Below are 57,249 nucleotides of genomic sequence, written 5' to 3' on the forward strand. Positions count from 1 at the left end.
GATCGGACAGTACACAACCTTGGACGTTGTCGCTGACCTGGTTGCGCTTGTTGATGTGCTCGGAGAACGCGACGCAGTCGTCGTGGGAAATGATTGGGGCGCAACCATTGCCTGGCAGGCTGCGATGCTTCGGCCCGACCGCTTTCGCGCGGTCGCTGCGCTCGGTGTGCCAATGATGGGCCGCGCGCCGATGGCGCCGAGTCGGCTTTTTCCGAAGACCGATCAAACGTGGTTCTACACACATTACTTTTCCCAACCAGGGTTGGCCGAAACAGAACTTGAGCGTGACGTTGCGGCCACATTGCGCAAGATCTATTTTTCTGCATCGGGCGATGTAGGTGTCCGCGACGCGAATACACCTAATCCTTTTGGACTTCTGCTACGGAGTGGCGGGCTCCTTGACTCTCTGAATGATCCGTCCTCGTTGCCCGCGTGGCTCGCGCCCGCCGACCTGGACAGATTCGTTCAGGCATTCAGCGTTTCTGGCTTTCGCGGCGGATTGAACTACTATCGCAACCTAGACCGCAACTGGGAAGTGCAAGCCGCTTTCGAGGGCCTGTTGATCGAGGTTCCCGCCCTATACCTTGTTGGCGAGCGAGACACGGGTCTGGCAATTCCAGGCATGCACGACATCATCGGCGCCATGCCCCAGATCGTGCCAAACCTGCGCGCCTCTCGAGTGGTTCCGCGAGCAGGGCACTGGCTACAGCAAGAGGCGCCGGATTTCGTTAACTCCGCATTGATTGCGTTTCTTCGCGAGCTTTGATTCACTCCGGCGTGGTCTGACGGTTCAACTACGGTTAGCGGACATTCCGCGCTCAGGAGGGTATGTCGGAGAAGGGTCGGGCCGCGACCATGCGAGGAAGTGCAGACTTGGTCTCCCTTCAGACGTGTGAGACGACGCGCTCGAATTGGCGGAGCAAGCTGAAGTATGACAACCCGATAGCCGGCGAGCGGGCGCTTGCCGGCCAGTGCGAAGCGGCCATTAGGGGTTTATATGCCATGCCCCCGTTTTGGCAAATTCTCCGTCAGAAGCGCAAGATCTATGGATAGAAGGTTTCGCCACGGTTCAGCATGTTGACGAATTCCTCGATTTTACGCGCCCTTGTTTCTGGTTTTTTGGCATTCTGTATCCGAAACAGGATGGCATAGCGGTTACGGCTGTTCAGTGTTGCAAAAAACTTCTTGGCTTCCGGATTTGCGTCCAAAGCCACCTGCAGGTCGTCCGGCACTATCGAGTTACTGGCCGACGTATAAGCAGCCTTCCAGCGGCCGTCCTTCCTAGCTTTCTCGATTTCGCACATGCCGGGCGGGCGCATTCTGCCTGCGGCGATCAGCGCTTCTGCCCTGTCTTTGTTAAGTTTGGACCAGATGCTTTTTGCGGAGCGTGGGGTGAAGCGTTGTAACCAGTGTTTCTCGCTCTCAGCCTGCTTTTGACCATCAATCCAGCCATAGCAGAGGGCGCTTTCCAACGCCTGTTCGTAGGTTACGGTTCGCTGCTCGGTGCCTTTTTTCGCTAGACGCAGCCATGCTCCCGTCGAAGTGCTGCCGTTTTGCCCTAACCAACTTTCCCATTCGGTCTGGCTGGTAAATGTTAGAGCGCATTCGGTCATGTCACTATCCTGAATGGTTGAGTACATGTGCGGGGAAGGCGTCCGCAGTCTAACAGTGTGTTTATACGGACATCAACGTCCGTGGTGCGACCAAAGACCGGTCGCTCGGTAGCCACTAGTCCGTCGGCTGGTTTGGGTCGGCTACGGAAGTTGGCCGTCGAGTCGGCAACGCACGATCGGCACCCACGCTTCGAGCCTCCGAGTTCGGCCAGTTCCAGGCAGTCGATGTGCCAGTATTGGCCGCCCGAAGCCGGCGAGGGGCGGTCACTGGCATAGAATGCTGGAACATTGATGACTATTGCCAGTGGCAACAGGTTCCGATGGTTTACAGCAAGGAATTTTTCGCGCTCCAGATCGAGGCTGCGAAGGCGGTTGCGGCTCTTGCCGGACTGCCCATCGGCCGGGCTTTGCTCGACTACACGAATCTCTACATTCGCTTCGGGCTAGGCAGGGATTTCAATCACAGCCACCCGATTTGGCGTCGCTACGTCGACGGCGTGACCCGCTCATCGGATGTTTGCGACTGGACCTATCGCTTCTATCTCGCGCAAGGCGAAGACTTATGGCCCGCCGCGACGTCCGCCTGTTTTTCGTATGCGATGCAAGGCGAGGAACACGTGCGAATTCATTTCCGAAACGCGGAGCCGGCCACCACATCGCCTTTGAGCGGTGAGCGCCTGCCTGCACGGCTTGGTGAGCTTCGGTCAATTTTCGGTAACGTCAGGCGCGCCGGGAACAATGTGAAGGGTGTAGTCGGCACCTCGTGGCTCTATAACCTTCCTGCGTATCAGCGGTGCTTTCCCGCGTCGTACATCGCCAGCGCCAGGGTCGCAGAACCGAGGTATCGCCACGTATCGCTATGGGGGCAGTTTCTCGACCGCAACGGCTCGCTTAGACACGGCGTTGTACAGGATTTCAAGAGCCGGCTCGAGCGGCTTACCGGCCTTGGAGACCTGGCGCTGGCCTTCCCGCTGCAGGCGCTCGCCGTAGAAGCCCCGATCGCGGATTTTTACAGGTTTTACGGCATATCGGCCGATGGCCGGCGAACGTCCGCATGACCGCAACGGAATGGAAGCGGCCGCTATCCTGACGTCTGTCGAATGGACGGAACCGGGTCGACAAGCGACCTTGGTTCCCCTCTCCCCTCCACATAGCGGCAAAGAACCCAGAGAAGGCCGCCGTCAGGCGGCCTGGCACCACGATGCGCGCAGCAGGCGATTACGGGCAACTGCCGACCACATAGTAGCCGGCAGCCGTCTGCGCGAGCGTATTCGTGTAGAACACGTTATCGAGGCCCATGCTCTGGTTCGAGCCGTTGGCATACGCGATGCCGCCGCTATCGTGCGCGCGCCCGGCAACGACGTGGGCGTAGTTGCTGGCCGTCGTGGCCGTGCAGGTGAAGCTCGATTGCGTCGTGGCCGCGATCGCGGTTGATCTGGCGCTTTCTCCGGAGGCGGGATCGATTTCCGTGACCGCGTAGCTGTAGCTGGTGCCTGCGATCAGGCCCGAATCGGTATAGCTTGTCGATGTCGACGAGCCAACCTGCGTGCCGTTGCGGTAAATGTTGTAGCCGCTTGCGTTGGTGACCGGATTCCAGGACAGGGATATCGAGGTCTGCGTCGTGCCGGTGACGGCAAGCCCGGTCGGCGGCGTGCCCGGTTGCACGGGGCCGGCGCCGGCGCGCAGGTTGTTCACGACCCAGTAGTCCATCAGGAACACCGGGTAGTTGATGTGCGAGGCGTCCACGTAGTTGGTATTGTCGCCGCCGGTGCCGGCCGGCCAGGCGTGGGCCATGCCGGATACCGTGATTTCATGCGTACGCACCTTGCCGTTGCTGTCGGTGTAGGGCGTATTGGTGCCGCCGCCGGTAATCGAGACCGCGGTTCCCCGCGTGAACGTGCCGCCGTAGATCTGGCGGAACGCCGCCGTGTCGAGCGGGCCATAGGCCTGCGCCACCGTGTAGTCCGACGTGCCCCAGACCGCGCCGGCAATCTGCGTGGTGAACTTGCCGGCGTTGGTGCCGGCCCATGACTTGCATTGGTTGGCCGCCGTCGTGGCCGTATAGCCGGACGGGACAAAGCCGATCTGCGCGGTCGTGGTGCCCGGCGGCGGACCTGCGTTGATGCCCACGCCCGCGAACATATCCGGCGCAATGCAGCCCAGCACCATCGTCATGCCGCCGCCCGATGACAGGCCGGCCACGTAGACCTGGTTGGGGTCGATCGCATATTGCGCATTGCCGACAAAGCGATTGACGAGATCCAGCAGGACGCCGACATGGCCCGAGGTGCGGCTCGGCGCGGTATTCGCGTAATCCCAGCAATGGTTGCTGTAGACATTGCCGGTCGCGTTCGGAGCGAGGATGACCGCCCCATATTGGTCGGCAATCGTTTTCCAGTTGAAACCACCGCCGTTGGCATTGTCGACGACATCGCCGGTGGCCGTCTGCTGGCAGCCGTGCAGGACCAGCACCAGCGCGCGCTTGCCATTCGGCGTGGTCGGCTGGCTGGCGGGCCAATAGAAATAGCCGGTCAGGCTGCCGCCATTGACCGTGTCCGCAGCCCAGGTCTGCTGGCCGCTCCACGCGCCAGGCCCGGCCGTGGCGGCGTGCGCCGAAAATGCGTACAGCGTGGCCAGGAGCATTGCGGCCAGCATGCGCAACCATTGACGTTCCATGCAGGATTTCATTGTTTCCAGTCTCCTTTCTGTGTTTTCTTCAGCTACCTTGCGCCACGCGGCGCGACCGGCGGAAAACGGGCAGGACTTCGCCCCGGATGCCGTCGGGCAAAGCTTCCGGAACTACGGTATTGGCCTTGAAACGGGACTACGGAAAACCTGCGGCAGGAACCGGGGGGCTACGCGCGCGGATTGTCGCTATGCGATGTGGTCGGACTGGCGGCCGGGCGCGGCCTGGCTGGCCTGACTAACATGAGACATGATTCATGTTTCATGGTAGGAGGCGGAGAAGAGGGTTTCAACTAGTGGCTTACCCTAGTGAGACGGCGTTGCAGAACGTTGCCTCGCGGCATCGGCCGTCAAGGCCGCGGCACCGTGTCAGGCGGTACCGCGGCGTGGGGAGCCGGGGGTGTTGCGGTTGCATCAGACGTTGGCGCCTTCGGTGAAGACGTCGAGCTTGCCGGAGCGTGCGCCATCGGTGTAGGCATCGAAGCTGCGGGCCGGAGAGGCCGAGACACCCGAGCGATCCAGGCCAGCAACCAGGGCGCCCTCGGTGAAGACATCGAGCTTGCCGGTGCGTGCGCCATCGGTGTAGGCATCGAAGCTGCGGGCCGGAGAGGCCGAGACACCCGAGCGATCCAGGCCGGCAACCAGGGCGCCCTCGGTGAAGACGTCGAGCTTGCCGGTGCGTGCGCCATCGGTGTAGGCATCGAAGCTGCGGGCCGGAGAGGCCGAGACACCCGAGCGATCCAGGCCGGCAACCAGGGCGCCCTCGGTGAAGACGTCGAGTTTGCCGGTGCGTGCGCCATCGGTGTAGGCATCGAAGCTGCGGGCCGGAGAGGCCGAGACACTCGAGCGATCCAGGCCGGCAACCAGGGCGCCTTCGGTGAAGACGTCGAGCTTGCCGGAGCGTGCGCCGTCGGTGAAGGTGTCGTGGGTGCGGAACTCGTAGCCATACTTGTCGCCGGGGAGCAGGTCCCTAGCGGTGGCGGCGCTGGCGGCATGGGCGGCGCCGATGGCGGCGAACGACAGCACGAGGGTGGAAACGAGCTTGCGGGCGAAGGTCTTGGTCATGATGTTCTCCGGTATCTGGGAAATTCGTTGAATTTTGTTGATTGTTCGTTGGATCTGCCAGAACGTTGCTTTGCTGGTTTCTCTTTGCTGTGCGCCGTTCATGTAACGAACTATAGAAGAGCCATCGGAGCCTTGGACTCGCCTTATCCGGATAGATTGTTCAGTATTTTTGAATATTGGTGCGGAGCCTGGCTCGGCGAATCGAGCCGGGCCCGCATCCGGACAACGGCTATCGAGCGGCCAGTCCGGCCAGTATCGCCCCCAGTTGCGCTTCGCCCTCCTTGCTCAACGGCTGTAGCGGCGCGCGCGGGATGCCTGCCATGAAGCCGACAAGGTTCAGTCCGGCCTTCACGGTGGTGGGCAGGCCGCCTTTGAGAATGAACTGGAGCAGGGGCAGTTGCCGGTAGAAGACCTCGCGTGCCTGTACCAGGTCGCCGCGCGTGCAGGCTTCATACAGCCGGGCCGGCCATTCGGGGATCAGATTGGGCGCGGCGGTACACCAGCCCGCCGCGCCGGCGGCGAAGGCTTCCAGCGCCAGCGGATTGCTTCCGTTGAACAAGGGAATGCCGCCGTCAGAGAGCTGTTGCAGGCGGTGCATGCGCTGGATGTCTCCCGTGCTTTCCTTGACCATGGTTACGTTATCGATCTCGCTGAACAGCTTGAAGATCAACGCCGGCGGCATATCGATGCCGCTGGTCGCGGGATTGTTGTACACCATGATCGGCAGGCCCACGGCCTGCGCGATTTCGGCGTAGTGACGGAAGATCTCGGCATCCGACAGCTTCCAGTACGCCACCGGCATGACCATCACCGCGTCCGCGCCGGCCTGTTCCGCGAACTTCGCGCGCCGCACGGCGTTGCGCGTGGTCAGGTCGGAGATGCCCACGATCACCGGGAGCCGCCTGGCAACGTGCCGGATGGATGCCTCGGCCACTGCCTCCCATTCCGCGTCGGTGAGATAGGCGCTTTCGCCGGCGCTGCCGAGCGGTGCGATGGCGTGAGAGCCGTTCGCCACGAGGCGGTCGATGAGGCGCTTCAGGGTGGGGAGGTCCACGCTGCCGTCAGCGGGATTGAACGGCGTGATGGGATACGAAACGATGCCGTGGATCTTGTGGGTCATGATTGCCTGCTTTGTCTTGTCTGGAGGGGATGGGGGGGCGGCTTGCGGCGTCACGCAATGCAGTCCTGGTGCGCTTGCCGGGCCAGGGCCTTGCGTGCGTAGTAGGAGAACGAGGCCTGGTCGCGCTTGGCGGTCGAGATCCAGTCGTGCGCCTCGCGTGCCAGCGCCACCGGAATGGCCTTGATCGTCCCCGCAGCCATGGCGAGCAGTTGCATCCTGGCCGCGCGTTCGATCAGCACGGCGAGATTGCAGGCTTCCTCGATGGTCCTGCCGGTCACCAGCTGGCCGTGATGCGCGAGCAGGATGGCCCGCTTGTCGCCGAGGGCGCGCGAGATGATCTCCCCTTCCTCGTTGCCCACCGGGACCCCCGGCCATTCCGCGAGGAAGGCGCAATCGTCGTACAGCGGGCAGGTATCCATATGCGAGACCTGCAGCGGCGCCTCCAGCATCGACAGCGCGGCCACATGCAGCGGGTGCGTATGGATGATGCAGTTCACCTCGGGGCGCGCGCGGTAGACCCAGGTATGAAAGCGGTTTGCCGGGTTGGGCATGCCTTCTCCGCTGACCAGCTTGAGGTCCTGGTCCACGTGCACCAGGTTCGAGGCCGTGATCTCGTCGAAGCCGAGGCCGAAGCGCTGCGTGTAGTACGTGTCCCCGGATTCGGCGCGGGCGGTGATCTGGCCGGCCAGGCCGGAATCGTGCCCGGCGTCGAAGAGGATCCGGCACGTCAGCGCCAGCTTCTCCCGGGTGGACCATGCCGGGGCCTGGATGGCGCCTTGCATCTGCTGGTGGGCCAGGGCGACCAGCTGCGCTTTTGAAGTCGTAAGGGTGTCGGCCATTGAAGGCTCCAAGTCGTGGGTTCAACCATGCGGTAGCGGCGCAGAGCGCCGCCACCCTTGCGGTGCCAGTGGCGGATGGCAGGTGCCTTGCCTCTGCACAGGGAGCAATCCTAGAGTTGGGCTGGACCATTTGAAACATCCAGAATTAGAATTCCTGCTGGTCCAGATCGGGAAAGGGAAAAATGCTCAGGACATGGAAGCTCGCGCTATTGCCGGCGCAATCCGGCGACGATTCGCTTCATCTGCGGATCGTCCAGTCGGTCATCGAGGAGATCCGCCGCGGCCGCCTGGAGCCGGGCATGGCGCTGCCCGGCACGCGCGTCCTCGCAGGCGATCTGGGCGTGAACCGGAAGACCGTGGTGCTCGCCTACGAAGAACTCGAAGCGCAAGGCTGGCTCGAAACCCAGGAGAAACGCGGGACCTTCGTCTCCAGGCGGCTCCCCAAGCCGGATGCGGGCAGTGCCGACGAGGCCGCCTATGCCGGCTTTGCCTCGTCCGCCGGCAGCGAGGGCGAGGACCTGCTCCGGGCCACGCTGCCCCTGGCGGGCGCCGCGGGCACCGGGCGGATCGTCATTACCGACGGGGTTCCGGATACCCGCCTGATCCCTTTCGACCTGCTATCGCGGGCGTATCGCCATGCCTTGGTGGCGTCTGCCAGGGCGAACCGTCTCGGCTATGGCGACCCGCGCGGCGAGCCCGCGCTGAGAGCGGCGATTGCCGCCATGCTCCGGCTGGAGCGCGGCCTTAACGTGCGCGAGGAGAATATCTGCGTGGTGCGCGGCAGCCAGATGGGCATCTATCTCGCCGCCCGCCTGCTGACGCGTCCCGGTGACCGCGTGGCATTCGAAACACTGAGCTATCCGCCGGCGCGCGCGGCGTTCCGCTCGTGCGGCGCAACCGTGCTCGATATCGAGCAGGATGAGCACGGCCTGATCCCGGAAGCACTTGAGCGGGTGTGCCAGGCCACGCAGCTCAAGGCGGTCTTCACCACCCCGCATCACCAGTTCCCGACCACGGTGACGATGCCGGCGGACCGGCGGCTCAAGCTGCTGGCGCTGGCCAGGAAATATGGCTTCGTCGTGGTCGAGGACGACTACGACCATGAGTTCCATTTCTCCTCCAATCCGGTGTTTCCGCTGGCGAGCATGACCGGCACCGGTCATGTGCTGCTGATCGGCTCGCTCTCCAAAGTCCTGGCGCCGGGATTGCGCCTTGGCTACATCGTTGCCTCCGCGGGGTTCGTGGCGCAATGCGCCGCGGAAATCATGCTGATCGACCGGCAAGGCAATGCGCTGACCGAAATCGCGGTCACCGAACTGATGGAGTCGGGCGAACTGAAGCGGCACATCCGGCGCGCGCTCAAGATCTACGAGCAGCGGCGCGACCTCTGCGCATCGCTGGTACGCGGAGAACTCGGCGCCGACGCCAGCTTCCAGGTACCCATTGGCGGCCTCGCGCTCTGGCTGCATCTGCACGAAGGCATCGGCATACGGCGCTTCACCGAGGCGGCCAGCGCCGAAGGCGTCGATTGCCTGCCCGGCAGCGTCTATCTGAACGGCCCGGGAAATGTGGAGGGGTTCCGGCTGGGCTATGGCAACCTGGACGAGGCCGAACTCGGCACCGCCATCCGGCGGCTTGGGGCTGCACGGCGGAAGTGCCGCGGCTGATCCGGCCAGGTGGTTCTTGGATATTCACCGGGCTGGCACCAGCGGACGATGCGGAGCAAGCGGCGCCGATCCCTTCAGGCGGGCGATCAGGATGGCGCCCAGCAGGCCGACCACGGCGAGGGCGAACATGCCGGCGCGCGGGTCGCCGAACTGGCGCTCCATCAGCGTCTTCAGGTTCGGTGCGACAAAGCCGCCGAGATTTCCCAGCGAGTTGATCAGCGCAATGCCGCTGGCGGCAGCCGCGCCGCTGAGGAAGCTGGTGGGCATGGTCCAGAACAGCGGCTGCACGGCAACGAAGCCGGCCGCCGCAAAACAGAACGCCACCACGACCGGGACGATGCTGGATGCCAACGCCGAGGCGGCAATGCCGAGCGCGGCCATGGTCAGCATGCAAACCGCAAGGCGGCGATGCTGGCCGCTGGCGTCGGCGCGGCGCGTGACCAGGCGGGTCACCACCAGGGCGCAGATCCATGGCACCGCGGTCAGCATGCCCACGGTCAGTCCGATCTTGCCGTCCAGCAAGCCGGCAATGCGCGCCGGCAGGTAGAACACCACGCCGTAGACGCTCATCTGGATCGTGAAATACGCCAGGCAGAACTGCAGCACGCGCGGATTGCGCAGGGCCCCCAGGAAGCCATGCGGGCTCTGATCGCGCTTGCGCTCGTCTTCCGCCGCCAGCGCCGCCTGCAAGGCCTGTTTTTCGTCGGGGTGGAGCCAGCGCGCCTGGGCCGGCCGGTCGACCAGATAGAAATAGGCGAGGATGCCGACCGCGGAAGCCATCAGGCCTTCCACCACGAACAGCCATTGCCAGTTGCGCAGGCCGAACACGCCGTGGAACTCAAGCAGCCAGCCTGACAGCGGGCTGCCCAGCACCAGAGCCAGCGGCAGGCCAAAGTAGAACAGGCCGAGCGCCTGGCCGCGGCTCTGCGCGGGGAACCAGTAGGTCAGGTAGAGGATGATGCCGGGAAAGAAGCCGGCTTCGGCAATGCCAAGCAGGAAGCGCAGCACATAAAAGGTGGTGGCGTCATGCGCGAACATCATCGCGGCCGATACCACGCCCCATGTCACCATGATCCGGCACAGCCAGATACGCGCACCCAGCCGGTGGAGCATCAGGTTGCTGGGGACTTCAAAGCAGGCATAGCCAACGAAAAAGATGCTGGCGCCGAAGGCAAAGGCGGCATCGCTCAGCCCGGTGTCGGCCAGCAGTGCGTTCTTGGCAAAGCCGACGTTGGCGCGGTCGATAAACGCAAGGATATACATCAGGACCAGGAAGGGCAGCAGGCGTGCGCGGCTTTTCGTGATGGCGCGCGCAAGCAGGCCCTCGGCTGCATTCAGGGCAGTCATCGTTCTGTCTCCATTGTTTCTCCGCCGTGACTGCTCAGGTCAGGCGCGATTGTCGTAGGCCGGTCTGTCCGGCCCGATACCGAAAGAGGCTTGCGGAGCCCACGCGGCATGGCGTCGTCCGCATTCCCGCGTGAGCCGCGATTCTTCATGCGCGTGGCGTAAGTCCGGCGCGGCCTGGTTGCGCCATGCATGAGGGGGATGCGGGGCTTGTTGCTATCCACCCAGCCGCCACCGCCCGCGCTTACCCGATAATGTCGAACTCCCCGAAATACGCTTCGTTCAGCGTCAGCCCCAGCCCCGGCAGGTTGTCGTCGAGCTGCAGGTAGCCCTTGTCCGGCGCCGGCTCGCCCTTGAAGATGTAGTAGAACAACTCGTTGCCCACTTCCACGTCGTGCACCGGGAAGAACTCGGACATCGGCGACGCGGTCGAGGCCATGGTGAGGTGGTAGTTGTGCATCTGGCCCGCGTGCGGGATCACCGGCACCGACCACGCCTCGGCCATGGCGTTGATCTTCTGCGCGGCGGTGATGCCGCCGACCCGGTTGGTGTCGTACTGGATCACGTCCACCGCGCGGCGCTCCAGCAGGTCCTTGAAGCCGTAGGAGGTGAATTCGTGCTCGCCGCCGGAGATGGGGAAGGGGCTCATCTTCTTCAGCTCGGCGTAGCCTTCGATGTCGTCGGCGATGACCGGCTCTTCCAGCCAGCGCGGGTTGAACTCGGCCAGGCGCGGCAGCATGCGGCGCGCGTATTCGAGCGTCCAGCCCATATAGCACTCCAGCATGATGTCGACGTTGTCGCCCACCAGTTCGCGCAGCAGGCGCACCTGCTCGATATTCTTCTGCATGCCGGCGGCGCCGTCCTTGGGGCCGTAGCCGAAGCGCATCTTCATGGCGGTGAAGCCCTGGTCGAGATAGCGCCGGGCCTCGGCCAGGAAGGCGTCGCGGTCGTCGTTGTTATAGAGCTTGGAGGCGTAGCACCAGATCTTCTCCTTGGTGCGGCCGCCCAGCAGCTTGAACACCGGCTTGCCCACCGCCTTGCCCATCAGGTCCCACAGCGCGATGTCCACCGCCGAGATGGCGGCCATGCCGATGCCCTTGCGGCCCCAGGCATGGGTGCGGCGGTACATCTTCTGCCACAGGTATTCGTTGTCGAACGGGTCCTGGCCGATCACGATGGGGGCCAGGTACTGGTCCACGATCTCCTTGGCCACGCGCGGCGCGAGCGCGCAGTTGCCGATGCCGACCAGGCCGGTATCGGTCTGCACTTCCACCACCAGCCAGCCGTGGAAGCGGAAGGAGCCCATGGCGTCGCCCCGCTCGAACAGGATGTCGGTGGCGTTGGTGCAGAAGTGTGCCTGCGGGGGCACGGTCTTGCCCTTCCATTCGAAGACGCGGGCGCGGACGTTGGTGATTTTCAAGGTGTTCTCCGTCAATGATCGGGGTTGGCCTGGCGGCAAGCGCGTGCCGGGGCAGTGGGGCGCGCTTGCGGAAAAGAGAGAGGCAAAGCAGCGTGGTGTCAGTCGAGTTTCACGCCCAGCTCGCCGATGAGCTTGCCGTAGCGGGCAAACTCCGCGCGGGAGAAGGCATCGAACTGGGCCGAGCCGAGCGTGCCGGGCAGCGCGCCCACGTCGTTGAGGCGCCGCACGGTGTCGGGGTCCTTGAGGACAGTGGCCAGCGCCGCGCTCAGCTTCTGCAGCGTGGCGGGCGGCGTGCCGCCGGGCGCATAGACGCCGTACCAGGCGTTCATCTGGATGCCCGGCACGCCGGCTTCGGCCAGCGTGGGCACATCGGGCAGCAGCGCCGAGCGCCGGTCGGCGGTGACCGCCAGCGCGCGCAGCTTGCCGGACTTGATGAAGTTGATCACCGAAGGCATGGTCTCGAAGCTCATGTCGACCTGCCCGCCCATCAGGTCCACCAGCGCGCTGCTGCTGCTCTTGTACGGCACGTGCAGCAGCTTGCCGTGGATCTGTTGCGCAAAGGCCGCGCCGGCCAGGTGCTGGGTGCTGCCGACGCCGGAGGAGCTGTAGCGGAATTTGTCCGGGTTGGCCTGGATCTGCGCCACCAGCGCTTTCACGTCGCGCGCCGGCACCTGGTTGTTGACCACCAGCACATTGGGCACCGTTGCGACCAAGGCCACCGGGGCCAGGTCCTTGAGCGGATTGAACTGCAGCTTGAGCAGGTGCGGCGCGATGGCCTGCGAGGTGACCACGCCCATCAGCAGCGTGTTGCCGTCCGGCACCGCCTTGGCGGTGATGTCGGCGGCGATGGTGTTGGAGGCGCCCGGGCGGTTGTCCACCACGACCGCTTGCTTGAGGATGGCGGCCAGCTTCTCGGAGACGATGCGGGCCATCACGTCGGTGCCGCCGCCGGGGGCCGCGCCCACCATCAGCCGCACCGGGCGGGTGTCCTGCGCCTGGGCGCCGGGGGCGGCGGCGAATCCCATCAGGCCGGCGATCGCACCGGTCAGCCATCTTTTCATCGTTGTCTCCCACGTTGTTGTTGGCCTGCGCCGAAGCGCGGTCAGCCAGACTATAGGGTCGGGAGCGATACGTGACTACTGACGTTTTTTGAATGGGTGATTACTTGCAGGAATACTCTGGCGGATGCCGCGGGCACCCGTCCAGCCAGTTGCCGGGCTGGCCTACCCCGCGGCGGCGCCCGCGCGCAGCAAGCGGATCAATTCGCCGGCGGCGGCGGAGAGCGTGCCCCCGCGCCGGGTCACGATGCCGAAGGTCTGCTGCCTGGACTGCATCCGGACCGGCAAGATCCGCAGCATCCTTTGCCGGGCGAACAGCGCCGCCACGCTGGTCGGCAACAGGGAAACCAGCTTTGCGCTGCGCTGCAGCATGGCGGCGGTGACAAAGGTGGAGGAGGTCGTGATCGCATTGGGCGGCATGCCGAGGCCGGCCATGTCCAGTTCGCGCTGCAGCAGGGCGTGCATGGGCATCTGTCCGGGATAGACGATCCAGCGATAGCCGGCGAGGTCGGCAAACGTCATCTCCCTGGCACGGGGCGCGGCGTGGGCGTGGCCGACCACCACCGAGACCGGCTCGTCCCCGAGCGCCTCGTACTGGTACCTGGCCGGCTGGTCGCTGACCAAGGCGCGGCCGATGGCCAGGTCCAGGCGTCCGTCGTCCAGCAGCGCGAGCATGCGCAGGCTGGTGTCCTCGACGATCTCGATGGACAGGTTGGGTTGGGCTGTCTGCATGGCTTCCAGCGCCGGCACCAGCACTTCCGGCACCGCGCCCATGATGGAGCCGATCGCCAGGTGGCCGCCCTGGCCGGAGCGTATCTCGGCCATGTCCTGGCAGAGCGCGGTCAGGTCGGTCGCCATCAGGCGCGCGTAGCGGATCACGCAGTGGCCGAAGGGGTTGGGGCGCATGCCGGTCTTGGAACGCGCGAACAGCGGCGCATCCAGCATGGATTCCAGTTCCTGCAGCGACTTGCTGGCGGCGGACTGCGTCATGGCCATGGCCGATGCGGCCTGGTGCAGGGATTTATGGTCGTCCAGCGCGATCAGCAACTGCAGCTGCTTCATGCGCAGGCGCGACATCAGGACGTCCAGCGTGGCTTTCATGCGTACTCGCGGGAGGTGGGGGGATAGGGTGGTGAGTCGCAAAAGCGATCACGCGATGGAAAGGTTTCAATATACATCGCTGCGGGGCGCACCGTATATTGGGTGCCTCGCAGCAAGGCTGCCCCGCCGGAACAATAAGGAGACCATGACCATGCACAGTACCCAGCCCGTCCATCGCGGCGTATTCCCGGTGGCCCCCACCATCTTCGACGAGCAGGGCGGCCTCGATCTCGACGGGCAGCGCCGCTGCATCGACTTCATGATCGACGCCGGTTCCAACGGCATCTGCATCCTGGCCAATTTCTCGGAGCAGTTCGTGCTTGCCGACGACGAGCGCAGCCTGCTGATGAAGACCGTGCTGGACCACGTGGCGGGCCGCGTGCCGGTGATCGTCACCACCACGCATTTCAGCTCGCGCATCTGCGCCGAACGCAGCCGCGCCGCGCAGGATGCCGGCGCCGCCATGGTGATGGTGATGCCGCCGTATCACGGCGCCACCATCCGCGTGCCGGAGCGCGGCATCTACGATTTCTTCGCCGCTGTGTCGAACGCCATCGATATTCCCATCATGATCCAGGACGCCCCGGTCAGCGGCACCGCGCTGTCGGCCCCGTTCCTGGCCCGCATGGCGAAGGAGATCGCCAACGTCTCCTACTTCAAGATCGAAGTGCCGCAATCGGCGGCCAAGCTGCGCGAGCTGATCGAACTCGGCGGCGACGCCATCGTGGGCCCGTGGGACGGGGAAGAGGCCATCACGCTGATGGCCGACCTGGATGCCGGCGCCACCGGCGCCATGACAGGCGCTGGCTTTCCGGACGGTATCCGCAGGATCGTGGATGCCTACCAGGCAGGCGATACGGAACTGGCTGCGCAGCACTACCAGCAATGGCTGCCGCTGATCAACCATGAAAACCGCCAGGGCTGGCTGGCCACCAGCAAGGTGCTGATGAAGGAAGGCGGCGTGATCGCCTCCGACGCGGTGCGCCATCCCTTGCAGCCGATGCATCCCGCCACGCGCGCCGGCCTGCTGCAGATCGCGCGCAGGCTGGATCCGCTGGTGCTGCGCTGGGGCAGGTAAACCCCTGGCGGGCAACGCATTATCGGCGGCGCGGCATCGGCGCCGCCTTTTCATTCCAAGGATCCAATATGAAGATTTCAGGCGAACAGCTGATTGGCCGCCAGTCCGTGCGCGGCACCCATGGCGTGATCCGGGCCGTCGATCCGGCCACGGGGGAAACGCTGGAACCCGCCTTCGGCGGGGCCGCGCCGGAGCAACTGGAGCAGGCCTGCGCGCTGGCGGGCCAGGCCTTCGATGTCTACCGCGACACCCCGCTCGAACAGCGAGCCCTCTTCCTGGAAACGATCGCCGCCAATATCCTGGCGCTTGGCGACGCGCTGATCGAACGCTGCGTCAGCGAGAGCGGGTTGCCGCGCGCGCGCATCGAAGGCGAGCGCGGGCGCACCGTGGGCCAGCTCCGCTTGTTTGCCGCCGTGGTGCGCCAGGGCGATTTCCTGGACCTGCGCATCGATCCCGCGCAGCCCGAACGCAAACCGCTGCCGCGCGCGGACCTGCGCCTGCGCAATATCGCGCTGGGCCCGGTCGCCGTCTTCGGCGCCAGCAATTTCCCGCTCGCGTTCTCGGTGGCGGGTGGCGACACGGCATCGGCGCTGGCGGCGGGCTGCCCGGTCATCGCCAAGGCGCACCCGGCGCATCCCGGCACGTCCGAGCTGGTTGGCCGCGCTATCCAGAAAGCGGTCAGCGACCTGGGTTTGCCCGAGGGCACATTCTCGCTGCTGTTCGATGCCGGCCTGCAGATCGGCCAGGGCCTGGTCACCGATCACCGCATCAAGGCTGTGGGCTTCACCGGCTCGCGCGCCGGCGGCACGGCGCTGATGAAGCTGGCCGCGGCCCGCGGCGAGCCGATTCCCGTCTATGCGGAGATGAGCAGCATCAACCCCGTGCTGCTGTTCCCGCATGCGCTGGGCAGCCGTGCCGACGCGATCGGCCAGGCGTTCGCCGCATCGCTGATGCTCGGCGCGGGCCAGTTCTGCACCAACCCCGGCCTGGTGCTCGCGGTGGATGGTCCCGGCCTGGACCGCTTCCTCGAAGCGGCCGGCGCGGCCATTGCGCGGGCGCCGGCATCGACCATGCTGACCCCGGGCATTCACCGTGCCTATGGTGCGGGCGTCGATGCGCTCGCCTGCCATCCGCAGGTCAGCACCCTGGCGCGCGGCCAGGCTGGCGCGCCATACCAGGGGCAGGCGGGGCTGTTTTCGACCAGTGCCGAGGCCTTCCTGGAGAACGAAGCGCTGCGCGCCGAGATTTTCGGCGCGGCGTCGCTGGTGGTCCGTTGCCCCGACCTGGCCAGCATGCGCCGCGTGGTGGAGGCGCTCGAAGGCCAGCTTACCGCGGCTATCCATATCGACGAAGCCGACTACGAGGCCGCGCGCGCTTTCCTGCCCGCGCTGGAGCGCCGCGTAGGCCGGATCCTCGTCAATGGCTTCGGCACGGGGGTGGAGGTAAGCCATGCGATGGTGCATGGCGGGCCGTATCCGTCGACCTCGGACGGCCGTTCCACTTCGGTCGGAACGCTTGCGATCGCACGTTTCCTGCGGCCCGTCTGCTATCAGGACATGCCTGCGGCGCTGCTGCCGCAAGCGCTGCGGCCGGGCAATCCGCTCGGCCTGGCGTTGCGGGTCGACGGGGAAGCGCAGCCAGGGCGCTAGCCGCCGGCTGCTGGCGATACCGGCGGCCGTTTCGACCCGCATTGTCCTCGCCAGGACGGCAGGCGTCCAAGCACATACGGGCAGGGGGCGCAACGGCTGCTCCCTGTCTGGCGCCGTCAGATACAACACCTCGCGATCCGCTGGCATGTGCAATTGCGCTTCGACACCGGCCCGCTTTGCCGCAAGCGCGAGCGCGGCGCGGGCCGGGCAGATTCGGCAACGCTGCGCACGCAGGCGACACCCGCCGTGTGCGCGTGACAGCGCCCCAATGCGTTGTCGAGCCGGCGGCCTGCCTCCCATCCCGATGCGTACGCAAGCAAACAGACCGGGTTTGGGTGCAGCACGACCATGGTCTCCATCAACGGTCCGGCATGCCCGACGGAGACCCCACTCATGTCAACGGTCTGCGCATTTGTTGCAGCGCGGCAAGCCGCCCTGCAACACCTATATCGCTTCTCCGATGCGGGTATTGTCGCGGGCTGCGGCGTGGCGGCAGCCGAGCTGATATTTCCGCAAGGCATGAGCGGTGCCGCTCCCGTGCATGGCTTCATCACTGCCTTGTGCACCGTAACCACCTTGCTGGTATTTCCCGCCTGTGGGCTATACAAGTCCTGGCGCGGCCGCAGCCGGGCCGCACAGTTGCTGCGCACGCTGGCAGCCTGGGGAGCAGTCTGTTTCCTCGGCGTGGCCGCGGCTTACTTGTTGCACCAGTCGGCTGCGCTTTCCCGCCTCTGGTACATGAGCTGGCTGCTGAGCGTGGCGGTAGCGTTGCCAGCGTCGAGAATCGCGCTTTACTGCATGCTGGACAGCGCGCGCAAAGCGGGTATCAACGCCAAGCGGGTGGTCATCCTGGGCTATGGCTCGCTCGGTGACGAGATGTACCAACGCGTGCGGAGCAATCGTGGCGCTGGCTACAACGTGGTCGGCATCTACGACGAAGGCACGCGGCCGGTGCCCGCCGGCGTGATGCGCCTTGAGTCGCTGGAGCACGTCTGTGCCTTCGTACGCAGCAACGGTGTGCATGAAATCTGGCTGACGCTGCCGATGGCAGCCTGCCGCGATCTCTATAGCGTGGTGTCACACTTCCGCAATGATCTGATCGATATCCGCTGGGTACCCGACATCATGTCGGTCGAATTGCTCGGCCACCGCTTTGGCGAGTTCCTCGGCCTGCCGGTCATCGATCTCAACAGTCCCACGATGTCAGGCATTACCGGTGTACTCAAGGCCAGTTTCGATCGCGTATTCGCCGTCGTCGCGCTGATCGGCCTGGCGCCGCTGCTACTGGTGCTGGCGGCGCTGGTCAAGCTCTCGTCCCGGGGGCCCGTGCTGTCGCGCCAGGCTCACCTGGGCATGGATGGACAGCCCTTCCGCCTCTACGGATTCCGCACCATGGAGCAGCGCAAGGAGGCAAGCGGCATCACCCGGGTCGTGCGCGGAGATGCGCGCGTGACAAGCGTGGGGGGCTTCATGCGCCGTACCGGGCTTGACAAGCTGCCACAGCTCTTCAATGTGCTGCGTGGCGATATGTCGGTGGTGGGCCCGCGTCCGCACGCCATCGAGCATGCCGAACTCTACAAGGGAATTGTCGATCGCTACATGCTGTGCCATCGCGTCAGGCCCGGCATAACCGGCTGGGAGCAGATCAACAGCCTGGGTGGCCAGACCGACGCCATGGAAACCATGCGCAGGCGCGTTGAGTTCGACATCTTCTATATCCGCAACTGGTCGTTCCGTCTGGATCTGCACATCATCCTGCACAGCCTGCTGCACTGATGGTCCGGCAGTTGCCGGCATGCCATGCACAGCCAAGTCCTGATGATTGCTGCACTGCAACCCGCTCCCGCGCGGCCTTCATTCCTACCGAAGGATGAGCAGGGATCATCCGTGTGTCCACTGTTGGGTTGACCATATGTAGATTTAAATAAGAGCAAAGATAGATGCCGTGCGAGCCAGGTCCACAGTAGAGGCGGCCGGCGCGGACCCCGCGAGAGACGGGCCGGCGTTGAATCACGTGTTTTTTTGATGGGCCGGGGGGGAGAAAGATGTTCAATCAGCGACCGGATCCGCATGTCAACCCTGTGTTGTCGGCATTGCCGCGCAAGGGTTGGGAGCCGATGCCGGAACCCTCCCATGCCAGTGCGCATGCGCGCCGATTCCGGGCTGCGCATCGTTCATGTCGTTTTCCGCGCCACTGCCGCCGTCCGTATGTTTCCCCTGCCGAAAGACGGCAGCGCCGCCGGGATCGCCTCTGCGGCCATGAGGGGAATGAGGACGCAATCCAGCGAATGCTGCAAGCTCATCAAGCGCGAGTCCGGCCGCTTGCCATCGGCGATCGGCTGGGCTGCGCATCGGCGCACCAGGAGAGCATGCCGATCGCCGGACCCATATCCCCAACTGGAACGCCGCCTTTGACGCCCTTGCCCGGTCCGGCGCGGCACCTGCCGTGTTGGGCTTGCATCGGAAACGAGAGGCCCCGAGCGTGAAAGGGAGTGAAAATGACATCAAGAACTCGAACCAGGCAATCCCCGGGCCGCATCTGGTGCAAAGCCGGGATATGCGCGTGCCTGCTCGCGGCCGGCTCGGCGGCACACGCGCAATTGCCGCCTGATCCGAACACCGGCCTGATCATCCCGCCAGGGCCGCAAGTGTCGGCTCCGCAAGCCCCCGCGCCCGATGCAAGCAGAGCGCCTGACGCCGGTATCTATCTCATTTCTCCCGGCGATGAGCTCTCGGTGCGCTTCGACTTCGTGCCTGAATTCAATACGGTCGCGACAGTTCGTCCGGACGGTCACATCGACCTGCCTCTGATCGGCTCGCAGCTGGCGGCGGGCCGCACCGCCGACGACCTCGCCAGGCAACTGAAGGCGGCGTATTCGGCAAAGCTGCGGCGTCCGGATCTTGCGATCAACATCGTCAAGGGCTTTGGCAGCCAGCAGGTCTTCGTGGGCGGCGAGGTACTGCATCCCGGCGTTCAGCCGCTGTCGCCTTCGCTCACCGCGTTGCAGGCGATTCTGGTTGCGCAGGGCTTCAAGGAGACGGCGGACGCCAGCAAGGTTTCGATCCTGCGCCGCGCCCCCGACGGAAACGCGCAAATGCTGAGTGTCGACGCCGCGGCCGTGATGGATGGCAAAGCGCAGTCGAAGGATGTCACCTTGCAGCCGTTCGATGTCGTCATCGTGCAGCGCTCCGCGGTGGCGAACCTGAACCTGTGGATCGATCAATACATCCGTCGCAACATTCCGTTCAATACCGCGTTTTCCTACGTGATCAACCATAACATGGTGGGGAACTGAGCCATGCGCGCGTTCGATGAAACCGACCCGTCCTCACTCGGCAGTACATTGGAGGCACGGGCAACCCTGCGTGAAGTGGCCGCGGCACTGAAGCGGGATCGGAAGTGGATCCTGCGAGCATTCGCGCTGCCGATGCTGCTCTTCACTATTCTCTCCTTCATTCCGAAGCCGGTCTTCCAGTCGACATCGTCGCTGCTGGTGAGGTTCGGGCGGGAGTACGTCTACAACCCGGACAACCGGGACGGCAACGCTCAGCCGATGTCGTTCGATCGCGATCAGACGCTGCATGCCGAAGTTCAGATCCTGCAAAGCCGAGACGTGATCGATCGCGCGTTGGGCGAAGTCGGCATCGACAAGGTGTACCCCTCGATTGCGAACGAGTTGAAGGATTCGGCCGCGAAGCGGATGGCCGTTGCGGCTGAACGGGTAAACAAGCAGCTCAAGGCGGAGCTTCTCAAGGATAGCAACGTCATTCAGGTGACGTTCGGGCACCCGGACCCGGATATCGCCGCTCAGGTCGTGAACCATATCGTGGCCGCTTATCTCGACAGGCGCAGGGCCATATTCGCGAGTCCGCGCGGCGCCTTCCTGGAAGGACAGGTCGAAAAGTACCAGCAGCGCCTTGCCAAAGCCGATGGCGACCTCTCGCAGTTCCGGCGTGAGCACAACGTGGTGTCGTTCGATCATGAGCTGACGCTGCTGCTCAACGAGCGCAATGTCATGGAGCTCAAGCTCGCCGAGGCCGTCCAGGACGCGGATTCCGGTGTGAACCGGGTGCAGACCTTGAGTAGAAGCCTTGCGGCCGTTCCTGGCGACATCCAGCTTCTGCGGGAGACTTCGCCCGTCGGGGCGGTCGACGCCGCGAAGCAAAAGCTGCTCGAGCTGCGGCTCAAGGAGCGCGACCTGACGAGCAGGTTTTTCGACGACAACCCTCTTGTTGTCGATGTGCGCAAGGATATCGACAAGGCCGAGACCTTCATTCGCCAGCAGGAAGCCCAGCCCCGCAGTGTCGTGCGCACCGGGCGCAATCCGGTGCGCGATGCGGTCGAAACCGATCTGATCCGCGCCCGCACCGAGGCCGGCTCGGCAGCGGCGCGCCGAGCGACGCTGCTGGATCAACGAACCGCGATTACGCGACGGATCGCGGAGTTGTCGGCACTGCAATCGCGCGTCGAGGGCCTGAATCGCGAGCGCAAGCTGGTCGAAGACGGCTACATGGAGAACGTGCGCAAGCTGCAGGATGCCCGCCTGATGGATGAACGCGATCAGAAAGCGCAGGCCAACGTGAGCATTATCCAGAGCGGACTTCGTCCGGTTACCGCCAAGTCCTATCAGTTGGTGATCTTCGGCGTCGGCCTGGTGCTAAGCCTGTGCTGCGCGCTGACGGCTGCCTTTGCGCTCGCGCTGATGCGGCCGACCTTCCTTTCGCGGGAAGCTGTCGAGCGCTCGCTCGGCGTACCCGTGCTCGCCGATATTCCCGCTGTGCATTGACCGGATCTTCACGGCAGCGAACGCGGTTCGATCCGGGATGAGGCCAGGAGATCTTTCGAGGGGGACATATCATGACATCAGTGCAGAGGCTACGCCACCGCGATGCGAAGATCGAGCCCGATGCCACGCGGAACCGCGCATGGCCAAGGGCATTGCGCAGGGAGCCGCAGGCGGAGGGCCCGGGAGATGGCGCGCAGGGCCGCGAGGATGCCGCTTCCGATGATCCGCACTGCGAGACCCCGCCGAATCACACGGACTGGCTCTTCAGCGCATGCGAGCCCCATATTGCCGATCTGGTCCATCGCATCGACGTGCGGCTTTCAGGCCGCACGAAGCGCGTGCTGCAATTCATCGGTGCGAACCGTGGCGCCGGCGCCTCGACTGTTGCCTTCGCGTATGCAAGCGCATTGGCCGCCCTGCGCCAGCGCAGAGTGTTGCTTCTGTCCGCCGACGAAGGCCGAGGTGCCCCCGGCGTGCTTGCGTGCGTGTCCGGAGGGCGACCGCTGAGCGACGCCATCTCCACACTGCACGGCACGCTCTCCTATGGCGCGCTGAACTGCGAGCTCACCAGCGATCGCGATGCGGAGATGCTGATGGCCGATGTCGCCGTCTGGCGGAAGATCGGCGAGGCGTTCGATGAAGTCGTGGTCGATTGCAGGCCCGTCGATATTTCTCTCGGCGCGCTTGCGATCGCGTCACGCGCGGATGGCGTTGTCGTTGTCATCGAGGCCGGCCGCACGCTGGAGACTTCTGCGCAGGCGTTGCTGGATTCGCTCGATGCTGTCAACGCGCCCGTGCTGGGCGCGGTACTGAACCACGATACGTGGGAGGGGCGGTCCGGTTCGCGAGGCGACGATGAATGACATCCGGGACGAGCGCCAGGCTTCGAGCGCGGCCTCGAGCACTGCCGCTCTTCCTGCCATTGCGATTGTGCTTGCTTCACGCGATCCGGCTTGCTGGGAGCAACAGTTGGTGAACCGGCTGCGAGGGTCCGGCCTGTGCGAGCCCCTTGTCTGGGATGCGGCATCGGTCGATGGCGGGAACGGCGGTCCGCCGCGATCCGGCCGCGTGGGCACGCCGCCCGAGGCACGCACGGTCACGGCAATCGTCGATCTGAGCGGTCGGCTCGATGCGGGCTCGCATCGCTACGCCGTCGAGGGTATATGGCGCCTTTGCGACGGGCGAGACGTGGTGCTCGGGGATGCGCATCACGGACTCGAAACGATCGCGTCGGGAGTGGGTGCGCGTCTTCACCTGGTTGCAAGCAAGGCGGCGGCGATCACGCTGATCGACAGCGCCGCGGCGTATGTCGATCCCTCCGAGGACGTTTCGCTGCAGCGATTGTGCACCTTTGCCGAAACGCTGCTGCTTGCGGCGCTGCGCGAGATCCGCGCGCTCGGCGCGCTCGATCCTCGCCCCGCGTGGAAAGCACGCGGATCGCGCCCGACATCGGTACAAAGGTTGATCTGGAAGGCGCGCGGACGGAAGAATCACGTGCTGCGGCGGCTTGCACGCATTCTGCTGGTCGAACAGTGGATGCTGGGTGTCGTCGACATGACGCCCAATGAAGCGCTGCGCTCGCAACGCCTGCCGGTACGATGGATCGGCGAGCGCGTGTCGTCGTATTACTGGGCCGATCCATTTGGCGTGCCGGGCCGCAACGACGAGCTCTATTGCGAGGAATACGACGTTGGGCGTGGCGTTGGACGCATTGTCAAGCTCAAGCTCGATGGAGTTGCCGTGCTGGCTCGGCCGGAGCCGGTCGATCTTGGTTTGCCGGGGCATTTGTCGTACCCCTACCTGTTCCGTCACGCCGGTGTCCTGTATTGCGTCGCGGAGTCGGCGCAAAGCCGCCGTTGCGTGTTGAACCGCCAGGATGACAACGGACGATGGTTGCAGGTCGCGGTGCCGCTATACGAGACGGAAGCCGCTGATCCTACGATCTTTGAGCACGATGGCTATTTCTGGCTGGCGTACACCGACGTGTCGCTGGGGGCATTCGACAACCTGTGCCTGTGCTATGCATCCGATCTTCTCGGGCCGTGGCGTGCGCATCCGCAGAATCCCGTGAAGATCGATCATTGCTCGGCCCGTTCGGCGGGCTCCGTCGTGAAGGACGGAAATCAGCTTCTGCGGGTGGCGCAGGTGTGCAGGAGTGGATACGGACAGGCGATCGCCGTCAATCGCATCCTGCATTGCACGCCGGACCTCTATCGGGAAGAGGTGGTCGGAATCGTGAGCCCGGCAGGGGACCGGATGAATCCGCACGGGCTCCACACGATATCGGAATGGGGTGACCGCATGCTGGTGGACGGCAAGCGCTACGGAATCAACTTTGCGGTAGTAGGGCGCAAGATCGCCTCGCGTATGTCCCGCATACGTCGCTCGTTCGCCCTGTCCAAGGCCCGAGCCCAGGACAAGCTATAAAACAAAACGGCCGCCTGGCCTTCATTCGGCGTGGCATTTCAACGGGGAGCGTGGCAAGTGTTAGTTCGGCATGTCCTCGGCTATCTGCCGGCCAACGTGGTTCCCGCGATCACGGCATTTGCCTCCGTGTACGTCTACACGCGCATGCTCAGTCCTGCCGACTATGGTGTCTATTCCGTTGTCGTCAACGTCACGCTTCTGTGCCAGGCGGGATTCTTCTATTGGCTGCAAGTCGGTGCGACTCGTTTTTATGCCCGGGCGGAGATCGATGCCAACATGCCGGTCTTCGCCGCAAGCGTCTACAGGGGCGCGGCGCTGAGTTCGGCGCTGCTCTCCGCAGGCTATGTGGCCGTGCTGTTGTTCGGCACGTTCCACAAGGACCTCCTGGACGGGCTTTGGCTGGGGTTGCCGCTCGTGCTGACACGCAGCCTTGTGTCGATCAACCAGGCCCTCAACCGCGGTGGCGCGAAGATCGTTCGCTACAATCTGATCGAGTGTAGCCAGACATTGCTTGCACTTGGCCTCGGCGTTTCGATATTGATGGTCCGCCACGACGGCGCGCGCAGCGTCTTGCTCGGCCTCGTCGCCGGCGCGCTGGTTGGATGCGCAATCGACTTCCAGGCGATCGTGCGCGTCACGCGCGTTCCAGCCGATGCACGGGTGCTGCGCTCGCTTTTGTCGTTTGGCGGGCCGCTGATCCTGGTCAATACGCTCGGCTATGCGCTGAATGCGGCGGACCGGATCGTGATTCAATATCTGCTCGGTTCGAGCGAGGTCGGCATTTATTCCGTGGCCTACAACACCATCGACAGATCGATCGGGAGCATCTTTATCGCCATCAGCATGGCGGCGTTTCCACTGACCGTGCGTGCACTCGAGACGCATGGCAGCTCGGCCGCCAGCAAGCAGATGACAAGCAATGGCACGCTGCTCCTGTCGATAGCACTGCCGGCATGCGCCGGGTTGATCGCTGCGGGACCACAGCTTGGGGCGGTGCTGATCGGACCTGCGTTTCGCGAGGAGGCGCTGCAGATCATGCCGTGGATCGTCATCTCCGCGCTGATGAGCGGCATGCAGGTTCACTACTTCGATCACACCTTCATTCTTGGCAAGCGCACTACGACAGTGCTCTGGTGTGTCGGTCCGGCGGCGCTGCTGAACGTGGTCCTGAACTTCGTATTGCTGCCGCGGATTGGCTTGATGGGGGCCGTATGGGCGTCGCTGATCGCACACGCGGTGGCGCTTGCCAGCAGCATCGTGCTGGGCCGTCGCGCGTTGAAGTTCGACTTTCCCGTTGGGCCGGCGCTGCGCATCGTCCTGGCATCGGCCGCCATGATGGCCGCCATTCGCGGCCTGGACCTGCCGCCAACGTTTGGGGGACTCGCGGGCGCGGTGTCGCTTGGCGTCGCGGTATACGCCGCCACGTGTCTTGCGCTGGATGTCGCGGGAATGCGTGCATTCCTGTATCGGCGTTTCGTGGAGTTCCGTAGCTAGCAGGGGCCTGACAGGAAAAATATGCCGGCGGGCGACCGAAAAGGAATGACACCATGAAGACGCGGATGAGCGATGCACTTCCCGATATCGGCGCACCCGCGCGAACTCGGCCGCGGGCTCGCGTGACTGCGGGCGAACACGTGATGATCTATTTGCCGAAGCTGATAGTGGGTGGCGCGGAGGTCGCGATGGTCCGTCTGGCGCAAGGACTGGCACGCGAGGGTTGTCAGGTCACGCTGGTGCTCCATACCATGCAAGGCATGGCGCGGGAACTCGCTGGCGACCTGCCGATCGCCGATCTCGGGGTCGGATCCACGCGGGGCGCCTTGCCGCGGCTTGCGCGCCTGCTGCGCCGCGAGCGGCCCGATGTCCTGGTCTCCGGGCTGACCCATAACAACATCATGGCGGTCGCGGCCGTGCTGGTGTCTCGACGCGCATGCCGCCTTGTCCTGACCGAGCATGCGCCGGTGACAGCGCTGATGCGCTCTCGCTCCGAGTGGCGATACCGGGTGCTGCCCTGGCTGCTGCCGTTTGCCTATGGGCTCGCGGACGCTGTCGTTGCTGTTTCGAGCGGCGTGGCCGACGATCTGGCGACCCTGCTGGGGCCGCACAGGCGGCAACTCGTGCAGGTGATCTACAACCCGGTGCTCACGCCTGACTGGCAGGCACTCGCCGACGCACCGGTCGATGACCTCTGGTTCGCCGAAGGCGCCCCGCCGGTCGTGCTTGCCGTGGGCCGCCTGAGCGTAGAGAAGAATCTGCCGCTGCTGCTGGACGCGTTCGGGCTGCTGCGCAAGCGCGGCAGCGCTGCACGCCTTCTCATCCTGGGCGAGGGGCCGGAGCGCGCCGGCCTGGAAGAGAGGATTCGCCGCGAAGGACTCTCGGCTTGCGTGCGCATGCCCGGTCAAAGCCCGCGCGTGCTCGCCTATATGCACCGCGCCGCCGTGTTTGTGCTGACGTCGAAGTTCGAGGGGTTCGGCAATGTGCTGGTGGAGGCCATGGCTGCGGGGATTCCGGTCGTCAGCACGGATTGTCCGGTAGGGCCGCGCGAGGTTCTCGCGGGCGGGCGCTACGGCGAGCTGGTCGCGCAGGATTCGGCACAGGCTGTCGCTGAAGCCATCGGCCGGGCGCTGATTTCGCCGGGCGACGTGAAAGCTGCGCAATCCCGCGCGCAGGATTTCACCGTGGAAAAGAGCGTGTGCGGCTATCGCATGCTCTTCGCCCGGCTCGGGATTGCCCATCGCGAAAAGCAGGCCTGAGACCATAAAACACCAAAACAATCAGACGCGCCGTGATCATGAAAAAATCAAATCTGTTTGGCATCGAAGTCGATGCGATAGGCATGGACGCCGCAATCGAGAGAATTCTGGCCTGGCTCGAAGATCCTCCGGGGCCGTGCCGCTACGTGGTGACACCGAACGTCAATCATATTGTGAAGCTGGACGCTTCACAGGCCTTCCGGCAGGCATACAGGGACGCGTCGATGGTGCTGGCTGACGGCAGGCCGGTCGTATGGGCGTCGCGAGTGCTCGGACGTCCTTTGCCGGGCGTTGTGCCGGGCAGCGATCTGATACCGAGTCTCTTCGATCGCCTCGCTTCCGGGGACCGCCGCAGGAGCGTCTATCTGCTCGGCGCTGCGCCCGGCGTCGCACAACGCGCGTCCGTGATGATTCAGAACCTGTGGCATGGCATCGAGGTGGTGGGGACATCCAGTCCGCCATTCGGGTTCGAGAACGTGCCGCGCGAGCGCGACAAGGTCCTCGCCGCCATCCGTGCTGCCAAGCCGGATATCCTGATCATCGGTCTTGGCGCTCCGAAGCAGGAACTGTGGATTCACGCGAACCGGCATAGCGTTGACGCGAAGGTCGCGCTATGTGTGGGCGCTGCGATCGACTTCGTGGCCGGCGAAAAGGCGCGTGCGCCGCTCTGGATGCGCGAACACGGACTCGAATGGCTGCATCGCGTTGCGTCAGAGCCGGGGCGCCTCTCGCGGCGTTACGCGCATGACGCGCTCGTCTTTCCCGGTTTGCTGGCGCGTGAAATGATGGCGGCGCGCGATGCCATGAGCGGGTCTGGGCGCTCATGGTCTGTGCCTGCAAGCGATGGCCAGCCGTCGCGCGATGTCGAGCATTGCATGCGGCCGAGCGTGGGGAGCACGGAGGCGGAAGGGCAGGCGGGCCCGGCTCGGGACTTTGACATGTCGATGGCCCAACTGGTGAGCCGCATCGACACCGCGCTTGGCAGCCGTCCGGCGCGCCTGTTGCAGTTCCTCGGCACGTCCTGGGGGGCGGGGGTGCCGGACGTGGCGTTCGCTTACGCCAGCCTGTCCGCGCAATTGTGCAAGCGGCGGGTACTGCTTATTTCGGCTGAGGATCCCGACGTCGAGCTGGGCGTGCTGGATTGCCTGCGGTGCGGCCGGCCTCTGGAGAGTGCCGTGCGCCAGGTATCGGGCACGCTTTCATACACTGCCTTCAGGGGCTTGCGTGAACCCGACTACGCGGCCCACGCGATGATAGCCCAGAGCGCACTATGGGCGAAACTGCGCGACGGCTTCGATGAAGTGGTCGTCGGCAGCAGCACGCCACATGCTTCGCAGTTCGGGCTGGTGGTCGCCTCCAACGTGGACGCGGTGATGATGGTTGTCGATGCGGAACACACCCAGATAGCACGGGTGCGCGACATCCTTGACGATCTCCGCTCGGTTCGCGCCAACGTGCTCGGCACGATAATGAACCAGCGTCGCCTGTCCGCGGCAGCGCCTGCCCGGGTGGTCGAGGAGCCCGCTTAGCAGAGTCCCGGTTTCAACGGCAACGGCGTCGGGGCGATCGGCTTTCCACCACCATTCACCGTGCCCGGCGATTGATTGCGAAGAACGCACAGCAGGGCCTGTATCTTCGGAAGGTCGCTGCGCATCTGGGCAAGCACCACCGATCCTTCGGCTGACGGTTCGGCGAAGAACAGCAGAGGGCCATCGGCGCCGGCTGTGTCGCGCAGCATGGCCCCATACGTCTGCAAGGCGGTCGCAAGGAGCAGGCCGCCGCTCGTCAGGCCGAGCGATGACAGCGGGACGCTGGCCGGAATCCCAATGGTCGAACCGAAAATGACATTCCCCGTGTATTCTGTCGGACCATTGTAGTCCTCGTGGCTCATGGGCCACGGGATGCCCTTCGTCCACGTCGAGCCGGGCGACCTGGTCCTGCTGGTCGGGAGCACGATGCGCAGCGCGTGATGGATCGCGCCGGCGTCGAGTTCCCATTGGCGGATCGTGCCGATGCCGAAGTTGTAGTCTCCGGGCAGGTCGGCGCAGACATGATCGACCGTGCCGAGCCCGGCGGTGAAGCCCGTCTCCGTATTGCCCGAGCAGCCCCAATAAGACCACATCAGACCCGGCCGGGTCTCGTCGAAGAAATTCATGTGCCTGTCGCCGTTGACGGGCATTGCAGGTACAGCGCCGGCCGGCATATGAATCCGTTGCGGCGGAACCGGGTAGAGTGTGTCGGTGCACGTCACAGTCACAAGCGGATCGGTGGCCGCGCCGACGTAGAACGGCATCGACCATTCGCCGGCGTTTATCCATGTCGACGGTGCTCGCAGATCGAGGGTGTCGGGGTCTTCGGGGCGACTCCATCGGGCTCCCGAGCCGATTCCGGCATTCCACACGCTCGCGTTGCTGAAGGGCTGCAGGTCTGGATCGCGATGCATGGCGAGGGATGCTCCGCTGGCGGAAGACGCGGGTGACGCTGCCGACATGCCGCCGGCACTATCAGCACTGCCGGCGGTGCTGCGCTGCTGACTTTGGGCGATGGGGCCAGCGCTCTCGCCACCGGCATCGCCATATGCGGCGAGGGCGGTTCTACAGCTCGCGGCAGCCAGCATTGCGAGGAACTGACGGCGATCCATGGATTGATCGTGATGTAGGCAGCGCGAGCGCGCCAATGGTTTTCCCAAAACGCGCATTCTGGCGAGAATCGCCCGATCTCATGCCAGGCTACAACGGAATCGCTTCCGCGTGGCATCCCGCATGCGGCTTGAGCACCAGGTCGTAGACATCCGCTACGGCGCGCGCCATCACCGCGTCCGAATAGCGCTCGATCTGACGCCTGCGTCCTGCGTCGCCCACCTCGCGTGCGCGTGGCCCGAGCGCGGCCAGCGAGGCAATGGCGTTGGCGAGCTGGCTGGCGTTGCCTGGCTCGACGAGCAGCCCAGCACCTGCAGGCGTGAGTACCTCCGGTGTACCTTCCACGGCGGTCGCGGCCACGGGCAGGCCTGCGGCCATCGCTTCGATGAGTGCCATCGGCAAGCCCTCGCCATACAGGCTCGGAAGAGCGAAGATGTGCATGCGCCGCAGTTCGGCACGGACATCGAGCTTGAAGCCTGCCCATTCGATTCTGTCCGCGACGCCAAGCTTCCGGGCCAGTCGCACCATCGCCTGGCGATAGCTATCCTCCTCGAAGCTGCCGACGGCGAGCAGCCGTACATCCAGGCCGGATTGCAGGCATAGGTGCAGCGCCTCGATCAGGATCTCGATGCCTTTGCGCGGCCGGAACAGACCGACGGTGCCGACAACCCATGGCCCTGCGGGTGCGCGCCACTCGATGCCTGGTTCGCGCACGGGGACGCCATTGGGAACCACACTGATGGACGCAGGGTTGAAGCCCGCCTGCTCAAGATAGCTGCGCAGGCTGTCCGATACGGCGATCAACCGGCGTGCGCCTGTGAGGCTCCAGCGTTCGACTGTGGCATTCGTCATATTGCGCCAGGCGGTCTGGGTGTCGCGCGAGGTCGGGCTGTGGACGTGATGCACCATAGGGCATTGCGCGAGTCTGGCGGCGATTCCGCCAATCATCGCGCTGCGCGGCGTATGCGTGTGGAGCAATTGGAACTGCCCCGCGCGCAGGAGCCGGGCAATCTTCCAGGCTGCGTGGAAGTCGATGCGCGAGCGCATCGTGACTTCGAACAGGTTTGCGCCCGATGCCTGGCGGCATTGCGCGAAGCATCCGCGCTTGAGCGTTGCAACGTCCGCGTGATAGCCGAATGCCGGCAAGTTCAACGCGAGCAGATCTTCCACGCGTTCGGCGCCCGAGTAGAGGTCTCCATTGATCAGATGCAGCACTTTCATGTGCTCACCTTCAGTGTTGCGCCGACGCGTTGCCGCGGGCGCGCCGGTTTTGCGACTGCGCGCGGGCGTTGCACGGCAAGTCCGCTCACGCTGGCAACCGCGGCGAACAGCAGCACCAGGGCGCAGTTTTTTGCGGCCAGCGAGCTATATGTGGATGCAATCACGAAAAACACCAGCAATGCGAGACGGCCGCCTGCGGCGGTCCGCCGGTAAAACCAGACAGACGCTGAACCAAGCGACACCAGCAGAACCGCGAGCCCGAAGAGGCCGAACTGCATGGCCATGTAGATCCACGGAATCTCGATGGTCTCGAACGGGTAATGCAGGCCGAGCCGGAACATCACTTGGACGATGTCCTGGGGCGACAGTCCAAAGAGGATCTCCCCCGGCGTCATGTAATTGAATACCTGCCAGTTCTGCATCCGTATTGCTGCGCTGTCATCCAGGTACAGCCGCGAAAAAATGCTCTCGCCGAATCCGGATACCGCGACCACGCCTGCGAACAGCGCGGTCAGGACGAGGGCGAGCAGCGCGCCGCCCAGTATCTGCACGTAGCTGAAGCGCGCCGTGACAATTCCGCTGAAGGCCTTGATGAACAGATAGGCACTCAACACGCCGACGGCCACGATGGAGGCGGCTCGGCCACCGAACACAAGCAACGCGATCGCGAACAGGCCGATCAGCAGCACCTTGGCCGGCCGGCTGCGCATATCGAGTGTGCTGAAGAGCAGGCTGGCGGTGATGATGGCATTGTTCAGCGGGTGGCCGAGCAGTGATGTGGCCCGAAAGTACTCTTCCTCGATCGCAACACCGTCCGAGACGATGTACGGGACCAGATGCTGCTGCAACAGCGTCTCGCCGATTGCAATCAGGGAATTGACAACCAGCAGGCCAAGGATGAATCGATAGACGAACCGCTGCTCGGATGCGCGGAAGTTTGCCAGCACCAGCACAATCAAGGCCGGCGCCATGAACGTTTCGATCAGGAACGCCGAGCCCGACGGGCCATACCGGAGCATCGAGTAGCCGAACAACAGCAGGATGCCGCAGAGATGCAGAACGAGCGGCAGATGCTTGCGCATCGAAAGGATCGCCGATGTGAGGGGATTGCCGCGGGAGAGCAGGCCGAACGCCACGGCGGCGAGCAACGCATAGGTCCCCGGATGAAGCTTGAAGATGAAATTGCCCGTGGTCGTGATGTAAGGCACACCAATGGCGGTCAGCAGCGCTGGCGACACGGTCATGTACAGGCCGATCGCCAGGCAGGTCGCGACAACGGAAGCTTGATAGGCGCGGTTGGGTCTCATCTGTGATCTCCTGCCAATCCGAGCGAAAGGACAACGCAGTGACGTGCCATGTGCTGCGCGACGTAGCGCGGCCTGCAGTCCGCACCGCTATTTCTGGGGGTTCCGGAAAACAGGCTGTCCCGGCAACCCGCTTCCACCGCTACCCTCCACAAATTCCGGAGGGGTGACTACTGACTGAGTGAGGCGACTGCTTCTGGCGTCTTCCAGGAAGCACTTTCCGATATGCCGCGCCAGGCGCGGAGCCGTATACTTCGCGCCATAGACAAAACGCATAACAGGGCCGAAGCTTCGTGCGGAGGCTGGTCCAACAACATAAAGTCCACGGATACTGGTCTCAAAATCACGGGTCAGTTCTGGCGAGCCACCGATGACCGAAAGCGAATCCATGATCTCTTGCGAGAGGAAGGCGTGTTGCCTCATATCCACACGGAATCCGGTGGCGACAATAACATGTTCAGCCATAATGCTGGATGTTTTGCCATCGGATTTGATCCCTAGAATTACCTGATTGCCTTTGATTTCGGCGTGATTGATTTCGGTATTAAGTATAATATCGTCATCTGCCACGCGATCGCGCAGCCACCATGCGCCCGAAGGCCCCCAGGAGGTCTCGATAATCCTCTTGCGGCGTTGACTACCCAGTTCGTGGAAAACGAATGGATATTCGGAGAAGATATAAGAACGCCACCCGGGTCCGAGGCCTCCTTCCGGCTTTAATAGCCTGGAGATGATTCCACGCGACAACTTCGGCCTGTCATTCCAGGTCACGGTCCCGTCGCGCACGAGTATGCGGACACGCGCGCCGATCTCGCCCAGGAGGGCGGCGAGACCCAGCGCAGATTGACCGCCACCCACCAGGACAATATTCTTGCCTTTCGCCCAAGCCAGGCTCCCGAATTCACCGGAGTGGGCTACATAGGGTCTGGGCAGGCCCTGCAGCACTGGCGGCATTTGCTCAAAGCCCTTCAGGCCTAGCGCTATCACCACGCGCCGCGCAACCAACGGTTTGCCATCGCTCAGATCAAGGCGAAATAAGCCATCCTTGCGGTGGATTCCGACCACATCTACCTTGCGAACATGTTTCACGAGATGCGACTGGAACCAAAGGCCATAATCCACAAACGTTTCCAGCGGCAGTCGCATGCCCACCGGTTCGTATGCGATATGGTTTTGCCGGCAATATGCTTCCATCGTGTAGCCGCGCTGCGGCGCATAGAGATTCGAAGCAAATGCCTCCGACCGCAGAAACATGCCTGGCGGCATGAAATGCCGCCAGGCATGCATTGGATTCCCAAGAATTTCATGTGGCACGCCGGCCGCGGTCAAGTGGCTTGAAACCGACAAGCCATAGGGGCCCGCGCCGATAATAACGGTGTCGGTAGATGGCATTATATTTTCCCCGCGGATTTTCCGCTACCGTTGCCGCCCGAGAATTCTCGATGCATGCGCCATGGCCGGATTATGCGATTAATGGTGCGATCCATGCAGTAATACTGAAATGCCGGCAGTGGATCATCCCAGCGAAAATATCCATCAATCAACCGGGTTCGTGCCGGTATTAAATGGCGTGGTGGCGCTTGCATAAAGGTTGCACGCCATGCAACCTGGGTGGGGCTTGTCGTATTTTTTATTCCCGGAAGTCCCAGTTCGCAATTGTAGGCCGCTAGCGGAATATTCACTCCGCACAATGTCGCGATTTCTTCCTGCCAATCCGTTCTGCCGACGGTTGGCTCAACCATGATATATTTATTGTGATTGTCGTCCCATTTATATTCCATGCTGCCCATGCCTTCGAAGCCGGTGCACTCGGCAAAGGCAAGCGTCATCGCTTCAAGCGCTTCACGCGCTTCGGGGGCCGCGATGCAGATGGCTGTACTGCCCACATCAGGGGGGAAGCATAAGATCTTGCGTCCCGTAAAGATACCCGCGACCCGCCCCTCGGCACCTCTATAGAAGAGGGTGAAGTAGATATTGCTCTCCGGGCCCTCGATCCACTCCTGGGCGATGACTCCGCCCGGCGTGCGGAGCATGATGCTCGCGTGTTCCAGCGCCTCGCTCAGGGAATTGACGCGTACTGCCCGCTCTTTGTCCCCCCTCAATACCTGGCGCTTGTCATCGGGCTTCAGCACGCAGGGAAAACCCAGGTGCCGCAGAAGTCCGAGGTCGGATTGGCTCCGCAGAATGACCGAGTGTGGAACGGGAAAGTTGTTCTGCAGAGCGAACCCGTGGAACTCTGCCTTATTGCTCAAAAGCTTGACGTTATGGTCCGAAGGTAGACGGAACTGAAACCAGTTGGCGAGTTCGTCACGATTCTCGGATACCGTATGAACCGCATCTTCATCAGTCAGGAAAAGAATCGGGCGTCTATCGAATCTCTTGCCGAGCGCAACCATATCCTCGACAAAGTGGTGTCCCGTGAAGCTGCGAATCAAACAGCCACGGGCGTAGCGTGACCATAATGCGGCCCTATCACGTGAAATATCGACTGCAATGGTGGGGACTTTCTGACGGCCCATTGAGCGTACCAGTCCCAGCCCATTGAGTTCGCCACCGACGATAACCGCGGCAGTTCTCTGTTCGATAAGGCTTTCTTTTGTCATGACCCTGATCGTGTGATCATCTTCCATGAAAGCTGCCGGGCTCACTGTCAGCGCGTCAACATTGTTGGCGACGGTCTCGCTCCGGCATGTCCAGATGGGGTTGCCGTGTTCGCACGGCCGGACCCGATAACCCGAGTCTGCGAGCACGATGCCGCGTCATCCGTACGCGCGCGCACACAGTCGGCACGGTCAGTTGCCGATGTCGATCCGAAATCTGAGGTCTAGGCACCGTCCAGGACAAAGCTCTCGCGTGTTCTCAACGGCACCTGTGCAGTGCAGCCGACGATGTGTATCGCCTACCGCTTACGAGGCCAAGCCAACAGCAGAGCAACCTGTCAGCCTGTCCGAAGAAACCTGACCACTACATTCTTTTTCGCGGCGGACTGGATTCTTGGAGGGGAGGGCAAAAAGAAAGCCCCATGCGGGGCTTCTTTTTGCCGATAAAACCATGGTGCCGCCGGTTTTCTCCCCTCTCCCGCTTGCGGGAGAGGGGCGGGAGATGGCGGGTGTGCCAAGTGCCGCCGCGCCCTGGATCAAACCGTTGGCTTCGCTTCCAGTGGCTCCTGGCTAAGCCGCCCAGAGGGGATGGGGGCAACAATCGTCGTCATTCCAGGCGGCTTTGGCGCTTCTGCCTGGCGTCTGCCAATGCCTCCTACGCCGCGAGGCGGAACGTCGACACCGCCTGCTTCAGGCGCTGGGCCTGTTCTTCCAGCGACCCCGCGGCGGCGGCGGCCTGTTCCACCAGCGCGGCATTCTGCTGCGTCACGGTGTCCATCTGGTTGACCGCCTGGTTGACCTGCTCGATCCCAGCGCTTTGCTCGTTGGACGCGGCGCTGATCTCGCCCATGATATCGGTCACCCGCTTCACCGCGCCCACGATCTCCTCCATGGTCTGGCCGGCCTGCGCGACGAGCTGCGAGCCCTTTTCCACGCGGTCCGCGGAGTCGCCGATCAGTGATTTGATCTCCTTGGCCGCGGTCGCGCTGCGCTGGGCAAGGCTGCGCACCTCGCCGGCCACCACCGCGAAGCCCCGGCCCTGCTCACCCGCGCGGGCGGCTTCCACGGCGGCATTCAGCGCCAGGATATTGGTCTGGAAGGCGATGCCCTCGATCACGGAGATGATGTCGACCACCTTTCTCGACGCGCCGTTGATCTCGTCCATGGTATCGACTACCTGTCCGACGACTTCGCCGCCCTTGACCGCGATGTGGGAGGCATTGACCGCGAGGGAGCTCGCCTGCCTTGCATTGTCTGCATTCTGGCGGACGATGCTGGTCAGTTCCTCCATGCTGGAAGCGGTTTCCTCCAGCGACGACGCCTGTTCTTCCGTGCGCTGGGACAGGTCGGTGTTGCCCGCGGCGATCTGGCTGGTGCCGGCGGCGATGGACTCGGTGCCGGTGCGTACCTGGCTGACAATGCGCAGAATGTTGGCGTTCATGTCGGCCAGGGCTTGCAGCAACTGGCCGGTCTCGTCCTTGCTGTCCGCCTCGATGCGGCTGGTCAGGTCGCCGGATGCGACGGTCCGCGCGAAGCCAACGGCCCGGTGGAGCGGCCGCGTGATGCCGGTGGTCAGCCACAGGGAGAAGGCGGCGCCGATCGCCAATACCAGCACGCCGAACACGATCAGGCGTGTTCGCGCGGTCTCATAGATCGCGTTGATGTTGCCCGCCGTCTCGTCGATGCTGGCGCGCTGGATATCCAGGAGCTTCTGGACCTCGGCAAGATAGGCGTTGCCGGCGGGCACGAACTCTTTCTCCAGCACGCTGTCGGCTTCGTCCGTCTGGCCCGCCGCCTTCAGCTTGGTGATGCGGTCGCGGGACTCGTTATAGGGGCCGCGCACGCTCTGGATCTTCTGGAACGCAGCCTTCTCCTCCGCGGAGACCAGCATCGGCTGGATCTTGTCCCGCAGCGCGGCAATGGCCACGACGGACCCCTGGGTCTCCGCGGCAAAGAACGCGCCGAGCGAGGGGTCCGCACTCTTTGCCACGGCAGTCGTGCGGCGCACGCTGGTGTGCATGAGGCGATACCAGTCGCTGACCAGCCGCTCCTTGGCCAGCGGCTGCTGCATCATGTCGTGCGTGTGCCCGGCGACAGCCTGCAGCGACAGGATGCCGAAGACGGTCATGAGCGTTGACAGCAGTAGCACCACGCCGAAGCCGATGCCAAGGCGTACACCAATTCCAAGATTCTTCATTTCTTCTACCTGATTGGATATGAATGGCGGCGAAAGGCTGGCGCCCAAGGCGCCAATCCGCTCTTTTCCCTGCCGCACCGCGCGATGGCGGACGTAGTTGCGGACTATGGTGAGTAACGACAAGCGGGGGAGAAACTTTAGTGCGGGCACTGCCGGCGTGCCGATGGGAAGAGGCCCGGCGGAGCGCCGCCCAACTGTATCGGTAACGCGGCTACCTTAGAATATGCAACTTGCGGAGGACGGCCTGGCCGGCTTCCTGGACTACAAAGGAATGGATTAGAAAATGGAATGGCTGACTGACCCCTCCATCTGGATCGGCCTGGCTACGCTGGTGGTGCTGGAGATCGTTCTCGGGATCGATAACCTGATATTCATCGCCATCCTCGCGGACAAGCTTCCCCCCGGTCAGCGCGATAAAGCACGGCTCATCGGGCTGTCGCTTGCCTTGCTGATGCGGCTTGGCCTGCTTTCGGTGATGTCGTGGCTGATCACGCTGACCGATCCCCTGTTCGCGGTTGGAACCTGGCCGGTGTCGGGGCGCGATCTGATCCTGCTGCTCGGCGGCCTGTTCCTGCTCTTCAAGGCCACCACGGAATTGCACGAGCGGCTGGAGGGCATGCCGCATGAGGAGGGCGGCAGGTCGAACTATGCGGGTTTCTGGGTCGTGGTCGCGCAGATCGTCATCCTGGATGCCGTGTTTTCGCTGGATGCGGTCATCACCGCCGTCGGCATGGTCAATCAACTGGCTGTCATGATGGCGGCGGTGGTGATTGCCATTGGCGTCATGCTGCTGGCATCCAAGCCGTTGACGCGTTTTGTCAACGCACATCCGACCGTGGTGGTCCTGTGCCTGAGTTTCCTGCTGATGATCGGGCTGAGCCTTGTGGCGGAGGGCGTCGGCTTCCACATCCCCAAGGGCTATCTGTACGCGGCGATCGGTTTTTCGGTCGTGATCGAGTTCTTCAACCAGGTGGCGAGAAGGAATGTCCGGCGCCACGAAGCGCGGCTGCCGATGCGCCAGCGCACGGCCGACGCGGTGCTCGGGTTGCTCGGCGGCCGCCGCAAAAGCGCCGTCGCGGAGCAGGAAGGCGTACCTCAGCCACTGCCCCAGGCCACCGCATTCGCGCCTGAGGAGCGCAACATGGTAAGCGGCGTGCTGACGCTGGCGGAACGGTCGGTGCGCTCCGTCATGACCCCGCGTGCCGATATCTCCTGGATCAGGGTCGAAGATGATGCCGGGGCGATCCGGAAGCAGGTTCTGGACGCGCCCCATAGCTTCTTCCCGGTCTGCCGCACGCAGATGGATGACGTTATCGGCGTCGCACGGGGGAAAGACCTGATCGGGGACATTCTCGAGCAGGGCCATATCGATATGGCGAAGACAGTCCGGGATCCGATCATCGTGCACGAGTCGATCGGCATCCTGCGGTTGCTGGAGACGTTGAGGAATTCCCGCGGCCAGCTGGTGCTGGTGACGGACGAGTACGGCGCCTTGCAAGGCGTGGTGACCCCGGTGGATATCCTGGAGGCGATCGCAGGGGATTTCCCGGACGAGGACGAGGCAGCCGAGATCGCGCCGCTGGGCGATCGCCATTGGCTGATGGACGGGGGCGCGGACCTGCACACGATTGCGCGGACGCTGGAGATCCCTCTGGCTGGGCCTGGCGCGGGCGCTTCGTTCTCCAGCCTCGGCGGGTTCCTGCTTGCCCACCTCGGGGCGGTGCCGTCGCCGGATACCGTGTTTGACTATCAGGGCTACCGGTTCACGGTTGTCGCAGTGTCCGATCGCCGGATCGATAGCGTTGAAGTCAGGTATGTGGGAGACGCGCCGGCTGCCGGGTGATGGCAGGCGTGACGCCTGGCAAGCCGCTTGCCTTCCAGCGCGCCCGCCGGAAGGGATGCTCGCGCCCCGACAATTGCAGCGCCGCGTCCGTGATCCAGCGCTGCGTAGGCAGGCGTTCGCCATGCAGCAGCATGATCAGCACGAACAAGCTGAGCGCCATGGGCAGCGCGCTCAATCTTGGCGCTTCGAGCTTGCGCGTCAGGTGGATGAAAGCCGCGCTGACCGCGAACCCGAGCGCGCAGCCCGCCACTGCCTCGGAAACCGAATGGGCGATCAGCGCCACGCGTGACACGGCGACCCCGAGGCTGAGCGCCAGCGCCAGCGCCGCCCCGCACAGGCGAACGTGCGGCGAGCGCTTTTGCAGCACCAGGTGCGCCACGGTGGGAAATACCGCCGCGGCCAGCATGGCGTGGCCGCTGATGCCGGTAAAGTCGATCGCGCGGATGCCGATGCCCCAGCCCAGGAACAGCATCTTGCTGAGCGCCACCAGCAAGGCGCCGATGCCGAACAGCAGCGCCCATGCCAGTGCCATCCGCCATACGCGGCCAAGCAGCAGCCACGCTGTGATAGCGGCGGCGGCCGGCAGCATGACGGCCGCGCCGCCAAAATTCGTGATCGTGATCCAGGAAACCGGCATCGTGATATTTCGTGAGTTGAAGGCGCCGCCATCGTGGCATCGCCGCGGGTTTTCCGTGGGCATGTTACTCGCCCAGGCGGGCCGGACCGCGCGCGGCGCTACCTGGCGGTAAAGCAGGATTACCTCTGATCCTTGGGGTGGCCGGCGCCGAGCGCCTCCAGCAGCGGCCGCATCGCATCGAGCTCCGCGCCGAAGCCGCTCCAGTCTCCCGCCTTCAATCGCTCGATGGCACGGTCATAATGGGCTAGCGCCTCGCGCGCGCGGGCGTCCGCCGTGCCGCCGGGCGGCGCTGTCAGCGGGGCGGCTTCCTTGAACAGCGCCGCCAGCGCTTCGCCCAGGGTTTCCTCCATCACCACGCGCTCGCCATAGGCGGCAATCACCCGTTTCAGCTCGGGCAACTGGCCGGATGCCGCGCGCAGGTAGAGCGGGGAGACGTAGAGGATCGAGTTCTCGATCGGCACCACCAGCAGATGGCCGCGGATGACGCGCGAGCCCATCTGGTTCCATAACGAGATCTGCTGCGAGATCTCGGTATTCTGCTGGATGCGCGCCTCGATCTGGAACGGCCCGAAGACCAGCTTGTCCTTGGGGAAGGCGTAGACGATCAGCTTGCCGTACTCGGGTGGATCGCAACGCGCCGCCAGCCAGGCGATCATATTCTCGCGCTGGCTTGGCACCATTGGCAGCATGAGGACGAACTCGGCGCGCGGCTCCCCGGGCAGCCGCATGATCATGTAATAGGGCATCATCTGCATGCCGGGGGAATTCCTGCCGTCGAGATCGGTCGGTGCCCGGGGGAATTGCCAGAGATCCTCGCGGTTGTAGAAGACTTCCGGCGCATCCATGTGGTACGCGCGGTAGCGCTGCGCCTGGATCAGGAACAGATCCTCGGGGTAGCGGATATGCTGCCGCAGGTCCTGCGGCATGGCCTCCAGCGGCTTGAACAGGCCGGGGAAGATGCGCTGGTACGTCCGCACGATCGGGTCGGCAGGGTCGCTCACATAGAACTCGACCGTGCCGTTATAGGCGTCGATCACCACCTTGACCGCGTTGCGGATGTAGTTGGTGCCGTCGCCGGTGCCCGGTTCGGCGTAGGGAAACCAGCTGCTGGTGGTATAGGCGTCCTGCATCCAGAACAGGCGTCCGTCGCTCGCCACGATATAGGGATCGTGATCGAGGCTGAGGAACGGGGCGATCGTACGCACCCGGTCCTGGATATTGCGATGGAGCAGGATCCGGCTCTCGTCCGTGATATAGCCCGTCAGCAGGATGTTGAGATCGTCGAGCTGCCAGGCGAACAGGCTGCGCCGTGCCAGGCTGCCGACGGCGACGCCGTCGCGCCCGCTGTAGGCGGCGTAGACGTTGTCCTTTCCCTTGGGGTAGTCGAATTCAGGTATGTTGCCCTTGACGATGACAAAGCCCTGGCCGCCTTCGCCGAAATAGATGCGCGGTTCGCGGATGGGCGGGCCGCCGTTGGCGGCGGGCGGAATATCCTGCAGATAAAGGGAAGGCAGGCCTTCCGTGGACTTCTCGGTGACCGGCGACATCACCACGCCGTTGCCGTGGGTAAACAGGAGATGCAGGTTCACCCAGGTCTGCGCGTTCGACGGCAGCATCGCCGGCTCCAGTTCGCGCGCGGACAGCATCACCTGCCGGTAGCCGGCGTCGAGCCGGTAGCGGTCGATATCCACGGAGAGGAATTTGTAGTAGGTCCTGATTTCCTGCAACTGCGCGTAGGTATCCAGCAGCGGCTGGACATCCCACAGGCGGACGTTGTCGATGGTCGGGCGATTGGCCTGGAGCGAGGCGAGATTCAGATCCTGCTCGGCCGGAAACGGCTTTACCGCGATCCGCCCCAGACCGTAGGCCTGCCGCGTCAGCGCGATATTGTGCTCGATATACGGCGTCTCCAGCTGCAACTCGTTCGGCTTGACGTAGAAGCGCTGGAACAGCGCCGGGTAGATCTCTGCGAACACCAGCGAACCGCCGAACACCAGCAGTGCCGACGCGGCGGGAATGCGATAGTCGTGCCAGCGCATATTCGCCCAGCAGGCGGCGGATGCGGCAACGGCAAGGCCGGCAAGCAGCCACAGGAGCGGCAGTTCGACATGGATATCCGTATAGCCCGCGCCGACCACCACGCCGTTGTCGCCGTAGAGCAGCAGGAAGCGATCGAGCCCGTAGGACCAGGCCTTCAGCAAAAAGAACAAGCCGAGCAGAGCCGAGCCGTGACCGGCCGCGGCGGGCGAGAATCCGCCCGGCGACCAGCCCGGCGCGATGTCGCCACGCATCCCGTAGATCACGCCCGCGATCGCTGCGCAGCAGAAAAGCAGTTGCAGCAGCCAGTTCTTGAGCGCGACATAGACGGGCAGGGAAAAGAGATAAAAGCCGATGTCCTTGCCGAAGATCGGATCGCGCTCGCCAAATGGCACCTGATGAAGGAAGCGAAGCACCATGCTCCAGTTCGATATTTCGCTGGTGGCGATCAGCAGCCCGAGAAGAACGGCGGCCCAGGCGATGCTGGCGCGCCACGGAATGTGCGGCGCGACCTCTTCGGCCAGTTCACTGACGACTTCGGGCATACCATGCGAGAAGGCGGCCCGCGGGGTGCCGGGGCTGCTCGCATAGCGGTGCGCCAGCCGCCCCGATGCCCAGATCGCGCCGGCCGATGCCGCGAACACGGCGGCAAACAGGAGCGCCTGGGTGGAGAAGATGGTCCAGAAAACGCCGGCGTAGCCGACCGAGGAAAACCAGAGCCAGTCGACCAGTATGCTGGTGAAGCGCCCGACGGCGAACAGGCCGGCGACGACGGCTGCGGCCGTGACCGCATACCGTTTCAAGCGCCCGCCGGATCTGACTCGCGACCGCATCGCCCCTCCTTTGCCGGGCCGTTATCCTTCGCCGGATGCGGCCGGACCATCGGGCATCGCCAATGCCGCAAGGCGCGCGGCTGAACGGACGGGCGATGCATAAGCGCATGGCGGCCCGTAGCCAGGCAAGAAACCGCCGCAGAGAGCACCGGATAACTCATTGTAGGCTTGCGAACAGGCAAGCGGGGGGGCTCCCGCGGGCGCCTGCGTGGGTCAAGTCTCACTCGATTGCCCGGCTTGGCGGATTGTTCCGTACGCCTGTTGGTGTGAATATTAAGTAACATTTTGCCGTTGCTCAGGCGCCGGCTCCGAAGCGGCGGTGGCCGACGCTAGCTTGCAGGTGGTCTTTCCGGTCTTTTCACCTTGCCGCCGACGCATGGCAGAAGAGTGGGTTCCCCTTGTCGCGCAAGCGCAAAGTGGCGCAGAATCGTCAGCGCAATGCCGGGAACACGGCATGACAGCCTGTGCGTGGATAGCGTTTCGACGGATGTCGCTTCGCGTTGCCGGACCCGATGGCTGCCGGCCGCGGAGGGACGGCTGGTGTCCTGGGTCTGAACCTCGTTGACCGGGCAAGTCAGTAGAGCAGGCATGGGAGCCTGGGAGCGAAGCGCAGCAAGGCTGAAGCCTTGCGAGCATTGGTGACGGCGGATCGCGCGTCTTATCGGCTGACTTACTCAACGAAGTTGTGACTCCGGACACTGATACGGGTGGACTGCATGGAAAGCTTCCTGGTAAGGCCGGCTACGCGCAGACAGGCAACGCTTGCCGGCATCACGACGCTGCTCATCCTGGGCGTCTTCGCGCTGGCCGTGCCTCGCGCAACGCAGGCGCTGCCCGCGGTGCCTCCCTTCATGCCGATGTGCGCGCTGACGGTATTCACGACAGCCTGCATTGTCAGCTTCCTGCTCAGCGCGCAATTCACCGTGACGCGGCAGCCGATCCTGGGCGCGCTCGGTGGCGCCTACGCCTTCACAGCGCTGGCGGTGGCTTTGCAGTTGATGACGTTTCCCGGCGTCTTCACGCCCGATGGCCTCTTTGGCGCCGGCCCCGACAGCGCGCTGTGGATGTGGGTCTTCTGGCATGGCGGCTTTCCGTTTTTTGTGATTCTCGCCGTGGTGATGCGTAACCTGTCCGGGGAAGAGTTGATCCGCCCCAGGAATGTCGGCCTGTGGACGTGGGGGCTGGTGGGCGGGCCGGTCGCGGTCGGCGTGGCGCTTTGCGGGCTGGCCCTGTACGGCGATTTGCCATCCGCGCTCAAGGTAGCGGGCAGTTCGGGCGGCTATGAGAGGAATGCTACGGCGCTGGTGATCTGGTCGCTCAATGTCGTCGCCATTGCCGTCGTGCTGCTACGCGGGCGCCTGCGCGCCGTGCTCGATATATGGATATCGATCGCCCTGCTTGCCTGCCTTATCGATACCAGCCTGAACCTGCTGAGCGCGGCCAGGTTCAGCGTGGGCTGGTATCTCGCCAGGGTATTCAGCATGTTTGCCCCGGGCGTCCTGGTGTGCGTCCTGGTGTGGGAAGTCACGGTGCTGTACCGGCGGCTGTTCGCAGCCCATGTCACGTTGCTGCAGACATCGGTGCATGACGCGCTCACGGCGATCTACAACCGCAGCTATTTCAACGCGCAGTTCGGCAAGGAATTCGAGCGCGCCAAGCGCGGGAATCTGCCGCTGTCGCTGATCATGATCGATGTCGATCATTTCAAGCGCTACAACGACGCCCTGGGGCACCCCAAGGGAGATGCCTGCCTGGTCGCCGTGGCATCGGCCCTGGCCGGAGTCGTCCGGCGTCCGGCGGACTTCGTCTGCCGCTACGGCGGAGAGGAGTTTGCCATCGTGCTGCCGGACACCGATCTGCATGGCGCATCCGAAATCGCGGCGCAAGCGACCCAGGCGGTGATGCGGTTGAGACTCGACGCCCCGGCTCCCGCCGGATACGTCACGGTCAGCGCCGGCTGCGCCGCGCTGCGGTGGGAAAGGTTGGCCGACGAACTGGTCGAGGCGGCCGACGTGGCGCTGTACAGGGCGAAAGCGGCCGGGCGCAATCGCGTTCATCTCGCGGATGGCTGAATGGCTTCCGGTGGCTCCCGGTGGCTCCCGGCGGCTGCGGTCACGCGGCGAAATCCGGGATCTCATCCCGGGGAGCGGAGCGAGTGGTGCCGTAACGCGCCGGGCCTTGCGCGCTCAATCGTCCCGCGTCAGCACTTCCAGCAGCTCGATCTCGAAGATCAGGTTGGCGTTCGGCTTGATATGCTCGCCGACCTGCCGCTCGCCATACGCCAGGTGGGCGGGTACGAAGAGCTTGCGCTTGCCGCCGGCTTTCATGCCCATCAGCCCCTGATCCCAGCCCTTGATCACGCGCCCGCTGCCGATCACGCACTGGAAGGGCTTGCCGCGATCGTAGGAGGAGTCGAACCTGGTGCCGTCCTCCAGGAAGCCGCTGTACTGGGTGGTGATCAAGGCGCCTTTGACCACGGCCTTGCCGTCGCCGATTTGAAGGTCTTCAACCTGTAGTTCGCTGCTCATCGATCGTTCTCGTTCGCCTGGTGGTTCGTGGATAGCCTGCTCAGGCGGGATTCTCGCAAACTTCCTGAAGCATCGCCATGCACGCGGGCCTGGAGTGCCTGCGGGACGCGGTGCGAATTTTCTTCCGATCCCGCATGCGCAGCGCTTGCAAATTTCGATTGGTTGGGTAAAATGCGCAGCTCACCTTGCCCAGGTGGCGAAATTGGTAGACGCACTAGGTTCAGGTCCTAGCGGTGGCAACACTGTGGAGGTTCGAGTCCTCTCCTGGGCACCAAGATTGAAAGCAAAAGGCCTGCATCCGTGCAGGCCTTTTGTTTTTGTAGCTTTTTAGCTTTTGTAGCTTTTGCACTGCCCACAGCGAATCCGCGCATGTGGTCTCCCCGCACCCGCGGGTTTGAACGCCGCTAGGCGATCGCTATCGAGACAGGGGTCGGATTCCGGAAGAGATCCAGCACCGGGCAATGCCGGTCAACGCTCTCCTTGAGCGCCTTGAGCGCATCCTGGCTCGCGCTGCTATCGAATTTCACGGTGCCTTGAATATCGGTAAAGCCTGGGCGAACCTCCGGATCAACGCTAAAGAAGCCTCTCAGGTCAAGCGTGCCTTGTAGCTGGACGGAAACATCCCTCAGGGGAATGCCGAGCGCGGCTGCATGCAGGCGGTAGGTGATCTCCTGGCAGGTCGCCAGGGCAGCCAGGGCAAGCTCGACCGGGCTGGCCGCCTTGTCGCTGCCGCCAAGGCCAAGCGGCTCGTCCACGTCCACCGTGAACTCCCGTATCCTGACCTTGCGGTGCAGTCCGTCCTCGCCGCGGCTTTCCACCGAGAAATTGACAACGGCCTTTTCGGGTTGTGCAGCCAATGCTTGCTGGTTTGCGATGAACAGCGATTGATATGGATCGGACAAGATAGTCTCCTCGAGCGTCTTTCAGTCCGATTCTTGAGGCTTTTCCCATCCTTGGGAAATAAGGAATTCGAGTTTGCATATCTGTAGTGACCCGGCGGCAACGGCCAAGCCTGGGCGCGCCACGAAACTGGAACGGTGGCGACACGGAAGGCCTGCTGGCAATGCAAGGTGTTGCCGAGGCCCCCGCCCGAGGCGGTCGCGCGGCTCGGTAGTCACTTTGGAGCGGCCTTTTTTAAGTCTTGCTTAAGTCTCGGCCCATAGACTGGCAGCACACAAGACAACCCGGATAGGAGGTGCCATGACCCCGCAAGAGATGCAAGCGCTGGAAGGCTTCTTGACGCAGCTGACGCAGGCCAGGGCTGGGGCGAAAGACCCCCAGGCAGAGGCCTTCATTGCCGACGCGGTTGCCAGGCAGCCCGATGCCGCATACCTGCTGGTCCAGCGCGCCATGATGCTGGACCATGCGCTGGCGACGGCAAAAACGCAGATCGCCACGCTGCAGAGTCAGTTGCAGATGGCGCAGTCCAGCGGCGCCAATCGCTTTCTCGACCCGGACAATGCCTGGGGCAATAGCGCTGGCCGTGCCGCACCGAACCCCGTCATGCCGCCGCCGGCGAGCGCGCCTGTCGCCGTGCCGCAGCAGGCCCAGCCCGTGCCGGCGGAGCCGTCCCGGCCCGGTTTCCTGAGCGGCGGCCTGGGGAGCGCGCTGGGCGGTATCGCAACGACGGCAGCCGGCGTGGCCGGCGGCGCGTTCCTGTTCCAGGGGATCGAGAACCTGTTCCATCGCAATAGCGGCGGCGGCTTCTTCGGGCAGCCCGCCATGGGGCAGATGCCGACGGAGACCACCGTCGTCAACAACTACTACGAGAACGACGGCCGCTCGTCGCGGGGGGCGCCCGATACGGATGGGGGCCTGAGCAATGGGCTCCTGGATGACGGATTGGGCAATGACGACTTCCTGAATGACGATGCATTCAACGCCTAGGACGTTCAGGGCGTGCGGGGCTTGCCCGGACTGCCCGCGCCGGACTATCGCGGTGCCGCCGCAAACCGGTCGGTAGCGGCAATCAGCTGATCGAGGATGCCGGGTTCGGTCCATGCGTGCCCGGCGCCTTCGATCAGATGCAGATCGGCGTCGGGCCACGCCTGGTGCAGGGCAAAGGCATACCTTGCCGGGCAGGGCATGTCGTAGCGGCCGTGCACGATCACGCCGGGAATGCCGGCAAGGCGATGCGCGTCGCGCAGCAACTGTCCTTCCTCCAGCCAGGCGCGGTGCGTGAAGTAGTGGTTCTCCAACCGTGCGAACGCCAGCGCGAAATGGCCGTCGGCGTGCTTTGCACTGTTGTCAGGATCGGGCAGCAAGGTGATGGTTTCGCCTTCCCACACGCTCCACGCCCGGGCCGCCTCCAGCTGTTTCGCGGTATCGCTGCCGGTCAGCAGCTTGCGGTAGGCGGCCATCATGTTGCCGCGCTCGGCTTCCGGGACGGGGGCCTGGAAGCGGGCCCATTTGTCGGGAAACATCTCCGAGACGCCGTGCTGGTAGTACCAGTCCAGTTCCGCTTGGGACACGGTATAGACCCCGCGTAGCACCAGTTCGCTGGTCCGCTCCGGGTATGTCTGCGCATAGGCCAGCGCGAGCGTCGAGCCCCACGAGCCGCCAAAGACCAGCCAGCGTTCGACGCCGGCCAGCTGGCGCAGGCGCTCGATGTCCTCCACCAGATGCCACGTCGTATTGGCCTCCAGCCCGGCGTGCGGGGTAGAGCGGCCACAGCCGCGCTGGTCGAACAGCATGACGTCGTAGCGCGCCGGATCGAACAAGCGGCGGTGATCGGCCGAAATGCCGCCACCGGGGCCGCCATGCAGGAATACCGCCGGCTTGGCGCCGGGCGTGCCGACCCGTTCGTAGTAGACCACGTGGCCGTCGCCGACATCCATCGTGCCGGTTTGATAGGGTTCGATGGCGGGATAGAGCGAGCGAAGCTGTGGCATGGGTCGGGTCCAGGGGATGCGTTGGCAGAGTCGGAGTGTATCGCGCGAGGCTGGACGGCCGCATGCGCTCCAATGCGCTGGCGCCTCAAGCTATACTACGCGGGCCGCTGCAACAACGGCGGCCGGGTTTGACAGCCCGAGCAAGAGGGCGGACGACCGCCAACCAGGCGGCATTTTTTCGTCCGTCGTGCCTTCGCACGTCCCTATGGGCGGGCCTTGGCAGGGGAGCCTTCGGGCTCGCCGGTCCCTTCTTGCCGGTCTGTCAACCCTGTCATGCGCCCGCCCACCCCGATTGACAGCGGGGAGCGGGTCCGAAACCGCTCAAGAAGGAGGCACTCCCATGCCCCAGTTTTCGCTCGCCCGTACCGGGCACTTCGCACTTCCCGACCCCTTCTCCCTCATCATCGTGCCGCGCTTGCACGGTACGCAGCAGGAGGCCGCCCATGCATAAGCACACTCGCCATGGCATCACGGCCGAGCACACGGGCGCCGATATGTTCGTGACCGCCCATACGCCAAATGAGAGCCCGCTGAGTCTCGCTGCCGAGAAGGCGGCGCAGCTTCATGCGCTGCTGTGCGCCGCCAGCGACTACGCCGCCGCCGGCCCGTGCGCCAACCCGACTGGAGAGATCCAGGGGCGCCTGCTATCGCTGGCTGCCGGCCTGGCGCACGAGACGCTGGTGCTGAGCGAGATGATGGCGATGGGTGGCGGGGAAAAAGGCGCCAGCGCCTGATTCCGGGGTGGCCGCGTGGGGCCCGACAAGGTGCTGCACGCCGCCCAGGCGCTGGAAAACGGCGCAGGGAGCACCCAGGATCTCCAGTATCTGCTTGGGCGCGGCACGTCGTTGGGCGGTGCGCGTCCCAAGTCCACTGTTCGGGACACTGGCGGTTGGCCGGCCTTGGGCAAATTTCCCAGCCAGGCAGGCAAGCCATGAGCGCTGCGCCGGCTTGCGGTGTTGGCCATGTCCTTGTGACCGTCAACCAGGTGCGCGTGAATGGGAGCGCAAGCGTCCTCACCAGCGGCGTGCTCGCTACCCTGGGCAAGGCGGCCCTGCCGTCTGCTTCGTACCAGGAGATCCGATGCGGGAGCGCCGGCAGAAGGGCGGATCTTTCCAGTAGCTCGCCCGGTTGTCTGCTCGATGCAGTTCAGGAGCCGGCAGCAGACGCCGCCACCTTGCGTCCGGCCATATGCCGCAGATAGGCCAGCAAGTCCTTCAGGTCGGCGTCGGGCAGCGTTTTTTCGTCGATCGCCGACATGCGCGCGTTGGGCCACCAGCGCAGCGACTGCGGATCGCGGATCAGCCTGGCCAGCTTGTCGTCGCCCAGATACTCGACCGGGCTGTACGGCACGTTCAGATCGGGGCCAAGGTGGGCGTCGCCGACCCGGTTGAGGGAATGGCACGAAAAGCAAACGCGCTGGAATGTCGCGAAGCCGCGCATGACCGGTCCGTCGGCCGGCAGGCCGGGGGCGGGCCGGATGGCCGCAAAGCGCTCGGCAGGCGATGCGGTGATGTCGATGCGCACGATGCTGTAGGTCCAGAGGCTCTCGTTGACCACGGCGGCGGCATGGCCCGACGGCACTGTCCAGATCAGACGGAACGGCCCGATGTCCTGGCCCTTGAGCGTCGGCCAGGGTGCGGCGGGATTTTCCACCGCCAGCCAGGCGCGCGGCTCGTCGGTGCGATCGGCCAGCAGCAGGCGCATCGGCAGGTGGGAAATATAGCCGTCGCTGGCCGCGGTCGTCGCACTCGCGTCGGCCGTCACCGGCATGCCGCGCAGCAGGGCCGCCAGGGGGATCGCCTTGAACGTCAGGCGGCGTTTCAGGTTGTCGTCGTCCACCGTCACATCGGTCAGGCGACGGTCGGTCAGCAGTCCATCGAGCGTCCAGCTGCGCTGTTGCGTACCAGCGGCAATGGTTAGCGTCGCCGTGTCCGCGGCGCACGCGGGACCTGCCAGGAATGCCATCGCGCAGCCAAGCGCGCCAACGGTCCTTGCGATCCAGGCTTTCATGCGTCTTTCTCCAGTTTTCCGGGGCAATGTGCGGGAATCCCGCTGTCAACCGATGTCTAGCGTGCTTGCGCCCCGAGCCGGTTGAGCGACAGCCGGAATGTACCCGTTCTTGTTTGAGCGCACAGTGTATGCGAAAGCGCGAAGGCGGAGAGTGCGGCCCGAGCGGTCGTTGCTGCCCCGGGACTTCACGCCCGCCGAGGCGCCGCTGGAGGAGGGGGGCGGACTGTCGGCGACCTGATCCGCCAGGGCAAGCTCCGGTACTTCGGCGTATCCAATCTCCGCGGCTGGCGCTTTGCCGACATCGTGCGCCTTGCCGATGCATTCGGCATGGACAGGCCCGTCGCCAGCGAACCGCTCCGCACCGCGGAGGTGGAGCAATTGCCGGCAGCGGCCCGCTATGGCCTTGGCGTCGTTTCGTACAGCCCGCTGGCACGCGGTGTACTCAGCGGCAAGTACGCGACGGATGCGCCGCCGCCGGCCGACAGCCGCGCCGGGCGCGGCGACAAGCGAATCCAGCAGACCGAATGAAGATCAGGCCTGCCGTGCGGTTTGCGCGGCTGACACCGCGGCGCGCAGGGCCAGCAGGTAGCTGTCCACGCCAAAGCCCGATATCTGACCCAGGATGATTTCCGCGAAGACCGATTGATGACGAAATGCCTCGCGCGCGTGGATGTTGGACATATGCAGTTCGACCACTGGCACCGTCAGGATCGCCAGTGCATCGCGGATCCCGTAGCTGTAGTGCGTCCAGGCCCCCGCATTGATCAGCACGGCATCGACGCCCTCCGCATAGGCCTGGTGGATGCGTTCGCACATCGCCCCTTCACTGTTGGTCTGGAAGCTGTCCACCTCGGCGCCCAGCTCCTGGCCAAGTGCCTGCAGTTTCGCGTCGATTTCCGCCAGCGTGATGGTCCCGTACTGCTTGGGGTCGCGCTTGCCGAACATATTGTGGTTGATGCCGTGCAGCATGAGAACCTTCATGGCCGTACTCCTTTTCTGAATCGGGATTTCAGCTGACCCGGACCTGCGGATCCGCTTCGCGTCCTACACCAAGGGCGCGGTCATGCGCCGGATCAGATCCCGTGTCTCGGGCCGGACGCCGCGCCACCAGGCGAAGGCTTCAGCGGCTTGTTCCACCAGCATGCCGACGCCGTCGGCCAATGATGCCGCCCCCGCGTTTTGCGCGAAGCGCAGGAAGGGCGTGAGCCCCTTGCCGTAGACCAGCTCATAGGCAAGCGCTGCCCGGACGAAGGCATCGGCCGGCACCGGCGGCAACCCGCCCTTGAGGCTCGCGGAGGTGGCATTGACGACCAGGTCGAAGCGTTCGCGCGCCAGGTCCTGGTAGCCGCAGCCGCTCACCCGGCCATGCGCGGCGAACTGGCTGGCGAGCGCGGACGCTTTTTCGACGGTTCGGTTCGCAATGACCACTTCCGCCGGCTCCGCTTGCAGGAAAGGCAGCAATGCCCCGCGGGCGGCACCGCCCGCGCCGAGCACCAGCACGCGCTTGCCCGCCAGCGAGAAGCCGAGATTGCGCTGGATGTCGTTGAGGAGCCCCACGCCGTCGAAGTTGTCGGCGAGGATGCGGCCGCCCTCGAATTTCAGCGCATTGGCCGCCCCTGCCAGTTGTGCGCGCTCCAGCCTGTCGGTGGCCAGTTCATAGGCCTGCAGCTTGAATGGCGCGGTCACGTTCATGCCGCGCCCGCCGGCGTCGCGGAAGGCCAGCAGCGCCTCGGCAACGCCCTCGAGCGGCCCCTCGATCGCAATGTATTCCATATCCTGCGCGGTGGCCCGCGCGAATTCACCGTGGATCAGCGGCGACTTGGTGTGGCCGATAGGATTGCCGATCACGGCGTAGCGGTCGGTCATGTCGTGCTCCTTGCAGTGGCCTCGGCATACAGCACGCCGTCGTTCACCATTGCGTCGATCTGCGCGGCCGTGAAGCCAAGTTCGGCGGCGATGTCCAGGTTGTGCTGGCCCATCAGGGGCGCCGGCATTTTCTGCGTGGTGTCGCAGTCCGAGAAGCGGAAAGGCAGGTTGGGCAGCCGCACCTTGCCGAGCAGCGGATGCGCCTGCTCGATCACCATGCCGCGTGCCGCTACTTGCGGATCGGCCAGCACTTCGTCAATGCGTTGCACCTTGGCGCACGGCACGTCGATGGCATCGAGCGCCACCAGGCATTGCGCGACCGTGCGCTGCGCCACCCAGCCGCGTGCGACCGGCAGGATCTCCGCGCGGTGGGCATTGCGGCCAGCGGCGGTGTGCATCCGCGTGTCGGCGGCGAACGCTTCGCCGCCGACCAGGGCGGCGAAGCGCTTCCACGCATCGTCGACCTGGGCCGCGATAACGACGTAGCCGTCCGATGCGGTAAAGACACCGTAGAGGGTCGACTGCGGCAGGTCGTGGCCGGTCTGCACCGGCACTTCCTGGCCGCCCGACATCGTGTAGCACTGCACCGCGTACTCGTGCATCGACACCAGGCAGTCATACAGGGCCATGTCGATGTGCTGCCCGCGGCCGGACTTGACCCGGCCCAGCAGGGCGGCGCAGACCGAAGCCACGCCGTGGATGCCGGTGTACATGTCACCCAGCGCAATGCGCAGCAACGGCGGGGCCTCGCCGGGCGAGCCGACCATCTGCATGATGCCGCTCTTGGCTTCCGCGATCAGCCCGAAGCCGGCACGATGCGAATCCGGGCCGGTGTGGCCGTAGGCCGAGACCGAGCAATACACCAGCTTCGGGTTGCGCTCGCTCAGGGCCTTGTAGCCAAGGCCGAGCTTGTCCAGTGCTCCCGGCCGGTAGTTCTCGACGAACACGTCGGCCGTATCGGCCAGCCTGTGCATCAGTTCCAGGCCGCGCGGGTCCTTGAGGTTGATGCATAGGCCCTTTTTTCCCATGTTCTGCTGCAGGAAGTAGCCGCTTTGCCCATCGACGAAGTAGGGGTGCTGGCGCCCGGCGTCGCCCGTGGTGGGACGCTCGACCTTGATCACCTCCGCGCCCAGCGCGGCAAGGCAACGGCTCAGGTAGGGGCCCGCCAGGAAGTGGCTGTAGTCGATGACACGGATGCCATCCAGGGGAAGCGCTTGCGTCATGCCGGTCTCCGCGGAATCATCAGGCGATGCTCGCCTTTCTGCACGACTTCGCCGCGCTGGTTGATCAGCTCGGAGGGCAGTACCACGATGCCCCAGCCGGGCTTGCTCTTCGACCCGCGCATGCTGCCCACGCGAAACCTGACGTGCAGCGTGTCGCCGAGCTTGATCGGACCCAGGAAATCCCAGGTCCAGCCGAGCGACATGCCGGGCAGGAAGCGGTATTCGCTGACGGTCTTCAGCCCGTCGGCAATCGAAAGGCCGAACAGGCCGTGTGCCACCCGCGTGCCGAACGGCGTGGTCCTGGCATATGCCTCGTCGGTGTGCACAGGGGTGTGGTCACCCGTCAGGTCGGCGTAGGCCATGACGCGGGCCTCGGTCACCTCGTAGGCGGGGCTGATGCATTCGTCGCCCACGCGGGCGTCGTCCCAGTAACGTTCTTCGCTCATTGCCATATCCTTGTCAGGCACGGGGATTGATGGCCAGGGCCTGCGCTACCGCGCCGGGGCTGGCTTGAATGAGTTCGACGGCGAGGCCGTCCGGCAGGCGCAGCCAGTTGCGGCCCTGGGGCATCTCGCTCACGCCGAACGATGCGGCCGCGGCGAGCGCGGCTTCCAGGTCCTCGCACATCACGCCAAGGTGGGCGAGCCGGCCTTCGGGGCCGTCGAAGTCCGGGCTGGCGATGAACTGCATGCCGCCGAGTGTCCAGTACTGGCGCGGCTGCGCCTGCGTGCCATCGATCTCGCGCATGGCCATGCCCAGCACGTCGCGGAAAAAGCGGATATGCCAGTGGATGTCCCTGACCCGGATGGCGGCATGCTCCACATAGGCTTTGCTTGCGGCTGTCATGTCATTGGCTCCCCGCGGCGGCAGGCTGCTGGGTCAGGCCGTGCTCGATGCCCTTGATGCACGCCACCAGCGCCTGGTTGACCGGCGTCGGCACGCCGCAGCGCGCTCCCGCCCGCACCACCGCGCCGTTGATGAAATCGACTTCGGTGGCGGCGCCTTTTTCCAGGCTCTGCAGCATGGAGGCCTTGAAATCCGGCGGAAGCCCGTCTGCCGCCATCACCCAGGCGTCGCGCGGCTGGGCAATCGAGAGCTTCACGTCGTTGGCACGCGCCACCGCCATGGCTTCGGCAACCGCAGCCACGGCGCAAGCCTCGGCCTCGGGTACGGCGTAGAGGCCGCCATAGGGCAGGCGGGTGATGCCGCTGAGCGCGCCGGTGGCGACGTTGATCAGCAACTTGTCCCACATGGTGCCGACGATGTTGTCGCTGACGTCGGTGCGCAGGCCGGTGCGCTCGAACTCCGCCGCGATGGCGCGCACGCGGTCGCTCAGCGCGCCGTCGAGTTCGCCGATGATGGTGAGCTTGCCCCGGGTGCCGGCAATGATGCGGCCCGGGCCCAGGAATACCCCGCCGACATAGGTCTTGCCGGCCAGCACGCGTGCGCGGCCCACTGCCTGCGCCAGGATGTCTTCATGGCCCATGCCGTTTTGCAGCGATATGACCGAGGTCTGCGCGCCGACGATGGGCATGGCTGAAGCAATGGCTTGCGCGGTATGGAAGGATTTGACGAGCACGATCACCAGATCGGCCGGCGCCAGGCCGGCGCAGCCGGTGGCAGCCTTCACCCGGACGCGGATTTCCGAATCGCCGTCCCGCATGAGCAGGCCATCGCGATGGATGGCATCGACGTGCGCCTGGAAGCGATCGATCAGTGTGACGTCCGAGCCAGCCCTGGCCAACGTTCCGCCGATCGCGCAACCGAGCGCGCCGGCACCGAGGACATAAATCTTCACCTTGTCTCCTTATGCCGCGCCGAAAGGGGGCGCAGCCACAGGTGAAACGATATGGACCTCGGTCTATTTGGTAAATACAATGAAGGTAATACTGTTCATTGCGAAATGCAATACGCATACGCCGCACATACCGCATGCCGCACACTGCGCTCGCCCCGAATCCCGACGACGACCTGATTGAGCCCCGCATGCTCAGGCTGCTGGATCTGCTCTACCGAACGCGCAGCGTCACGCAGTCGGCGGCGGCACTGGGACAAAGCCAGTCCACGGTCAGCATCTGGCTGGGCAAGCTGCGCCGCCAGCTGAACGATCCGCTGTTCGTTCGCACGCCCTCCGGCATGCAGCCGACGCCCCGCGCCGATGCGCTGATCGAGACCGCCCGCAACGCGCTGGAGTCTTTGCGCTTGCTAACCACGTGCGATGTCAGTTTCGACCCCGCCACGGCGGAACGTACCTTCCGCATTTGCATGACTGACGCCAGCCATATCACGCTGTTGCCGCAGTTGCTGGCGCACGTGCGCACCTTTGCTCCTTGCGTTCGGCTGGTGGCGGCGCGTATCGACGGCAATACGGCGGCGGCGCTGCAGTCCGGCGAGGCAGACCTGGCGCTCGGCCTGGTGCCCTGGCTTGACGCGGGCTTCTACCAGCAAACCTTGTTTCCGCAGGATTGGGTGTGCCTGGTCAATGCGCGCCATGCCCGCATTGCGCAGGAACTCACGCTGCAGCGCTATTGCGGCGAAGGTCACATCGGCATTGTCGGGGGCACGGGCGCACAAGTGCTGGAACGCGCGCTGGAGGAGCAACAGATCCACCGCAACATCATGCTTGAACTCCCCGGCTTCCTTGGACTGGCGGCAATCGTCGCATCGACCGACCTGATCGCCACCGTGCCGCGCCATATTGGCGAGACGCTGGCGGCAATGACCAATTTATCCGTTCTGGCTTGCCCAGTGGCCATCCCGCCCTTCACCGTCAAGCAGCATTGGCATGCTCGCTTCCACCACGATCCCGCCAATCGCTGGCTGCGTGGGGTGTGCGAAATCCTGTTCCAGAGCCGCCGAATCAAGCACGGGGAGCCGAAGCCCGGCTCGGAAGCGTAGGAGGCCAGGAATTCGGGCCGGGCATGGCGGAGGAGCGGCCTTGCCGACGCCGCCGGCGCGCTGAACTGCTCACCGGTTGCAACCCTTCGCCGGCGTCCACTTGTCCTGGCGCCGGGTTGCCGTACGCGCGATTCCGGATTCCGGGCCAGGCAACGGAGACGGATGCCAGCACGGAATCCTGGCGTTCCAACGCCGGTTCAGCCGACGCGGATGCCCGCCTGCCCGACCATCTCGGCGGCCTGTCCAACGGAGATGATGGCTCCCTTGAACGAGGCCGCGGCGGTCGTGAGGCTCAGCCCGCCGAGTTCGGCCAGGCGGAGGTCCGCGCCATCGAAGCGGGCGTGCTTCAGGTTGGCGTCACGCAGGCTGCCGCCCTCGAACACGGTGTCCCGGAAATCGCAGCCGGCGAGGTCGGCATCGGACAGGTCGAGTTGCTCCAGGCGTTGCTTGCGGAACGACAAGCCGCGCAGGTCGCTGCCGACGAGAAGGGTGTTGTGGAAAACGAGGCCCAGGGTGGCGGTTTCGCGGAACCGGGCGCCGGTCAGCTTGGTTTCCGTGAAGAGGGCGCCGGCCAGCCGCGCGCGCTCCCATTGCGTGTTGTTCAGGTCGCTGTTGCAGAAGCGCGCTTCCGTGGCGTCGACCAGGGTGAAGTCGGCGCCGGCGGCCTTGCAGCGCATCCATTTCGACTCGGCGAGGTTCGCCTTTCTCAGCTGCGCGCCCGCAAAGGTGCACATCAGGAATTCCACGGACGAAAAGTCCAGGCCGCTCAGGTCCAGGTCGTCGAAGCTGCATTGCTCGAAACGGAGCGCGGCCGGCCGTTGCGCAAGCATCTCGAGGATGCCGTTGCGCGAGAGCCCGGCATTGCTGATGATGTGGGGGGATGGTATGGGCATGGGATTGGCGGAAGGAACGTCGGATGACGCCTTGATTCTGTTTTGGAAGTGCCGCCCTTGGTCACCTGGGTGTGTCCGAGAGGATGAGGCAAGCGATCGACGAGCGAGTGCGTCAATACATTGTGTCTAGTGCGTGGCCCTGTCGCACATCGCCAGCAACGATGCCAGCAGACGTGCCTTGCGGGGCGCATCGACGTCATAGACCTCGAACATTTCCGCGTACCACATGCCATCTCCCGCCAGACGGCAGATCAGGAGCCGGTCTTCGGCAGTGGTGTCGGCGGGGTCATGCGCGATGGCGTCCCTCATGCGCTGGCTCCATCCCTGGCGGCAGCTGGGGAGCGTCAAGGCCAGCATGGCAATGGCACGCTGCGTTCCAATGGCGTTGTTGGGCGAGGTGCTGTCGAAGCATGTCCTGATGTAGGCGCGGGCGTGTTTGCCAGGACCATCCGGCTCGGCGGACAGCGCGCGTTGATAGCGGCTGTCGAATTCCTCGAAGAGCTGCTCGCACAGGGCTTCGAGCAGGGCGTTCTTGCTGCGGTAGTGATACTGCAGGCCTCCCTTGCTCACGCCGGCGCGTTGCGCCACCAGGTCGAGCGTAACCGACTCGGGGCCCTCAGAGACCAGCAGGTCCCGCACGACCGAGAGGCACTGGGTCCGGATCAGTTCAGGGTTCTTGAGACGCTTGCTTGCTTCGGACATGATAAATCCAGCCAGACGGATTTATTATTCTAGCACCTTGCCCTTGCTTTGTAGCAAGGACAAGACAAAGCGGGGCCGAGGGCTGACGTCGGGCCGTGAGTGGCTGGAACAGCCTGGAGGGACCTGACCTGCCCGGCTGCATGGCCAGCCCCGCCAGCCAGGCTAGCGCAGCGCGAACCCCCGTTCCCGCACCGTCTCCGAGTCCAGCCCGATCTGCACCTTGAAATCCCCCGCCTCGGCGGCGTATTCGAGCCTGGCGTTGAAGAATTTCAGCTTGTCCTCGTCGATGGTGAAATGCACCACGCGCGCCTCGCCCGCCTT

Annotated in this window: 48 protein-coding genes, 1 tRNA gene and 1 pseudogene (2 of these 50 cut by a window edge); 20 read left to right on the top strand and 30 right to left on the bottom strand. The window is 64.4% G+C overall.

Going from position 1 to position 57,249, the window contains the following annotated elements; all coding sequences use genetic code 11:
- Positions 1–766: the 3' portion of an alpha/beta fold hydrolase gene (locus AC3FOF_RS03585; protein ID WP_488725796.1), read on the top strand. It extends 209 nt beyond the left edge of the window; the window shows 766 of its 975 coding nt (coding positions 210–975); the start codon falls outside the window, past its left edge; its stop codon occupies positions 764–766.
- 277 nt (positions 767–1,043) lie between these two features.
- Here the strand turns inward: AC3FOF_RS03585 and AC3FOF_RS03590 are convergent, their stop codons facing one another.
- A complete protein-coding gene (locus AC3FOF_RS03590) occupies positions 1,044–1,613 on the bottom strand; it encodes a YdeI/OmpD-associated family protein (RefSeq protein WP_276267730.1) in 570 nt (189 codons plus the stop codon).
- Positions 1,614–1,933: 320 nt separating this feature from the next.
- Here AC3FOF_RS03590 and AC3FOF_RS03595 point away from each other — a divergent pair, with 320 nt between their 5' ends.
- Positions 1,934–2,671: a hypothetical protein gene (locus AC3FOF_RS03595; RefSeq protein ID WP_488725797.1), complete on the top strand. Its 738-nt coding sequence runs from the start codon at positions 1,934–1,936 to the stop codon at positions 2,669–2,671.
- A 160-nt stretch (positions 2,672–2,831) separates the two neighbouring features.
- On the opposite strand, the gene AC3FOF_RS03600 is transcribed toward AC3FOF_RS03595, so the two are convergent.
- The 4 genes from AC3FOF_RS03600 to AC3FOF_RS03615 form a co-directional block, all read right to left on the bottom strand.
- Positions 2,832–4,289, bottom strand: coding sequence for an extracellular catalytic domain type 1 short-chain-length polyhydroxyalkanoate depolymerase (locus AC3FOF_RS03600; RefSeq protein WP_488725798.1), 1,458 nt, complete (start codon positions 4,287–4,289; stop codon positions 2,832–2,834).
- A 423-nt stretch (positions 4,290–4,712) separates the two neighbouring features.
- Positions 4,713–5,363, bottom strand: a complete 651-nt coding sequence (locus AC3FOF_RS03605; RefSeq protein WP_488725799.1) for a copper resistance protein CopQ — start codon at positions 5,361–5,363, stop codon at positions 4,713–4,715.
- A 229-nt stretch (positions 5,364–5,592) separates the two neighbouring features.
- Positions 5,593–6,483 (bottom strand): dihydrodipicolinate synthase family protein, encoded by an 891-nt coding sequence (locus tag AC3FOF_RS03610; RefSeq protein ID WP_276268313.1) that lies wholly within the window; start codon positions 6,481–6,483, stop codon positions 5,593–5,595.
- A gap of 50 nt (positions 6,484–6,533) precedes the next feature.
- Positions 6,534–7,322 carry an aldolase gene (locus AC3FOF_RS03615; RefSeq protein WP_017227260.1) on the bottom strand — a complete coding sequence of 263 codons (789 nt, stop codon included), beginning with the start codon at positions 7,320–7,322 and terminating at the stop codon, positions 6,534–6,536.
- A 182-nt stretch (positions 7,323–7,504) separates the two neighbouring features.
- Here AC3FOF_RS03615 and pdxR point away from each other — a divergent pair, with 182 nt between their 5' ends.
- Complete coding sequence (gene pdxR, locus AC3FOF_RS03620; protein WP_276268312.1) at positions 7,505–8,989, top strand: MocR-like pyridoxine biosynthesis transcription factor PdxR; 1,485 nt, start codon at positions 7,505–7,507, stop codon at positions 8,987–8,989.
- A gap of 24 nt (positions 8,990–9,013) precedes the next feature.
- On the opposite strand, the gene AC3FOF_RS03625 is transcribed toward pdxR, so the two are convergent.
- The 4 genes from AC3FOF_RS03625 to AC3FOF_RS03640 all read right to left on the bottom strand — a co-directional run bounded on the left by AC3FOF_RS03625 (position 9,014) and on the right by AC3FOF_RS03640 (position 13,912).
- Complete coding sequence (locus AC3FOF_RS03625) at positions 9,014–10,336, bottom strand: MFS transporter (RefSeq protein ID WP_488725800.1); 1,323 nt, start codon at positions 10,334–10,336, stop codon at positions 9,014–9,016.
- Between the two features lie 241 nt (positions 10,337–10,577).
- Complete coding sequence (locus AC3FOF_RS03630; protein WP_017227263.1) at positions 10,578–11,753, bottom strand: L-rhamnonate dehydratase; 1,176 nt, start codon at positions 11,751–11,753, stop codon at positions 10,578–10,580.
- Between the two features lie 98 nt (positions 11,754–11,851).
- Positions 11,852–12,814: a Bug family tripartite tricarboxylate transporter substrate binding protein gene (locus tag AC3FOF_RS03635; protein ID WP_488725801.1), complete on the bottom strand. Its 963-nt coding sequence runs from the start codon at positions 12,812–12,814 to the stop codon at positions 11,852–11,854.
- Positions 12,815–12,976: 162 nt separating this feature from the next.
- Positions 12,977–13,912, bottom strand: coding sequence for a LysR family transcriptional regulator (locus AC3FOF_RS03640; RefSeq protein ID WP_276268309.1), 936 nt, complete (start codon positions 13,910–13,912; stop codon positions 12,977–12,979).
- 145 nt (positions 13,913–14,057) lie between these two features.
- Between AC3FOF_RS03640 and AC3FOF_RS03645 the strand changes: the two genes are divergently transcribed.
- The 10 genes from AC3FOF_RS03645 to AC3FOF_RS03690 all read left to right on the top strand — a co-directional run bounded on the left by AC3FOF_RS03645 (position 14,058) and on the right by AC3FOF_RS03690 (position 28,135).
- Positions 14,058–14,990: a dihydrodipicolinate synthase family protein gene (locus tag AC3FOF_RS03645; protein WP_017229197.1), complete on the top strand. Its 933-nt coding sequence runs from the start codon at positions 14,058–14,060 to the stop codon at positions 14,988–14,990.
- A gap of 68 nt (positions 14,991–15,058) precedes the next feature.
- On the top strand, positions 15,059–16,639 hold the full coding sequence (locus tag AC3FOF_RS03650) for an aldehyde dehydrogenase (NADP(+)) (RefSeq protein WP_488725802.1): 1,581 nt from the start codon (positions 15,059–15,061) through the stop codon (positions 16,637–16,639).
- Between the two features lie 393 nt (positions 16,640–17,032).
- Positions 17,033–18,415, top strand: coding sequence for an undecaprenyl-phosphate glucose phosphotransferase (locus AC3FOF_RS03655; protein WP_017229199.1), 1,383 nt, complete (start codon positions 17,033–17,035; stop codon positions 18,413–18,415).
- Positions 18,416–19,137: 722 nt separating this feature from the next.
- Positions 19,138–19,935, top strand: a complete 798-nt coding sequence (locus AC3FOF_RS03660) for a polysaccharide biosynthesis/export family protein (protein ID WP_488725913.1) — start codon at positions 19,138–19,140, stop codon at positions 19,933–19,935.
- A gap of 3 nt (positions 19,936–19,938) precedes the next feature.
- Entirely contained in the window at positions 19,939–21,426 is a 1,488-nt protein-coding gene (locus tag AC3FOF_RS03665) for a GumC family protein (protein WP_488725803.1), read from the top strand.
- A 71-nt stretch (positions 21,427–21,497) separates the two neighbouring features.
- Positions 21,498–22,289, top strand: coding sequence for a hypothetical protein (locus AC3FOF_RS03670; RefSeq protein ID WP_017229203.1), 792 nt, complete (start codon positions 21,498–21,500; stop codon positions 22,287–22,289).
- Entirely contained in the window at positions 22,282–23,853 is a 1,572-nt protein-coding gene (locus AC3FOF_RS03675) for a glucosamine inositolphosphorylceramide transferase family protein (protein WP_488725804.1), read from the top strand. Before AC3FOF_RS03670 ends, AC3FOF_RS03675 begins: the two co-directional genes overlap by 8 nt.
- Positions 23,854–23,910: 57 nt before the next feature.
- Positions 23,911–25,347, top strand: a complete 1,437-nt coding sequence (locus tag AC3FOF_RS03680) for an oligosaccharide flippase family protein (RefSeq protein ID WP_488725805.1) — start codon at positions 23,911–23,913, stop codon at positions 25,345–25,347.
- A gap of 53 nt (positions 25,348–25,400) precedes the next feature.
- Entirely contained in the window at positions 25,401–26,606 is a 1,206-nt protein-coding gene (locus AC3FOF_RS03685; RefSeq protein ID WP_488725806.1) for a glycosyltransferase, read from the top strand.
- Between the two features lie 38 nt (positions 26,607–26,644).
- A complete protein-coding gene (locus tag AC3FOF_RS03690; RefSeq protein ID WP_488725914.1) occupies positions 26,645–28,135 on the top strand; it encodes a WecB/TagA/CpsF family glycosyltransferase in 1,491 nt (496 codons plus the stop codon).
- On the opposite strand, the gene AC3FOF_RS03695 is transcribed toward AC3FOF_RS03690, so the two are convergent.
- The 6 genes from AC3FOF_RS03695 to AC3FOF_RS03720 all read right to left on the bottom strand — a co-directional run bounded on the left by AC3FOF_RS03695 (position 28,132) and on the right by AC3FOF_RS03720 (position 36,567).
- Positions 28,132–29,247, bottom strand: a complete 1,116-nt coding sequence (locus AC3FOF_RS03695; protein ID WP_488725807.1) for a hypothetical protein — start codon at positions 29,245–29,247, stop codon at positions 28,132–28,134. The two genes, AC3FOF_RS03690 and AC3FOF_RS03695, sit on opposite strands and share 4 nt — an antisense overlap.
- 88 nt (positions 29,248–29,335) lie before the next feature.
- Positions 29,336–30,466, bottom strand: a complete 1,131-nt coding sequence (locus AC3FOF_RS03700; protein ID WP_488725808.1) for a glycosyltransferase — start codon at positions 30,464–30,466, stop codon at positions 29,336–29,338.
- Positions 30,463–31,773 (bottom strand): VpsF family polysaccharide biosynthesis protein, encoded by a 1,311-nt coding sequence (locus AC3FOF_RS03705; RefSeq protein ID WP_488725809.1) that lies wholly within the window; start codon positions 31,771–31,773, stop codon positions 30,463–30,465. Before AC3FOF_RS03705 ends, AC3FOF_RS03700 begins: the two co-directional genes overlap by 4 nt.
- 87 nt (positions 31,774–31,860) lie before the next feature.
- Positions 31,861–33,162: an NAD(P)-binding domain-containing protein gene (locus tag AC3FOF_RS03710; protein WP_276268299.1), complete on the bottom strand. Its 1,302-nt coding sequence runs from the start codon at positions 33,160–33,162 to the stop codon at positions 31,861–31,863.
- Positions 33,162–34,400: a carboxylate--amine ligase gene (locus AC3FOF_RS03715; protein ID WP_488725810.1), complete on the bottom strand. Its 1,239-nt coding sequence runs from the start codon at positions 34,398–34,400 to the stop codon at positions 33,162–33,164. The genes AC3FOF_RS03710 and AC3FOF_RS03715 overlap by 1 nt, the downstream gene beginning before the upstream one ends.
- Positions 34,401–35,025: 625 nt before the next feature.
- Positions 35,026–36,567: a methyl-accepting chemotaxis protein gene (locus tag AC3FOF_RS03720; RefSeq protein WP_488725811.1), complete on the bottom strand. Its 1,542-nt coding sequence runs from the start codon at positions 36,565–36,567 to the stop codon at positions 35,026–35,028.
- Between the two features lie 283 nt (positions 36,568–36,850).
- On the opposite strand from AC3FOF_RS03720, the gene AC3FOF_RS03725 reads away from it, so the two are divergent.
- Positions 36,851–38,410: a TerC family protein gene (locus tag AC3FOF_RS03725; RefSeq protein ID WP_017229218.1), complete on the top strand. Its 1,560-nt coding sequence runs from the start codon at positions 36,851–36,853 to the stop codon at positions 38,408–38,410.
- On the opposite strand, the gene AC3FOF_RS03730 is transcribed toward AC3FOF_RS03725, so the two are convergent.
- A complete protein-coding gene (locus AC3FOF_RS03730; protein WP_017229219.1) occupies positions 38,376–39,047 on the bottom strand; it encodes a phosphatase PAP2 family protein in 672 nt (223 codons plus the stop codon). The two genes, AC3FOF_RS03725 and AC3FOF_RS03730, sit on opposite strands and share 35 nt — an antisense overlap.
- 119 nt (positions 39,048–39,166) lie before the next feature.
- Complete coding sequence (locus AC3FOF_RS03735; protein WP_488725812.1) at positions 39,167–41,917, bottom strand: UPF0182 family membrane protein; 2,751 nt, start codon at positions 41,915–41,917, stop codon at positions 39,167–39,169.
- 716 nt (positions 41,918–42,633) lie between these two features.
- Here AC3FOF_RS03735 and AC3FOF_RS03740 point away from each other — a divergent pair.
- A complete protein-coding gene (locus AC3FOF_RS03740) occupies positions 42,634–43,989 on the top strand; it encodes a GGDEF domain-containing protein (RefSeq protein ID WP_017229221.1) in 1,356 nt (451 codons plus the stop codon).
- 114 nt (positions 43,990–44,103) lie between these two features.
- Here AC3FOF_RS03740 and AC3FOF_RS03745 read toward each other — a convergent pair whose 3' ends face one another.
- Positions 44,104–44,445: an FKBP-type peptidyl-prolyl cis-trans isomerase gene (locus AC3FOF_RS03745; RefSeq protein ID WP_276268292.1), complete on the bottom strand. Its 342-nt coding sequence runs from the start codon at positions 44,443–44,445 to the stop codon at positions 44,104–44,106.
- Positions 44,446–44,632: 187 nt separating this feature from the next.
- On the opposite strand from AC3FOF_RS03745, the gene AC3FOF_RS03750 reads away from it, so the two are divergent.
- A tRNA-Leu gene (locus AC3FOF_RS03750) sits at positions 44,633–44,719 on the top strand.
- Positions 44,720–44,849: 130 nt separating this feature from the next.
- Here AC3FOF_RS03750 and AC3FOF_RS03755 read toward each other — a convergent pair.
- Positions 44,850–45,347 (bottom strand): OsmC family protein, encoded by a 498-nt coding sequence (locus tag AC3FOF_RS03755; protein WP_017230904.1) that lies wholly within the window; start codon positions 45,345–45,347, stop codon positions 44,850–44,852.
- Between the two features lie 298 nt (positions 45,348–45,645).
- Between AC3FOF_RS03755 and AC3FOF_RS03760 the strand changes: the two genes are divergently transcribed.
- Positions 45,646–46,332 (top strand): DUF2076 domain-containing protein, encoded by a 687-nt coding sequence (locus tag AC3FOF_RS03760; protein WP_488725813.1) that lies wholly within the window; start codon positions 45,646–45,648, stop codon positions 46,330–46,332.
- A gap of 44 nt (positions 46,333–46,376) precedes the next feature.
- Here AC3FOF_RS03760 and pip read toward each other — a convergent pair whose 3' ends face one another.
- A complete protein-coding gene (gene pip / locus AC3FOF_RS03765) occupies positions 46,377–47,336 on the bottom strand; it encodes a prolyl aminopeptidase (RefSeq protein WP_017230902.1) in 960 nt (319 codons plus the stop codon).
- Between the two features lie 443 nt (positions 47,337–47,779).
- Between pip and AC3FOF_RS03770 the strand changes: the two genes are divergently transcribed.
- A complete protein-coding gene (locus tag AC3FOF_RS03770; RefSeq protein WP_488725814.1) occupies positions 47,780–48,070 on the top strand; it encodes a hypothetical protein in 291 nt (96 codons plus the stop codon).
- Positions 48,071–48,482: 412 nt separating this feature from the next.
- Here AC3FOF_RS03770 and AC3FOF_RS03775 read toward each other — a convergent pair whose 3' ends face one another.
- Positions 48,483–49,346 carry a cytochrome c gene (locus AC3FOF_RS03775; RefSeq protein ID WP_488725815.1) on the bottom strand — a complete coding sequence of 288 codons (864 nt, stop codon included), beginning with the start codon at positions 49,344–49,346 and terminating at the stop codon, positions 48,483–48,485.
- 196 nt (positions 49,347–49,542) lie between these two features.
- Here AC3FOF_RS03775 and AC3FOF_RS03780 point away from each other — a divergent pair.
- Positions 49,543–49,871: pseudogene (locus AC3FOF_RS03780) on the top strand (aldo/keto reductase); the annotation flags it as partial.
- Between the two features lie 6 nt (positions 49,872–49,877).
- Here the strand turns inward: AC3FOF_RS03780 and aroQ are convergent.
- The 6 genes from aroQ to AC3FOF_RS03810 all read right to left on the bottom strand — a co-directional run bounded on the left by aroQ (position 49,878) and on the right by AC3FOF_RS03810 (position 54,233).
- Positions 49,878–50,327 carry a type II 3-dehydroquinate dehydratase gene (gene aroQ / locus AC3FOF_RS03785; protein WP_488725816.1) on the bottom strand — a complete coding sequence of 150 codons (450 nt, stop codon included), beginning with the start codon at positions 50,325–50,327 and terminating at the stop codon, positions 49,878–49,880.
- A 63-nt stretch (positions 50,328–50,390) separates the two neighbouring features.
- Entirely contained in the window at positions 50,391–51,212 is an 822-nt protein-coding gene (aroE, locus tag AC3FOF_RS03790; protein WP_488725817.1) for a shikimate dehydrogenase, read from the bottom strand.
- Positions 51,209–52,435 carry a CaiB/BaiF CoA transferase family protein gene (locus tag AC3FOF_RS03795; protein WP_276268286.1) on the bottom strand — a complete coding sequence of 409 codons (1,227 nt, stop codon included), beginning with the start codon at positions 52,433–52,435 and terminating at the stop codon, positions 51,209–51,211. Before AC3FOF_RS03795 ends, aroE begins: the two co-directional genes overlap by 4 nt.
- Positions 52,432–52,881: a MaoC family dehydratase gene (locus tag AC3FOF_RS03800; protein WP_488725818.1), complete on the bottom strand. Its 450-nt coding sequence runs from the start codon at positions 52,879–52,881 to the stop codon at positions 52,432–52,434. The genes AC3FOF_RS03795 and AC3FOF_RS03800 overlap by 4 nt, the downstream gene beginning before the upstream one ends.
- Positions 52,882–52,894: 13 nt before the next feature.
- Positions 52,895–53,281, bottom strand: a complete 387-nt coding sequence (locus tag AC3FOF_RS03805) for a VOC family protein (RefSeq protein ID WP_488725819.1) — start codon at positions 53,279–53,281, stop codon at positions 52,895–52,897.
- A 1-nt stretch (position 53,282) separates the two neighbouring features.
- Positions 53,283–54,233, bottom strand: coding sequence for a ketopantoate reductase family protein (locus AC3FOF_RS03810; RefSeq protein ID WP_488725820.1), 951 nt, complete (start codon positions 54,231–54,233; stop codon positions 53,283–53,285).
- A 134-nt stretch (positions 54,234–54,367) separates the two neighbouring features.
- Here AC3FOF_RS03810 and AC3FOF_RS03815 point away from each other — a divergent pair, with 134 nt between their 5' ends.
- The gene (locus tag AC3FOF_RS03815) at positions 54,368–55,333 is read left to right on the top strand and encodes a LysR family transcriptional regulator (RefSeq protein ID WP_488725821.1); all 966 of its coding nucleotides are present in this window, start codon (positions 54,368–54,370) and stop codon (positions 55,331–55,333) included.
- A 197-nt stretch (positions 55,334–55,530) separates the two neighbouring features.
- Here AC3FOF_RS03815 and AC3FOF_RS03820 read toward each other — a convergent pair whose 3' ends face one another.
- The 3 genes from AC3FOF_RS03820 to bglX all read right to left on the bottom strand — a co-directional run.
- The gene (locus AC3FOF_RS03820) at positions 55,531–56,226 is read right to left on the bottom strand and encodes a pentapeptide repeat-containing protein (RefSeq protein WP_017230893.1); all 696 of its coding nucleotides are present in this window, start codon (positions 56,224–56,226) and stop codon (positions 55,531–55,533) included.
- 126 nt (positions 56,227–56,352) lie between these two features.
- Positions 56,353–56,928, bottom strand: a complete 576-nt coding sequence (locus AC3FOF_RS03825; RefSeq protein ID WP_488725822.1) for a TetR/AcrR family transcriptional regulator — start codon at positions 56,926–56,928, stop codon at positions 56,353–56,355.
- Positions 56,929–57,090: 162 nt separating this feature from the next.
- Positions 57,091–57,249: the final stretch of a beta-glucosidase BglX gene (gene bglX / locus AC3FOF_RS03830; RefSeq protein WP_488725915.1), read on the bottom strand. 2,130 nt of this gene lie beyond the right edge of the window; only the last 159 of its 2,289 coding nucleotides appear in the window; its start codon lies off the right edge, out of view; it ends in the stop codon at positions 57,091–57,093.

This window comes from Cupriavidus sp. 96C5-1, assembly GCF_057798855.1.

Bases quoted from the DNA above. Each gene is read 5' to 3' on its own strand.
- AC3FOF_RS03815 (WP_488725821.1), top strand. From the start codon at position 54,368: ATGCCGCACACTGCGCTCGCCCCGAATCCCGACGACGACCTGATTGAG.
- AC3FOF_RS03720 (WP_488725811.1), bottom strand. From the start codon at position 36,567: ATGAAGAATCTTGGAATTGGTGTACGCCTTGGCATCGGCTTCGGCGTG.
- AC3FOF_RS03735 (WP_488725812.1), bottom strand. From the start codon at position 41,917: ATGCGGTCGCGAGTCAGATCCGGCGGGCGCTTGAAACGGTATGCGGTC.
- AC3FOF_RS03595 (WP_488725797.1), top strand. From the start codon at position 1,934: ATGGTTTACAGCAAGGAATTTTTCGCGCTCCAGATCGAGGCTGCGAAG.
- AC3FOF_RS03675 (WP_488725804.1), top strand. From the start codon at position 22,282: ATGAATGACATCCGGGACGAGCGCCAGGCTTCGAGCGCGGCCTCGAGC.
- AC3FOF_RS03825 (WP_488725822.1), bottom strand. From the start codon at position 56,928: ATGTCCGAAGCAAGCAAGCGTCTCAAGAACCCTGAACTGATCCGGACC.
- AC3FOF_RS03645 (WP_017229197.1), top strand. From the start codon at position 14,058: ATGACCATGCACAGTACCCAGCCCGTCCATCGCGGCGTATTCCCGGTG.
- AC3FOF_RS03665 (WP_488725803.1), top strand. From the start codon at position 19,939: ATGCGCGCGTTCGATGAAACCGACCCGTCCTCACTCGGCAGTACATTG.
- AC3FOF_RS03725 (WP_017229218.1), top strand. From the start codon at position 36,851: ATGGAATGGCTGACTGACCCCTCCATCTGGATCGGCCTGGCTACGCTG.
- AC3FOF_RS03715 (WP_488725810.1), bottom strand. From the start codon at position 34,400: ATGGAAGATGATCACACGATCAGGGTCATGACAAAAGAAAGCCTTATC.
- AC3FOF_RS03820 (WP_017230893.1), bottom strand. From the start codon at position 56,226: ATGCCCATACCATCCCCCCACATCATCAGCAATGCCGGGCTCTCGCGC.
- AC3FOF_RS03685 (WP_488725806.1), top strand. From the start codon at position 25,401: ATGAAGACGCGGATGAGCGATGCACTTCCCGATATCGGCGCACCCGCG.
- AC3FOF_RS03640 (WP_276268309.1), bottom strand. From the start codon at position 13,912: ATGAAAGCCACGCTGGACGTCCTGATGTCGCGCCTGCGCATGAAGCAG.
- AC3FOF_RS03805 (WP_488725819.1), bottom strand. From the start codon at position 53,281: ATGACAGCCGCAAGCAAAGCCTATGTGGAGCATGCCGCCATCCGGGTC.
- AC3FOF_RS03775 (WP_488725815.1), bottom strand. From the start codon at position 49,346: ATGAAAGCCTGGATCGCAAGGACCGTTGGCGCGCTTGGCTGCGCGATG.
- AC3FOF_RS03770 (WP_488725814.1), top strand. From the start codon at position 47,780: ATGCATAAGCACACTCGCCATGGCATCACGGCCGAGCACACGGGCGCC.
- AC3FOF_RS03590 (WP_276267730.1), bottom strand. From the start codon at position 1,613: ATGACCGAATGCGCTCTAACATTTACCAGCCAGACCGAATGGGAAAGT.
- AC3FOF_RS03695 (WP_488725807.1), bottom strand. From the start codon at position 29,247: ATGGATCGCCGTCAGTTCCTCGCAATGCTGGCTGCCGCGAGCTGTAGA.
- AC3FOF_RS03625 (WP_488725800.1), bottom strand. From the start codon at position 10,336: ATGACTGCCCTGAATGCAGCCGAGGGCCTGCTTGCGCGCGCCATCACG.
- AC3FOF_RS03635 (WP_488725801.1), bottom strand. From the start codon at position 12,814: ATGAAAAGATGGCTGACCGGTGCGATCGCCGGCCTGATGGGATTCGCC.
- pdxR (WP_276268312.1), top strand. From the start codon at position 7,505: ATGCTCAGGACATGGAAGCTCGCGCTATTGCCGGCGCAATCCGGCGAC.
- AC3FOF_RS03700 (WP_488725808.1), bottom strand. From the start codon at position 30,466: ATGAAAGTGCTGCATCTGATCAATGGAGACCTCTACTCGGGCGCCGAA.
- pip (WP_017230902.1), bottom strand. From the start codon at position 47,336: ATGCCACAGCTTCGCTCGCTCTATCCCGCCATCGAACCCTATCAAACC.
- AC3FOF_RS03730 (WP_017229219.1), bottom strand. From the start codon at position 39,047: ATGCCGGTTTCCTGGATCACGATCACGAATTTTGGCGGCGCGGCCGTC.
- AC3FOF_RS03605 (WP_488725799.1), bottom strand. From the start codon at position 5,363: ATGACCAAGACCTTCGCCCGCAAGCTCGTTTCCACCCTCGTGCTGTCG.
- aroE (WP_488725817.1), bottom strand. From the start codon at position 51,212: ATGACCGACCGCTACGCCGTGATCGGCAATCCTATCGGCCACACCAAG.
- AC3FOF_RS03760 (WP_488725813.1), top strand. From the start codon at position 45,646: ATGACCCCGCAAGAGATGCAAGCGCTGGAAGGCTTCTTGACGCAGCTG.
- AC3FOF_RS03670 (WP_017229203.1), top strand. From the start codon at position 21,498: ATGACATCAGTGCAGAGGCTACGCCACCGCGATGCGAAGATCGAGCCC.
- AC3FOF_RS03660 (WP_488725913.1), top strand. From the start codon at position 19,138: ATGACATCAAGAACTCGAACCAGGCAATCCCCGGGCCGCATCTGGTGC.
- AC3FOF_RS03650 (WP_488725802.1), top strand. From the start codon at position 15,059: ATGAAGATTTCAGGCGAACAGCTGATTGGCCGCCAGTCCGTGCGCGGC.
- AC3FOF_RS03655 (WP_017229199.1), top strand. From the start codon at position 17,033: ATGTCAACGGTCTGCGCATTTGTTGCAGCGCGGCAAGCCGCCCTGCAA.
- AC3FOF_RS03705 (WP_488725809.1), bottom strand. From the start codon at position 31,773: ATGAGACCCAACCGCGCCTATCAAGCTTCCGTTGTCGCGACCTGCCTG.
- AC3FOF_RS03690 (WP_488725914.1), top strand. From the start codon at position 26,645: ATGAAAAAATCAAATCTGTTTGGCATCGAAGTCGATGCGATAGGCATG.
- aroQ (WP_488725816.1), bottom strand. From the start codon at position 50,327: ATGAAGGTTCTCATGCTGCACGGCATCAACCACAATATGTTCGGCAAG.
- AC3FOF_RS03615 (WP_017227260.1), bottom strand. From the start codon at position 7,322: ATGGCCGACACCCTTACGACTTCAAAAGCGCAGCTGGTCGCCCTGGCC.
- AC3FOF_RS03610 (WP_276268313.1), bottom strand. From the start codon at position 6,483: ATGACCCACAAGATCCACGGCATCGTTTCGTATCCCATCACGCCGTTC.
- AC3FOF_RS03740 (WP_017229221.1), top strand. From the start codon at position 42,634: ATGGAAAGCTTCCTGGTAAGGCCGGCTACGCGCAGACAGGCAACGCTT.
- AC3FOF_RS03795 (WP_276268286.1), bottom strand. From the start codon at position 52,435: ATGACGCAAGCGCTTCCCCTGGATGGCATCCGTGTCATCGACTACAGC.
- AC3FOF_RS03745 (WP_276268292.1), bottom strand. From the start codon at position 44,445: ATGAGCAGCGAACTACAGGTTGAAGACCTTCAAATCGGCGACGGCAAG.
- AC3FOF_RS03600 (WP_488725798.1), bottom strand. From the start codon at position 4,289: ATGGAACGTCAATGGTTGCGCATGCTGGCCGCAATGCTCCTGGCCACG.
- AC3FOF_RS03800 (WP_488725818.1), bottom strand. From the start codon at position 52,881: ATGAGCGAAGAACGTTACTGGGACGACGCCCGCGTGGGCGACGAATGC.
- AC3FOF_RS03710 (WP_276268299.1), bottom strand. From the start codon at position 33,162: ATGCCATCTACCGACACCGTTATTATCGGCGCGGGCCCCTATGGCTTG.